Below are 51930 nucleotides of genomic sequence, written 5' to 3'. Positions count from 1 at the left end.
GCCCGGGCGTCCCGGGTGCCCGAGGCACCCGGGACGCCAAGTCACTGCCTGCTCGGCGAGGGACGTCAGTGGTTGAGGCCGAGGTTGCCGAAGGCGGGGTTCAGCACGCCGATGACGTTCACGCTGTTGCCGACCGCGTTCACCGGGACGTGCACCGGGGCCTGGATGAGGTTGCCCGAGACGACGCCGGGCGAGCCCACGGCCTTGCCGTCGGCGTGCGCGTCGGTGGCGGAGGCCATACCGGCACCGGCGGCGACCAGCCCGCCGGCCACCATCGTCACGGCCGCTACCTTCTTCAGGTTCTTCACTTCTAAGCCCTCCTAGCGATTACCGCGGCAGTCGCCGCAGCACGCACTGAAGAACGGCGGACGCCTGCGAAGGATGCGCCATTCGGGGGACATTCCCACGACGGTATGAATCTCACTCCGGAGCGGAACCCTCCGTATTGCCGTGCGCCTCGGGATCAACCGACCAATCCATGACGAACCGCCCACAGCGCCGCCTGAGTCCGGTCCGCCAGGTCGAGTTTCATCAGGATGTTCGAGACGTGGGTCTTGACGGTCTTCTCGGAGAGGACCAGAGCGCGGGCGATCTCCCGGTTGGAGCGGCCGTCCGAGATCAGTCCGAGTACCTCGCGCTCCCGCTCGGTGAGCGAACCACCCCTTCCCTGACCGGAGTTGTTCTCCTCCTGGGACAACAGGGCGCCCGCGACCTCGGGTTGGAGGAGAATGTGTCCGGCATGGACGGAACGGATGGCGCCGGCGAGGGCGTCCGGGTCGACGTCCTTGTAGACGTAACCGGCGGCGCCCGCGCGCAGGGCCGGAACCACCGTGCGCTGTTCGGTGAAGCTGGTGACGATCAGCACGCGCGCGGGGTTGTCCAGTTCGCGGAGTCGGCGCAGGGCCTCGATGCCGTCCATGCCCGGCATCTTGACGTCCATGAGGACGATGTCGGGCTTCAGTTCCTCCGCGCGCGCGACGCCCTCGGCGCCGTCGGCGGCCTCGCCCACTACCTCTATGTCGTCCTGCACTTCCAGGAAGGTGCGCAGCCCCCGGCGGACGACCTGGTGGTCGTCGACGAGCAGAACCCTGATCGCGTCAGCCACCGGGGACCTCCATCTCGATCGTGGTGCCCTTGCCGGGCGCCGATTCCACGGTCAGCGTGCCGCCGACCCCGCTGGTGCGGTCCCGCATGGAGACCAGGCCGAGATGGCGTCCCGCACGGCGGACCGCCTTCGGTTCGAAGCCGGAGCCGTCGTCCGTGACGCGCAGGACGGCTCCGCTGCCGCGCCGGTCCAGGGTCACGTCGACACGTTCGGCTCCGGAGTGCCGGAGCGCGTTGTGCAGGGCCTCCTGGGCGACGCGGAGCATGGCCTCCTCCTGGGCGGCGGGCAGTGCGCGGAAGTTGCGGGCGGCGAAGGTCACGCGCGCGGTGTGGGCACGGTCCAGGACCTGGATATGGGTGCGCAGCGTGGCGGTCAGGCCGTCCTCGTCCAAGGCGGCGGGGCGCAACTCGACCACGGCGGCGCGCAGTTCGTCGGTGGCCTCGGCCGCGAGCGTGGCGACCTGCTGCATCTCGTCCTTGGCGCGGGAGGGGTCGCGGTCGACGAGGGCGGCGGCGGCCTGGGCGGTCAGGCGCAGCGAGAAGAGCTTCTGGCTGACCGCGTCGTGCAGTTCGTGGGCGAGGCGGGAGCGCTCCTCGGCGATCGTGAGCTCCCGGCTGCGTTCGTAGAGGCGGGCGTTGGTAAGGGCGATGGCGGCGTGCTGGGCGAGGATCGAGAGCAGTTCCTCGTCCTCCTCGGTGAAGCCGCAGCCTCCTTCAGGCTCGGGGCAGTTCTTGTTCCTGTTCTTGTTGGCCAGGAAGAGCGCGCCGATGACCTCGTCGCCGTCGCGGATCGGCAGGCCCAGGAAGTCGACCATGTCGGGGTGGGCGGAGGGCCAGCCCTCGAAGCGGGGGTCCTTGCGGACGTCGGCGAGGCGTTCGGGGGTGGCCTCGTGGAGCATCGCGGCGAGGATGCCGTGCTGGCGCGGGAGGGGGCCGATGGCCTTCCACTGGGCGTCGCTGACACCGTCGACCACGAACTGGGCGAAGCCGCCGTGATCGTCCGGGACGCCGAGGGCGGCGTACTGGGCGTCGAGCAGCTCGCGGGCCGAGGCGACGATCGTCTTGAGGACGTCGCGCACCTCGAGGTGCCTGCTCATGGCCAGCAGCGCGGAACTCACCGCGGCGAGGCCGGACCGGGGGCCTTGACTCATGCCCTCAGCGTACGGGCGGGCTGTGACAGTGCGGATCGGACCTGTGACGGCTCCCCGCTAGGCCGGGCGACCTAGGACGAAGGGCCGCACCCTTCTGCGGCCCGCGTCCGAGGCGACGGGGAGGAGGCCGTTCCTACGTTGGGGGCACGCCGATCAGGAGGCGTGGAGGACGAGGGGACGTGTGTCATGCCGGTAGCGATCATCACGGGGGCCTCGAAGGGGCTGGGTCGGGCGCTCGCCGAGGCGCTGGCCGCGCGGGGCTGGGACCTGGTGCTCGACGCGAGGACGGCCGAGGTGCTGAAGGAGACGGCGGCCGTGGTCGCCGGGTACGGGACCCGGGTGACGGCGCTGCCCGGGGACGTCACGGATCCGGCGCACCGCTCCGAGCTGGTGGCGGCGGCCCGGAAGCTCGGCGGCGTCGACCTGCTGGTGAACAACGCGAGCGCGCTGGGCGTCGAGCCGCTGGCGCGCCTTGAGGAGCTGCCCCTGGACGGGCTGCGCCGCGCGCTGGAGGTGAACGTGGTGGCCGCGCTGGGCCTGGTCCAGGAGGCGCTGCCGCTGTTGCGGGCGTCGGGGGCCGGCACGGTGATCGCGGTGAGTTCGGACGCCGCCGCCGAGGCGTACGAGACCTGGGGCGGCTACGGGGCGTCGAAGGCCGCCCTGGACCACCTCGCGGCGGTGCTCGGCGAGGAGGAGCCGCGGCTGCGGGTCTGGGCCGTCGATCCCGGGGACATGGCGACCGACCTGTACGCGGCGGCCGTACCGGACGACGAGGACCCGCGGCCGGAGCCGGCGAGTGTGGTGCCGGCGTTCCTGCGGCTGCTGGACGAGCGGCCGGTGAGCGGGCGGTACGGGGCTCCCTCGCTGGTGGAGGGGCGATGACACCCACCGTGCGCGTACCGGAGGAGTCGGCGCGGATGCCCGCCGAACACCACAGGACTGGGCTCGACCGGGCACAGGCCGCCGGAAGCGCCGCCGGCCGGCGGCCCGCTCACGCGACGGCGAGACGACCGAGGACACCCTCCGGACGGCCCGTACGCGGGCGGTACACGCCTGCCTCGTTGCTGGAGGGGCCATGACACTCGCCGTGCGTGTACCGGAGGAGCTGTCGGCGCGGGTGCCGGCCGAGCAGCGCGGGCCCGGGCTCGACCGGGGTGCCGTACGGCTGCTGGTGTCGCGGGGGACCGCGGTGTCGCACCACTCGTTCGGGGAGCTTCCGCGGTTGTTGCGGGCCGGGGACCTGCTGGTTGTGAACACCTCCCCCACGCTGGCCGCGGCCGTCGACGGTCGGATCGGGCACACGCGTGTGGTGGTGCACTTCTCCACACGCGGGGACGACGGCCGGTGGGCGGTGGAGCTGCGGGAGCCCGACGGGAAGGGCACTACGCGTGCGCGTGCGCGTGGACCAGCGGGGACGGAGGTGCGGTTGCCCGGGGGCCTGCGGCTGGTGCTGGAGGGCGCGGTGAGCGGGCGGCTGTGGTGGGCGCGGGTGTGTGGCGGGGAGGTCCTCGGGCTACTGCGGGAGCACGGGCGGCCCATTCGGTACTCCTACACGGAGCGGGACCAGCCGTTGTCCGTGTACCAGACGGTGTTCGCGCTGCCGTCGCCCGACGGGTCGGGCAGTGCGGAGATGCCGAGTGCGGCACGGCCCTTCACCGCGCGGCTGGTGGCGGAGCTGGTGAGCCGGGGTGTGCAGTTCGCGCCGGTCACGCTGCACACGGGCGTGGCCTCGGCGGAGGCGCACGAGCCGCCGTATCCGGAGCGGTTCTCGGTGCCGGAGGCCTCCGCGCGGCTGATCAACACGGTGCGGGCCGGGGACGGCAGGGTGGTGGCTGTCGGGACGACGGCCGTGCGGGCCGTGGAGTCGGCTGCCGGGGCGGACGGGGTCGTACGCGCGCGTGAGGGGTGGACGGATCTCGTCGTGACCCCGGAGCGCGGGGTGCGGGTGGTGGACGGACTGCTGACCGGGCTGCACGAGCCGGAGGCCTCGCACCTGCTGATGCTGGAGGCGGTCGCGGGGCGGGCGGCGATCGACCGGGGCTACGAGGAGGCCCTGCGCCGGCGCTACCTGTGGCACGAGTTCGGGGACGTGCATCTGCTTCTCCCCGACGAGCACCCTCACGCACAGCATTGCGGCCGCAACTGCTGGTGAGAACGCTGTGCGGGCGATGTGAGCCCGCACATAGGGCGCAGATCACGTACTAGGCGAAATAGGAGACAAAGGCTCCCGACATGAACGGGGCAGACGTGTTGGTCTGTCCCGTTTTGCCCTCCCCGGGTCCACTACCCGGGATCGTACGTCACACCTTTGCCCGGGTGTTTTGCGGCAGCTAAGAATGGCCAACGTCGCTCAGCGCCGTGGGTTCCGCCCGCGGCGTTTGTGCCGGAAGCACCCGTGTCCGACACCGGACAGCGAGCGACCTCCGCGCTATTCGAAGAGGTCCATTCCGCATGCCCAAGAACCCTTTCACCCGTCCTCACAGTCGCGTGCTGACCAAGCGCCACAAGATCGCTGTCGCCGGAGTCGCCACGCTCGGCGCCGCCGCCGTCGCCTTCAGCGCGGTTCCGGGCAACGCGGAGACCACGACGTCCGAGGCGGCCGTCTCGTCCGCCCCGGTGAAGTACTCCTCCGAGCAGTTCCAGGGCCTCCAGGCGGACGTCAAGGAACAGCTCGCCGCCAAGGCCCTGCAGGGCAAGGCCGCCGAGGCGAAGGCCAAGGCCGAGGCCGAGGCCGCGGCGAAGGTCAAGGCGAAGGCCGCTGCGAAGGTCAAGGCGAAGGCCGCTGCAGCCGCGAAGAAGAAGGCCGCCGCCGCTGCCGCCGCCAAGAAGGCCGCGCATGCGCGCAAGGCCAAGGCCGCGAGCCGGGCCGCTCATCGCGCCAGGCTCAAGGCCGCGGTGCACAAGAGCTACGCCAACAACCTTGACGGCTGGATCAAGGAGTCCCTGGACATCATGAAGGCCAAGGGCATCCCGGGCAGCTACAACGGCCTGCACCGCAACATCATCCGGGAGTCCTCGGGCAACCCGAACGCGATCAACAACTGGGACATCAACGCCATCAACGGCATCCCGTCGAAGGGCCTGCTCCAGGTCATCCCGCCGACGTTCCGGGCGTACCACGTCCCGGGCACGTCCTGGAACATCTACGACCCGGTCGCCAACATCACCGCCGCCGCCAACTACGCGGCCGACAAGTACGGCTCGATGGACAACGTCAACAGCGCGTACTGAGGTCGCGCGGACCTCTCGTACGCGAAAAGGGCGGCACCCGGTCGGGGTGCCGCCCTTCGCCGTCGTACGGCAGGGGTCACTTGCGCATGACCTCGGGCTCGTGGCGGCGCAGGAAGCGGGAGACGAGGAAGCCGCAGACGACGCCGATGGCGATCAGGGCGACCATGTTCAGGCCCCAGGTGGTGAGCGTGTGGTCCCACAGCGGGTCGGTCGTGTCACCCGGTTTGACGGGCGGGTTGACCTGGTTGAAGTCCAGCGTGGCGCCCGCGGCGGCGACCGCCCAGCGCGACGGCATCAGATACGAGAGTTCGTTGACGCCGACGGTGCCGTGCAGGGTGAACAGGCAGCCGGTGAAGACGACCTGGACGATCGCGAACATGACCAGCAGCGGCATGGTCTTCTCGGACGTCTTCACCAGTGCGGAGATGATCAGCCCGAACATCATCGAGGTGAACCCGAGCCCCATGATCGGCAGCGTCAGCTCCGCGAGGGTGGCGCTGCCGAGGACCAGCCCTTCCTTCGGCAGCCCGCGGGTGGCGAAGCCGATGACGCCGACCATCAGCCCCTGCAGGATGGTGATCGCGCCCAGTACGACCACCTTGGACATCAGGTACGCGGAGCGGGACAGACCGGTGGCGCGCTCCCGCTCGTAGATCACCCGTTCCTTGATCAGTTCACGGACGGAATTCGCCGCGCCGGCGAAGCACGCGCCGACCGCGAGGATCAGCAGGACGGTGGTGGCCGTGCTGTTCGGCTCGGGGAGCCTGGTCCTCGGGTCGACCGGCTTGGGCAGCAGGTTGTCGCCGAAGTCGATGAGCAGGCTGACCGAGCCCAGGACGAGCGGCAGGATCACCGTCAGCGCCAGGAAGCCCTTGTCGGACGCGATGACCGACACATAGCGGCGCACGAGTGTCGCGAACTGGCCCGTCCAGCGCTGTGGCTTCGGCGGCTTCATGCCCTGCATCGGAGGCGTCTGTACGGACTGCGGCGCAACGGCGTCTATGTCCGCGGCGTACATCTGGTAGTGCTGCGAGCCCTTCCAGCGGCCGGCCCAGTCGTAGTCGCGGTAGTTCTCGAAGGAGGAGAAGACGTCGGCCCAGGTGTCGTAGCCGAAGAAGTTCAGTGCCTCCTCGGGCGGCCCGAAGTAGGCGACCGCGCCGCCCGGGGCCATCACCAGGAGCTTGTCGCACAGGGCCAGCTCGGCCACGGAATGGGTGACCACGAGGACCGTACGGCCGTCGTCGGCGAGGCCGCGCAGCAGTTGCATGACATCGCGGTCCATGCCCGGGTCGAGGCCGGAGGTCGGCTCGTCGAGGAAGATCAGGGACGGCTTGGTGAGCAGCTCCAGGGCCACCGAGACACGCTTGCGCTGACCGCCGGAGAGGGAGGTGACCTTCTTCTCCTTGTGGATGTCGAGCTTCAGCTCGCGCAGCACCTCGTCTATGCGCGACTCGCGCTCGGCGCCGGTGGTGTCGGCCGGGAAGCGGAGTTTCGCCGCGTATTTGAGGGCCTTCCTGACGGTCAGCTCCTTGTGCAGGATGTCGTCCTGCGGGACCAGACCGATGCGCTGGCGCAGCTCGGCGAACTGCTTGTAGAGGTTGCGGTTGTCGTAGAGGACGTCGCCCTGGTTGGCGGGCCGGTAGCCGGTCAGCGCCTTGAGCAGGGTCGACTTGCCGGAACCGGACGGTCCGATGACCGCGATCAGGGACTTCTCCGGCACGCCGAAGGAGACGTCCTTGAGGATCTGCTTGCCGCCGTCGACCGTGACGGTCAGATGGCGCGCGGAGAACGTCACCTCACCGGTGTCGACGAACTCCTCCAGACGGTCGCCGACGATCCGGAACGTGGAGTGGCCGACGCCGACGATGTCGCTCGGGCCGAGCAGCGTGGAGCCGCCCTTGGGGATCGGCTGACCATTGACGTACGTGCCGTTGTGGGAGCCCAGGTCGCGGATCTCCATGCGGCCGTCGGGCATCGAGTGGAATTCGGCGTGGTTGCGGGAGACCTGCAGGTCGGAGACGACCAGGTCGTTCTCCAGGGCACGGCCGATGCGCATGATGCGCCCGATGGTGAACTGGTGGAACGTGGTCGGGCTGCGGTCGCCGTAGACCGGCGGCGCGCCCGCGCTCCCGCTGCCCGCGCCGGGGTCCTGCTGCTGGTGCGGGATCTTCTGCGGCGGCTGGTGCGCGTGCGAGTACGGCTGCGGCTGCCGCTGAGGCTGTGGCCATCCGGAGTGCGAGGCCTCGGCCTGGGGTGCGGCCTGCCGAGGGGACTGGTGGGGGGCCTGACGGGGGGCCTCGTGGGGTGACGGTTGTGGTGTCTGTTGCGGGGCCTGCTGCGGTGTCTGCTGGGCCCAGCCGGGGTTCGCGCTCTGCGCGGCGTACGGCTGGGGCCGGGCCGTCGGGGCCGCGGTGCCGGAGAGGCTCAGCAGCGGGCCGTCGCTCGCGTTGCCGAGGTGGACGGCCGTCCCGGGGCCTATCTCCGTCTGATGGATCCGCTGACCGTGCACGAACGTGCCGTTGGTGCTGCTGTGGTCCTCGATGACCCAACCGCGCCCGTCCCAGCTGATCGTGGCGTGACGCCAGGACACCCTGGCGTCGTCGAACACGATGTCCCCCTGCGGATCGCGTCCGAGGCTGTACAACCTGGCCGGATCCAGCGTCCAGGTACGGCCGTTCGCTTCCAGTACGAGTTCCGGCACTCCAAGCCCCACTGAGTAGTCCCCCGAATTGCCCCCGTCACAGGGAGTGTAGGGATGTCGAACATCGTCGGGAACTATTTCAGGATCCCCCTCCTGACCGAAAGTCGAGCCCCGAGAACACCACGTTCGCGCGCTTCGGCCGGTTCCGTTGACGGGGTTGAAACCGACCCGGAGAGTGGGTAATCCACACGAGGGGGACAAGCGCGGCCTTGGCCGCGCCGCGGATCGGGGGGTCTGGCATGAGTGCGTCCATGAGCACAGAGGCCACGAAGCACGGTGTGCGGCTGCCGTGGTGGGACATCCTGCTGTCCGCGATGACGGCTGTGAGCTGGGCGTTGATCGGGATGGCAGGCGCCGCCGCGCTCGGTCTGCATCTGCTGGGGGCCGACTCCGCGGCCTCACTGGGTCCCATGACAGCGGCTGTTGTGGCTCTTGCGGCGGGTGGTTCGGTGACGCCGTCCGGTGACGTGTCCGCGTTCGGGCTGACGGGGGCGCAGGCGGCGACCGCCATCGAGATCACGCCACTGGGCGTCAGCCTGGTCGGTGCGGTGCTTTTGTCATGGTTCTTCCTGCGGTCCCTCCGGAGGGCCGGGGCGGTGATCGCGCCCTTGGAACTCCTCGCCCGAGCGGGCTCGGTGGTCGCGCTGTTCACCGCGATGATGGGCGGGCTGGCCTGGGCGGGGCACGACGTCATCACGATCGACGGGAGCGCGCTGGGGCTCGACAAGCTGCCCGGCGCGGGCGGTGGCGGCGGCGGTCTCGACATCCCCGGCCTTGGGGACGTCGGGGACATCGGCGGACTGCTGCCCGGTCGGGTCGGCGACCTCATCGACGCGAAGGCGGCGGTCGGCTTCACGGTGGACACCGCGCCGACGCTGCTCGGCGGACTCGGCTGGTCGGCCGGGATCTTGCTGGTCGCGCTGCTCGCGTCCCGCCGAACGCCGCTGCCGCGCGGCTGGGAGGCGGTCCACCGGGTCGTACGGCCGGCCGTGTCCGCCCTCGTGACGGTCCTGCTGGTCGCGGTGGCCGCGGGGCTCTCGGCGGCGGCGTACGCGGCGATCGGCGACGACCACCCCAAGCGGATCGCGGGAGCGGCGCTGCTCGGGGCGCCGAACGGGGTGTGGCTGGGCATCCCCGTCGGCCTCTTCGTCCCCTTCGACGGCCGCGCGACGGGCGTACTGACGAACTTCCTCCCGGATCCCCTGGACCGGCTGCTCACCTCCGACTCCGACCAGTCGGTGACGCTGGGACGCCTGGCGGAGCTGGACGGGCGGGTGTGGCTGCTGGGGGTGGCGGCGGCGCTGATGATGCTGCTGGCGGGGGTGCTCACCGCTGTGCGGACGCCGGTGATGGTCGCTGGGGCGGGGGATCCGGGAGCCCTCGGCTTCGCGGGGCGGTGTGCGCTGCGGCTGGGGGGCGCGACGGCGTTGGCGCTGCCGTTGCTCGCCTGGCTGACCGAGGTGTCGGTGGACGCCTCGCTGTCGGTGCTGGGGTTCGACGCGTTCGGCGCGGGGGTGCGGCTGCGGGGGCAACTCGGGATCGCGGTACTGCTCGGGGCGCTGTGGGGGGCGGGGGCGGGGGCCGCGGGGGCGTTGCTGGCGCGGGCGACGGGGGCGGCGGGGTCTCGTGCGGCGGGGTTGGCACGGGGTGACGTGGCGGGGGGTTCCGGTGTGGATGCGGGGGCGGTGGGGGTGCGCCCTGGAGTTGGGGTCGGACCTTATGCAGGTGGGGGCGGGGCTTACTGGGGCGAGAGTGCTCCCTACGCAGGTAGTGTCGGCGCGCGCGGGGATGAGGCCGGGATCTACGAGGGGGGCGCCGGGGCTGCCGGGGACGCCCCAGGAGGGTACGAGGGGGCCGGTGGTTCGTACGACGGCGCGTCGCGGTCGTACGAAGGCGGGGGGCGGTCCTACGACGGAGGTGTGCCAGGGACGGGCGGCGGCGGGGGACGGTCGTACGAGGAGACTGCGGCACGGACGGGCGACAGCGGAGGGCGGTCGTACGAGGAGACTGCGGCAGGGACGGGCGGCGGTGAAGCCGGGCCGTACGTGCCCGGTACGCCTTATCGGGCGCCCAATCCGGCTACGAACCCCTATCTGCGGGTGCCGGACGAGCTGCGGGGGCCGGAGGATGCGCGGCCTGGTGGTGAGCCGCGGCCAGCCGGTCCGCGGGAGTCGGGCCGCGGGGGTGGCGGTCAGGAGTCGCGCCCCCGGGATCATCGGGGAGCGTCGAGTGGGGTACCGCCCGCCGGGGGCTCGCGGTCGTCCGATGGGTACCGTCGGGGCGAGGGCTCGGGCTCGTCCGAGGGCAGCGGCCCGCCGCAGGATGCCGTGCGGCCCCGTGAGGATCGCTCGCAGCCGTCGGCCCAGTCGAGCGGACCGGGCCGGCCGGGCGGCTCAGCACCGCCCGACACCGTCTACGGCGCCCCGACGGTGGCCCGCCCGATCGACCAGCCCCCTCGTGCACCGCAACCACCTCCCCGGCAGCGGCCCGGCGCCCGACGACCGTCCTCAGGGGACGAGGGCCGGCAGTCGCCGCCACCGCCTCCTCCCCCGCCTCCACCGCCACCGCCACCGCCCAGGCAGCCGAAGGGGCCGCGCTGACCCACCGCAGTGCCCCCATGGCCCGTCCGTAAGGATCTCGCCACCCGCCCGACACCCAGTGTTCCGTGTCCGTCAGACGGACCGCGGGAGCGGCAGGCACTGGGTGCCGGATACGGTGGGAACACCATGAGCGCTTCGCAGACCTCGTCCCCCGACGTCCCCACCCTTCTCGTCAAGATCTTCGGGAAGGACAGGCCGGGCATCACGGCCGGCCTCTTCGACACCCTCGCCGCCTACTCCGTCGACGTGGTCGACATCGAGCAGGTCGTCACGCGTGGCCGAATGGTGCTGTGCGCGCTCGTGACCGCGCCGCCCCGTCCGCTGGAGGGCGATCTGCGGGCGACGGTCCACAGCTGGGCCGAGTCGATCAAGATGCAGGCGGAGATCATCTCCGGTCTCGGCGACAACCGGCCGCGCGGGCTGGGACGTTCCCTGGTCACCGTGCTCGGTCACCCGCTCACCGCGGAGGCCACCGCCGCGATCGCCGCCAAGATCGCCAAGGCGGGCGGCAACATCGACCGTATCTTCCGGCTGGCCAAGTATCCGGTGACGGCCGTCGAGTTCGCGGTGTCCGGCGTGGAGACCGAGCGGCTGCGCACCGCCCTGGTGACGGAGGCCGGCAAGCTCGGCGTGGACGTGGCCGTAGTCGCCGCCGGTCTGCATCGCCGGGCCCAGCGGCTCGTCGTCATGGACGTGGACTCCACGCTCATCCAGGACGAGGTGATCGAGCTCTTCGCCGCGCACGCCGGCTGCGAGGACGAGGTCGCCGAGGTGACCGCGGCCGCGATGCGCGGCGAGCTGGACTTCGAGCAGTCGCTGCACGCGCGCGTGGCGCTGCTGGAGGGCCTGGACGCCTCGGTCGTCGACAAGGTGCGTTCCGAGGTACGGCTGACGCCGGGCGCGCGCACCCTGATCCGTACGCTGAAGCGGCTCGGCTTCCAAGTGGGTGTCGTCTCGGGCGGGTTCACCCAGGTCACCGACGATCTGCAGGACCGGCTGGGGCTGGACTTCGCCCAGGCGAACACCCTGGAGATCGTCGACGGGAAGCTGACGGGCCGGGTCACCGGGGAGATCGTGGACCGTGCGGGCAAGGCGCGGCTGCTGCGCCGGTTCGCCGCCGAGGCGGGGGTGCCGCTGTCCCAGACGGTGGCGATCGGCGACGGCGCCAATGACCTGGACATGCTCAACGCAGCCGGGCTCGGGGTCGCCTTCAATGCCAAGCCGGTGGTGCGGGAGGCCGCGCACACCGCGGTGAACGTGCCCTTCCTGGACACGGTGCTGTACCTGCTGGGCGTCACCCGCGAAGAGGTCGAGGCGGCGGACGCGCACGAGGAGGACTGACCTCGACGGCGGAGAGGGCCACCCCCCGACGACACGGGAGACGCGGATCGGCAGGGGCCCGGCACCATCTCGGTGCCGGGCCCCTGCCGTGTCCTACGCGAGCGGAAGGTGTCCGTCAGTCGGACGGCGCCCAGTAGTCGACGAGGGTGGCCACGCCGGGCTCCAGGGCCTTCCAGGGGCCGCTGAACGACAGGACGGCGAAGGCTGCGGCGGGGAAGCCGCGGTCACTCATCCGTTGGCGGGCCTCCCCCTCGGCGGCGCCCGCGAGGATGTCGGCGAGGCCCTGCACACCCGGGTTGTGACCGATCAGGACGGCGTTGTGCACGTCGTCCGGGGTTTCGTTGAGAACGGCGATCAGCTCACCGGGAGAGGCCTCGTAGATCCGCTCCTCGTAGACCGTTTTCGGCCGGTGCGGGAACTCCTGCACGGCGAGCTTCCAGGTCTCACGGGTCCGGGTCGCGGTGGAGCAGAGGGCCAGGTCGAGAGGGATACCGGAGTCGACCAGCCGCCGTCCGGCTTCCGCTGCATCTTTTCGGCCCCGGTCGGCGAGCGGCCGCTCGTGGTCGGTCACCTCGGGCCAGTCGGCTTTCGCATGCCGGAAAAGGACAATCCTGCGGGGATCTGCGACGCTCATGGGATCCAGCTTCGCATGAAACAGGCCATGGGGCGCAGGGAGTTGACGGGCGGCTTCGCGGGTGCTCAGCGCGCTATGAGCTGCTGTACGCGCTCCAGGAACTGGGTGACGACGGGGTCGCCGGAGGCCGCGTGCGCGTCGGTGGGATTGAGGATCAGGGCCAGGAGCACCACGAAGGCGAGTGTCGGCAGGACGAGGGCCCACCAGGGCAGCCGGATGTCGACGCCGCCCCGGGACGCCGGGTGGGGCGGGGTGTGCGTAGGGGCCGACATGAGTGCCTCCGCTGGTCTTCGAGTGCCTCGTGATCCGCCTCTCGCGGTCACATCTCGAAGCTACGGAACCTGGGCCCCTCAACCCATCCGGTGATCCACCCAGTTGACCCTGAAACTCGCCCCCTAGGGGACCGGGGGGTTAACCCCACCGTCGGGCCGGGGAGCGGGTGACCGGGTCAGGGGGAGGCGATCGTGGCGATGATCGCGATGATGATGAAGATGGCGAAGAACGAGCCGAAGACCAGCAGCATCTTCTTCTGGCCGTTCTGGGGATTCGGATCGAGCACTGGCATGGGGCCAGTCTCGCACCCCGGTCTCTTACCAAGGCTGCCAGGGTGACCTCAGCGCGCCGCCTCGGCCTCCACCGTACGGTCGCGGCCCGCCAGCACACCGACCGCCATCTGCGGGACCATCAGGCCGATCATGAGCGCGATCGGCAGGCCCCAGCCGCCGCTGTGCTGGTAGAGCACGCCCACCAGGAGCGGTCCCGGGATGGAGATCAGATAGCCGGTGCTCTGTGCGAACGCGGACAGCTGGGCGACGCCCGCGCCGGTCCTGGCCCGCATCCCCACCATGGTGAGGGCCAGCGGGAAGGCACAGTTGGAAATGCCGAGCAGGACGGCCCAGGCCCAGGCACCGGCGGCGGGGGCGAGGTACAGGCCCGCGTAACCGGCGAGACCGCAGACGCCCAGGGCGATCACGATCGGGCCCTGGTGCGGCAGCCGGGTGGCCACGCGCGGGATGACGAAGGCGAGCGGGACGCCCATCACCATCGTGACCGCGAGCAGCAGCCCGGCGGTGCCCGCGGGCACGCCCGCATCCCGGAAGATCTGCGCCATCCAGCCCATGGTGATGTAGGCGGCGGTGGCCTGGAGCCCGAAGAAGACGGCGAGCGCCCAGGCGGTCCGGCTCCGGGTGATCCGCAGGGCGGGCGGCGCGGGGGACTTCACGCGCGCGTGCACGGGCCGGACGGGTCCGGCTCCCTCCACACGCGTGTGCACGCTCCGGGCCGCCTTCGGCTCCGTCGGCGCCGGCCCCCGGTCCCGCACGAGCGGGATCCACGGAAGCACCGCCGCGGCCGCCAGGCCCGCCCACACCGCGAGCCCTGACTGCCAGCTCCCGCCCAGCGCCTCGGTCATCGGCACGGTCACGGCGGCCGCCGCCGAGGTGCCGAGGGCGAGAGCCATCGAGTACAGGCCGGTCATGGAACCGACCCGGTCGGGGAACCAGCGCTTGACGATGACCGGCATCAGGACGTTGCTGACGGCGATGCCCATGAGGGCGAGCGCGCTGGCGGCCAGGAAGCCCGCCGTGGAGCCCGTGTACGGCCGTATGAGCAGGCCGGTCGTGATGGCGACCATGCCCGCGCACACCACCGCGCCCGCGCCGAAGCGACGGGCCAGCCGCGGCGCCATGACGCCGAAGACGGCGAAGCACAGCGGGGGCACCGAGGTGAGCAGGCCGGCCACGCTGCCGCTCATGCCGAGTCCGTCGCGCACCTCTTCGAGGAGGGCGCCGAGGCTGGTGATGGCCGGGCGGAGGTTGAGGGCGGACAGCACGATGCCGACGACGACCAGGCGCACCGCCCACGCGCGCGGGGCGGCCACCAGCGGTCCTCCGTCGGGCGGGGTCGCGGAACTGTGTGCGGTCGTGGACTTCGCTGTCCGGGTTTCCTCGCGTGCCATGCCCCCATCATAGAATCATGGGATGATTGGTTGTCCATCCCCGGGTCGTCCGATGTCGTCCCGCCCGTGCGAAGGTGTGCCATGCCCCTGAGCCATCCCCGCCGCTCGGCGCTGTCCGAGCAGGTCATCGCCGCGCTGCGCAACCAGATCACCTCGGGCGAGTGGCCGGTCGGCTCCCGGATCCCGACCGAGCCCGAGCTGGTCGAGCAGCTGGGGGTCGCCCGCAACACCGTCCGCGAGGCCGTCCGCGCGCTCGCGCACAACGGGCTGCTGGACATTCGTCAGGGCTCGGGGACGTACGTCGTGGCGACCAGTGAGCTGGCGGGCGTGATGCACCGCAGGTTCGCCGACGCGGACCCCCGGCACATCGCCGAGCTGCGCTCCACCCTGGAGTCGTCCGCGGCGCGGCTGGCCGCCGAGCGGCGAACCGAGAAGGACCTCAAGCAGCTCGACGCGCTCCTGGTGCGGCGCGAGGATGCCTGGGAGTCGGGCGACGCGGAGGCCTTCGTGACCGCGGACGCCACCTTCCACCTGGCCGTGGTGGCCGCCTCACACAATGACGTGATGACCGAGATGTACGCCGACCTCGGCGAGGTGCTGCGGGACTGGCTGCGCGAGGACGTCGGCGACGAGCTGACGCCGGAGACGTACATGGACCACACCCGGCTCGTCGACGCGATCCGCGCGGGCGACGCGACGGCGGCCGCCGGGGAGGCGGCCGGCTACCCCTTGCAGTGCCGTCCGGGGCGGTTCAGCGCGCCAGTTTCCGGTGGCTGACCCACACCGAGCGGACCTCTTTCCAGCACCGGCCGGTCAGCCGCACGGTCTGCGCGGGTCCGGCCGCGATCTCGGCGCTGTCGGTGTCGAGGTCCCACCAGCGCTCGCACTCGATGTGCAGGCGGACGCCGTCGGTGCGCGGATAGGGGTTGTGGCAGTAGGTGGTCACACGGGAGCCGGTGACCTTGCTGCGGCAGGAGGCGCCGAACAGCTCCCCGGCGGCGGCTGCGGGCGCTTCCACGCGTGTGTGCGCCATCGCTTCGTACGGCAGGTACATCACGAGACAGACGGCTGCGGTCACTGAGGCCGGACTGCGGGACAGGCGCACAAGGGGACCTCCTCGGCCGTGCTGGGGAGGGAATCGCGGGTGAACGCGTAATCCAGCGTGCCCAGTTGTCGCAGGTGCGCGCCCGACGTGGTGGGCCGAACGGGTGAGGGCCCGCGTCCCGAAGGACACGGGCCCCGGCACTTCACGAGAGGCCTGGCGTCAGGCGCCGATCGCGTGCAGACCGCCGTCCACGTGGATGATCTCGCCGGTGGTCTTCGGGAACCAGTCGCTCAGCAGGGCGACGATGCCCTTGCCGGCCGGCTCCGGGTCCTTGAGGTCCCACTCCAGCGGGGAACGGTTGTCCCACACCGCGGCCAGGTCGCTGAAGCCCGGGATGGACTTGGCGGCCATGGAGGCGAGCGGGCCCGCGGAGATGAGGTTGCAGCGGATGTTCTGCTTGCCCAGGTCACGCGCGACGTAGCGGCTGGTGGCCTCCAGGGCGGCCTTCGCCGGGCCCATCCAGTCGTACTGCGGCCAGGCGTACTGGGCGTCGAAGGTGAGACCGACGACCGAGCCGCCGTTCTGCATCAGCGGCAGGCAGGCCACGGTGAGCGACTTCAGGGAGTACGCCGAGACGTGCATGGCCGTGGCCACGGACTCGAACGGCGTGTTCAGGAAGTTGCCGCCGAGCGCGTCCTGGGGCGCGAAGCCGATGGAGTGCACGACACCGTCGAGGCCGCCGAGCTCCTCGCCGACGAGGTCGGCCAGCCGGCCGAGGTGCTCGTCGTTGGTCACGTCGAGCTCGATGACCTTGGTGGGCCTGGGCAGCTTCCTGGCGATGCGCTCGGTCAGCGTGGGCCGCGGGAACGCGGTCAGGATGATCTCGGCGCCCTGCTCCTGGGCCAGCTTCGCGGCGTGGAAGGCGATGGAGGACTCCATCAGCACACCGGTGATCAGGACGCGCTTGCCCTCGAGAATTCCGCTCATGGTGTTCAGTGACCCATTCCCAGTCCGCCGTCAACGGGGATGACGGCTCCAGTGATGTACGAGGCGTCGTCCGAGGCGAGGAACCGCACCGTCGCGGCGACCTCCTCGGGCTGCGCGTAACGACCGAGCGGCACCTGCTTGACGATGCCCGCACGCTGCTCGTCGGTGAGCACCTTGGTCATGTCGGTGTCGACGAAGCCGGGCGCGACGACGTTGAAGGTGATGTTGCGGGAGCCCAGCTCACGGGCGAGCGAACGCGCGAAGCCGACCAGGGCGGCCTTGGAGGCGGCGTAGTTGGACTGGCCTGGGCCGCCGTAGAGGCCGACGACCGAGGAGATCAGGACGACCCGGCCCTTCTTGGCGCGCAGCATGCCGCGGTTGGCGCGCTTGACCACGCGGAAGGTGCCGGTGAGGTTGGTGTCGACGACCGAGGTGAAGTCCTCCTCGGACATCCGCATCAGGAGCTGGTCCTTGGTGATGCCGGCATTGGCGATCAGCACCTCGACCGGGCCGTGCTCGGCCTCGATCTCCTTGTAGGCCTGCTCCACCTGCTCGGTGTCGGTGATGTCGCACTTGACGGCCAGGAAGCCGGCCGGCGGCTCACCAGAGCGGTATGTGATGGCGACCTTGTCGCCGGCATCGGCGAACGCGCGGGCGATGGCGAGGCCGATGCCCCGGTTGCCTCCGGTGACGAGAACCGAGCGGCTCAACGGATCACCCTTTCCCTTGGGGTCTGACACACCCGCCCGAACACCCTCGATGGCAGGCGGCTTCCCCGAAAACCTATCGGGCCGGTCGCCGTCACGGACATTCGGGCACCGACAGTGGCTTACGGGACTCGCTGTCGGGTCCCTACAGAAAGATGCCGGCAGCGGTCCCAAACGTGTGGTCCGCGCACCGGTCGTCGCGACATGATCGGAGCAGCCGTCGCCCACCCTCACGCCGACAGGAAGAGACCCAGGTGCCTCATACCATCGACGAAGCCTTCACTGCGCTTCCCCTACGTGCCCTCGCCGACGCCGCGCTGGCACGCGCGCGTGCGCTCGGTGCCGAGCACGCGGACTTCCGGTTCGAGCGGGTGCGCAGCGCGTCCTGGCGCCTCAGGGACGCCAAGCCGTCCGGGTCCTCCGACACCACCGACCTCGGGTACGCGGTCCGGGTCGTGCACGGTGGCACCTGGGGCTTCGCGTCGGGGGTGGACCTGACGATGGACGCCGCCGCCAAGGTCGCCTCGCAGGCCGTGGCCATGGCGAAGCTCTCCGCCCAGGTGATCCGCGCGGCCGGGTCGGACGAGCGGGTGGAGCTCGCCGACGAGCCCGTGCACGCCGACCGTACGTGGATCTCGTCGTACGAGATCGATCCGTTCTCCGTGCCCGACGAGGAGAAGGCGGCGCTGCTCGCGGACTGGAGCGCGCGGCTGCTGGGGGCGAGCGGCGTCAACCATGTCGACGCCTCGCTGCTCACCGTGCACGAGAACAAGTTCTACGCCGACACCGCGGGCACGGTGACCACGCAGCAGCGGGTCCGGCTGCACCCGCAGCTGACCGCCGTGTCGGTCGACGAGTCCAGCGGTGAGTTCGACTCCATGCGGACCATCGCGCCGCCGGTCGGACGCGGCTGGGAGTACCTCACGGGCACCGGCTGGGACTGGGAGAGCGAGCTGGAGCAGATCCCCGAGCTGCTCGCCGAGAAGATGCGGGCGCCCAGTGTCGAGGGGGGCCTGTACGACCTCGTCGTCGACCCGTCCAACCTCTGGCTGACCATCCACGAGTCCATCGGCCACGCCACCGAGCTGGACCGCGCCCTCGGCTACGAGGCCGCCTACGCCGGCACCTCCTTCGCCACCTTCGACCAGCTCGGCAAGCTCAGGTACGGCTCCGAGCTGATGAACGTCACCGGTGACCGCACCGCCGAACACGGCCTCGCGACCATCGGCTACGACGACGAGGGCGTCGCGGGCCAGTCCTGGGACCTGGTGAAGGACGGCACCCTCGTTGGCTACCAGCTGGACCGGCGGATCGCGAGGCTGACCGGGTTCGAGCGGTCCAACGGGTGCGCCTACGCCGACTCCCCCGGGCATGTCCCGGTGCAGCGCATGGCCAACGTGTCGCTCCAGCCGGACCCGGCCGGGATGTCGACCGAGGATCTCATCGGCAGCGTGGACCGCGGCATCTACGTCGTCGGGGATCGGTCCTGGTCGATCGACATGCAGCGCTACAACTTCCAGTTCACCGGCCAGCGGTTCTTCAGGATCGAGAACGGGCGGATCACCGGGCAGCTGCGGGACGTCGCCTACCAGGCGACCACCACCGACTTCTGGGGCTCGATGGCCGCGGTGGGCGGCCCGCAGACCTATGTCCTCGGCGGCGCCTTCAACTGCGGCAAGGCCCAGCCGGGGCAGGTCGCGGCCGTGTCGCACGGGTGCCCGTCGGCCCTCTTCAAGGGCGTCAACATTCTGAACACCACGCAGGAGGCCGGTCGATGAGCCCGCGTACCAACAAGCCGCACGAGATCGTCGAGCGGGCCCTCGCGCTGTCGCGGGCGGACGGCTGTGTCGTGATCGCCGACGAGCAGTCGACCGCCAACCTGCGCTGGGCGGGCAACGCGCTCACGACGAACGGCGTCACGCGCGGGCGCACGCTCACGGTCGTCGCTACCGTCGACGGCAAGGAGGGCACCGCCTCCGGGGTGGTCTCCCGGTCCGCGGTCACCGAGGACGATCTGGAGCCGCTGGTGCGGGCCGCCGAGGCCGCCGCGCGCGGCGCCGGGCCCGCCGAGGACGCCCAGCCGCTGGTCACGGGCGTCCCGGAGTCCCCGGACTTCACGGACGCGCCGGCTGAGACCTCCTCGGCCGTCTTCGCCGACTTCGCGCCGGCGCTCGGCGAGTCCTTCGCACGCGCGCGTGCGGGCGGCCGCGAGCTGTACGGCTTCGCCAACCACGAGCTCGTCTCGACGTACCTGGGCACCTCCACGGGGCTGCGGCTGCGCCACGACCAGCCCAACGGCACGCTGGAGCTGAACGCCAAGTCGCCGGACCGTACCCGCTCGGCCTGGGCGGGGCGCTCCACGCGGGACTTCAAGGACGTCGACCCGGCGGCGCTGGACGCCGAGCTCGCCGTACGCCTCGGGTGGGCCGAGCGGCGCATCGAGCTGCCCGCCGGGCGGTACGAGACTCTGCTGCCGCCGACCGCGGTCGCCGACCTGCTGATCTACCAGCTGTGGTCGGCGTCGGGGCGGGACGCGGTCGAGGGGCGGACGGTGTTCTCCCAGCCGGGCGGCGGCACCAGGATCGGTGAGACGCTCACCGAGCTGCCGCTGACGCTGCGCAGCGACCCGAACGAGCCCGGGCTGGAGACCGCGCCGTTCGTCGTCGCGCACTCCTCCGGCGGCGATCAGTCGGTGTTCGACAACGGCCTTCCGGTCGGGCCGACCGCGTGGATGAGGCAGGGCACGCTGGCGCATCTGACCACCACCCGGCACAGCGCGGGCCTGACCGGGCTGCCCGTCGCCCCGGCGATCGGCAACGTGATCCTGGACGGCGGCCAGGACCTCTCCCTGGAGGAGATGGTCGCGAACACCGCGCGCGGGCTGCTGCTGACCTGCCTGTGGTACATCCGCGAGGTCGACCCGGCCACACTGCTGCTCACCGGGCTGACCCGGGACGGTGTGTACCTCGTCGAGAACGGCGAGGTGACCGGGGAGGTCAACAACTTCCGGTTCAACGAGTCGCCGGTCGGTCTGCTGGGGCGGGCGACGGAGGCGGGGCGGACGGAGAAGACGCTGCCGAGGGAGTGGAGCGACTACTTCACCAGGGCCGCGATGCCGGCGCTGCGGGTGCCGGATTTCAATATGAGTTCTGTCAGTCAGGGCGTATAACCTCGTAGCCGGTAGTCACTCGACTGCCCGAGGACCTTTCGAGGAGATACGAGAACCGTGACGGACATCGTCGACGAGCTGAAGTGGCGGGGCCTGTGGGCCCTGTCCACTGACGAGGACGCTTTGCGCAAGGCGCTCGCGGACGGTCCCGTCACGTTCTATTGCGGTTTCGACCCGACCGCGGCCAGTCTTCACGTCGGTCACCTGGTCCAGGTCCTCACCATGCGCCGGCTCCAGCAGGCGGGCCTGCGCCCGCTGGCGCTGGTGGGCGGGGCGACCGGCCAGATCGGCGACCCGCGCCCCACGGCCGAGCGCACGCTGAACGACCCGGAGACGGTCGCGAACTGGGTCACGCGGCTGCGTTCGCAGATCGAGCCGTTCCTGTCCTTCGAGGGCGAGAACGCCGCGGTGATGGTGAACAACCTGGACTGGACGGCCGGGCTGTCGGCCATCGAGTTCCTGCGGGACATCGGCAAGCACTTCCGCGTCAACAAGATGCTCACCAAGGACTCGGTCGCGCGCCGGCTGGAGTCCCAGGAGGGCATCAGCTACACGGAGTTCAGCTACCAGCTGCTCCAGGGCATGGACTTCCTGGAGCTGTACCGGCGGTACGGCTGCACGCTCCAGCAGGGCGGCAGCGACCAGTGGGGCAACCTCACGGCGGGGCTCGACCTGATCCACAAGCTGGAGCCCGAGGCCGAGGCGCACTGCCTGGCGACGCCGCTGATGGTCAAGGCGGACGGCACCAAGTTCGGCAAGACCGAGGGCGGCGCCGTCTGGCTCGACCCGGAGATGACGACGCCCTACGCGTTCTACCAGTTCTGGCTGAACGTGGACGACCGGGACATCTCGACGTACCTGCGCATCCTGTCCTTCAGGTCCCGCGAGGAGCTGGAGGAGCTGGAGAAGCAGACCGAGGAGCGGCCGCAGGCCCGGGCCGCGCAGCGGGCGCTGGCGGAGGAGCTGACGACGCTGGTGCACGGCGCCGACCAGACGGCCGCCGTGATCGCCGCGAGCCGTGCCCTCTTCGGGCAGGGTGAGCTGGCGGAGCTGGACGAGAAGACGCTGACCGCGGCGCTCTCGGAGGTGCCGCACATCCGCGTCGCCGAGCTCGGTGCCGTCGTGGACTTGTTCGCCGAGGTGGGACTCGTGGCCAGCAAGTCGGCCGCGCGGCGGACGGTGAAGGAGGGCGGGGCCTACGTGAACAACGTCAAGGTCGCGGCCGAGGACGCGGTGGCCGCCAAGGAGGACCTGCTGCACGGTCGCTGGCTGGTGCTGCGCCGGGGCAAGAAGAACCTGGCCGCGGTCGAGGTCACGTCGGCCTAGGTCCTGAGCACGGCAGAAGGGGGCGCCTCTCCCGTTGGGGGCGCCCCCTTCGTCGTACGGCTCTCAGGTCCGGTACTTCCTCTTGCCCAGCGTCGCCATGTAGAGCATGTCGCCGACGGCGACGATGATGATCGCGGCGATGAGCTGGAAGACGTGGCGGCTCCAGTCGATGCCGCGGGTCTCGTCCACGCCGAAGCCGCGCGCCATGGCGTTGCCGGCGATGGCGCCGAGCATGCCGAAGATGGTGGTCAGCCAGAGGGGACTGTGCTGCTTGCCGGGGATGATCGCCTTCGCGAGCAGGCCCAGCACGAATCCCACGATGATCGCCCACAACCAGCCCATGGCTGCCTCCTCGTACGGCTCTACGTGAGCATTTCGGCCAGTGTCGGTCCGTTCGCACTACGCCGCATGTCGGGTACGGCCGTACGTGCCGGGAGTGAGGCCGTCGGCCCTGGCGGGAGGTGCCCCGGTCTCGTAGGCGGCGCAGACGCGGCGTACCGTGGAAGACGGCCGGGCCCGGTACCTCCACCGGGTACGGAGCGGATGTGGAGCCGGGAGCGGTCCGATGCGGGCGGATGGTGGAATGTGATGCGGAAGCAGCATGGCGGCGGCAGCGCCCAGGTGTTCCGGATCACCGGAGCCCGGACGAGCCTTCAGGAGGACGTGCGCGGACGTCAGCGCCGGTACGTCATCTCGATGACGGTCCGTACGCTGTCGGTGGTGCTCGCGGCCACGCTCTGGAACGTCGAACGGCACGTCGCGGTCGTCGCGCTGGTGCTGGGGGCGGTTCTGCCCTATATCGCCGTCGTCATCGCCAACGCGGGGCGGGAGAACGCGCCCTCGCTGCCGTCGACCTTCATGACCGCTCCCGTCCGGACGATGATCATGCCGCCGCGGGCCGAGGACGAGTTCGCGGAACCCGTGCCGGAAGGACGAGCGGACGGGGCGGCGTCGGGTACCCGGGGTGAACCGCGCGAGCGGACGTGACGGGTGTTCTGAGCACCAAGCTCAAGAAAAGCTCAGATCAATCATGTTGTTCCGGTGCCGGGCCAAGGGTTACCCGTGACATACTTCGTACGCGCTCCGCATCCCCCGTCGGAGCGACAGACCGACGCCGGGCAGCTCCCCCCGTGGCTGCTCGGCGTCGCCTTTTCCCCCGCTTGTCCTCCCCGCTTGTGAGACGAAATCCGTGAGTGACGAGACCCCGATCTGCTCCGCGAAGGGCTGCCGCGAAGACGCCGTGTGGGTGCTCGCGTGGAACAACCCGAAGATCCACACGCCGGAGCGGCGCAAGACGTGGCTGGCCTGTGAGGAGCACCGGGAGCACCTGTCGCAGTTCCTCGGGGTGCGGGGTTTCCTCAAGGAGTTCGTGAAGTTCGAGGACTGGCAGGCGCCCGAAGGGGCCTAGCCTCCGATCGCGGACATCGGCCGGTCCGGCTGGACGAAGGTCGGGTCGTCGAGGCCCGCGCCCGCCTTCTTGCCCCACATCGCCTCGCGCCAGATCCGGGCGATCTCCTCGTCACCGGCGTCGGAGCGCAGGGCCGCTCGCAGGTCGGTCTCCTCGCGGGCGAACAGGCAGGTGCGTATCTGGCCGTCGGCGGTGAGGCGGGTGCGGTCGCAGGCGGCGCAGAACGGGCGGGTGACCGAGGCGATGACGCCGACCACATGGGGACCGCCGTCGACGATCCAGCGCTCCGCGGGGGCCGAGCCTCGGGCCTCCGCACCCTCCTCGGTGAGGTCGAAGCGGGTGCGCAGGGAGGTCAGGATGTCCCCGGCGGTGATCATCCCGTCGCGCTTCCAGCCGTGCTGGGCGTCCAGGGGCATCTGCTCGATGAAGCGCAGTTCGTAGTCGTGCTCCACCGCCCAGGCCAGCAGGTCTGGGGCCTCGTCGTCGTTCAGCCCCGGCATCAGCACGGAGTTGACCTTGACCGGGGTCAGGCCCGCCTCGCGGGCGGCGTCCAGGCCCTCCAGGACGTCCCGGTGGCGGTCCCGGCGGGTGAGGGTCTTGAAGACGTCCGGGCGCAGGGTGTCCAGGGAGACGTTGACCCGGTCCAGGCCCGCCGCCTTCAGGGCTTTCGCGGTGCGCTTGAGGCCGATGCCGTTGGTGGTCAGGGACATCTGGGGGCGCGGGGCCAGAGCCGCGACGCGCTCGACGATGCCGACGAGGCCCGGGCGCAGCAGGGGTTCACCGCCGGTGAAGCGGACCTCCTCGATGCCCAGGGAGGTGACGGCGATGTCGATCAGGCGCACGATCTCGTCGTCGGTGAGCAGATCCGGCTTGGCCAGCCACTGCAGGCCCTCCTCGGGCATGCAGTAGGTGCACCGCAGGTTGCAGCGGTCGGTCAGCGAGACTCGCAGGTCGGTGGCCTGCCGGCCATAGGTGTCGATGAGCACGTGGGCCCCCTCCCTCGTAGCGGATCAGTACCTGCACCATCGTTTTCCGTCACTTGCGAGCCTACGTGACCGCACTGACAACGACAGTGCCCGATCCCACGACGTACGAAGCGACCGCGTCGTAGAGACCTACGACACGGCCGCCTCACGGGGTGTGTCAGTGGGCGCCGGTGCCGGTCAGGGACCGGACCTCCAGCTCCGCGTACTTGCCCTTGTCCGGTTCCTCCTTGGAGAGGTAGGTGCCGATGATGCCGAGCAGGAAGCCGACCGGGATCGAGATGATGCCCGGGTTCTCCAGCGGGAACCAGTGGAAGTCGACGTCCGGGAACATCGAGGTCGGCTTGCCGGAGACGACCGGCGAGAACAGCACCAGGCCGACCGCCGTGACGAGGCCGCCGTAGATCGACCACAGGGCCCCGGCGGTGGTGAACCGCTTCCAGAAGAGGCTGTAGATGATCGTGGGGAGGTTTGCGGAGGCGGCGACCGCGAAGGCGAGCGCCACCAGTCCTGCGACGTTCAGGTCGCGGGCGAGGGCGCCCAGCAGGATGGAGACGGCGCCGATGCCGACGGTCGCCCAGCGGGCCGCGCTCATCTCCTGCTTCTCGGTGGCCTGGCCGCGCTTGATGACGTTCGCGTAGATGTCGTGGGCGAAGGAGGACGACGAGGCCAGGGTCAGGCCCGCGACCACCGCGAGGATCGTGGCGAAGGCGACCGCCGAGATGGTGGCCAGCAGGACCGCGCCCCAGTTGGAGTCGACACCGCCCAGATGCAGCGCCAGCAGGGGCGCCGCCGTGTTGCCCGCCTTGTTGGAGGCGATGATCTCGTCCGGCTTGATGAGGGCCGCGGCGCCGAAGCCGAGGGCGAGGGTCATCAGGTAGAAGGCGCCGATGAGGCCGATGGCCCAGATGACCGACTTACGGGCGGCCTTGGCGGTGGGCACGGTGTAGAAGCGGATCAGGATGTGCGGCAGGCCGGCGGTGCCGAGGACCAGGGCGATGCCGAGCGAGATGAAGTCCAGCTTGGTGGTGCCCGTGGCGCCGTACTTCAGGCCCGGTTCCAGGAAGGCCGCGCCCTTGCCGCTGTTGTCGGCGGCGGAGCCCAGCAGGTCGGAGACGTTGAAGTCGAACTTCAGCAGTACCAGGAAGGTCAGCAGCAGGGCGCCCGCGATGAGCAGGACGGCCTTGACCATCTGGACCCAGGTGGTGCCCTTCATGCCGCCGATGGTGACGTACACGATCATCAGGACGCCGACGAGGGCGACCACTCCGATCTTGCCGGCGTCGCTGGTGATGCCGAGGAGCAGGGAGACCAGGACGCCCGCGCCCGCCATCTGGGCCAGCAGGTAGAAGATCGAGACGACGATGGTGGAGGTGCCGGCCGCCGTACGGACCGGGCGCTGGCGCATCCGGTACGCGAGGACGTCACCCATCGTGTAGCGGCCGGAGTTGCGCAGCGGTTCGGCGACCAGGAGCAGGGCGACGAGCCAGGCGACCAGGAAGCCGACGGAGTACAGGAAGCCGTCGTAGCCGAAGAGGGCGATGGCGCCCGCGATGCCGAGGAAGGACGCGGCGGACATGTAGTCGCCGGAGACGGCGAGGCCGTTCTGGAAACCGGTGAACTGGCGGCCGCCCGCGTAGAAGTCGGCGGCGTCCTTGGTCTGGCGTCCGGCCCAGACCGTGATGACGAGGGTCGCGAGGACGAAGACCGCGAACAGGCTGATGATCAGCCCCCGGTGCTCGCTGGCCTCGCCGGCCGCCAGGGTGATCGCGGGGCTCATGCGCCGCCCTCCATCCGGGACTTGATGGCCTCGGCCTTGGGGTCGAAGCGGGCGGCAGCGGTCCGCGCGTACCACCAGGCGATGAGGAACGTGGTGAGGAACTGGGCGAGGCCCATGATCAACGCGACGTTGATGTTGCCGACGACCTTGGTGCCCATGAAGTCGCCCGCGTAGTTGGACAGCAGGACGTACAGCAGGTACCAGGCGATGAAGCCGACGGTCAGCGGAAAGGCGAAGGAGCGGTAGGAGCGGCGCAGTTCACCGAACTCCGCGCTCTCCTGCACCTCGGTGAACTCCTCGGTGGTGGGGAGTTTGTGGGTCTCTTTCGCGGGTGGCGGTGCGTCGGTGGACACGGGGTCTCCTCGCGTAGCGGCTGCGGTTGTGACGGGGATCGGGGGCGAGTGTCCTCGCGTTCCCTGTTCAAGGTCACGGCGCCGCGCCTGGACCGGTTCAACTCACTTTGCTTCTTTCCGAACTCGCCTTGGGGAAGTCATTGCTGGCCAGCGACTTCGAGAGATAGCTTCGGCGTGCACCACCCGTCATGTACCTGCCCGAGCGACACCTGTGTCTCGGGCCGGTTTCGTTTCCGGATGATGTGGAGACCCCATGTCCCAGCCGCGTTCCAGACGTTCGCGTCACCGTCTCGCGCTCGCTGTGCCCGTCGTGCTGTCCCTCACGGCCTCGCTCGGCTTCCTGCCCTCGGCAGCCTCGGCCGCGCCCGCCGCGCAGGCCACGGCTCGGGCCGCGGACGCGACGAACCTGTCGTACGTCGTCAACACCAAGGCGGACCACCGCACGATCGCGTCGGTGAAGAAGGCGATACCGATAGCCGGCGGCACCGTCGTGATCGCGTACGAGAAGATCGGCGTGATCGTCGTCCACTCCGCCGCCCCGGACTTCGCCCAGAAGATCCGCACGGTGCGCGGGGTGCAGTCGGCCGGCGCCACCCGCACGTCGGCGCTGACCCCGGCGGGCACGACGGACGAGGGCGCGGTCCAGGTCCTGTCGGACGCGCAGGCCGCGAAGGTCGCCAAGGCCTCGGCCGCCGCGCCGGACAGCGAGCCCCTCGAGGCCGACCAGTGGGACCTGCGCGCGATAGGCGCCGACAAGGCGGCCAGGATCAACCCCGGCAGCCGCAAGGTGACCGTCGCCGTGATCGACACCGGCGTCGACGATACCCACCCCGACATAGCGCCGAACTTCTCCGCCGCCCAGTCCGCCAACTGCGACGGTGGTGTGCCGAACACCAGCCCGGGCGCCTGGCGGCCGTACACCGCGGACGACTACCACGGCACGCATGTGGCCGGGGAGATCGCCGCGGCCCGCAACGGCATCGGCGTGGCCGGCGTCGCCCCCGGCGTGAAGGTGTCGGCCATCAATGTGACCGACCCGAGCGACGGCCTCTTCTACCCGGAGAGCGTCGTCTGCGCGTTCGTGTTCGCGGCCGACCACGGCGTCGAGATCACGAACAACAGCTACTACGTTGATCCGTGGATGTACAACTGCATGGACGATCCAGATCAGCGGGCCATTGTCGACGCGGTCAACAGGGCGCAGTTGTACGCCCAGAAGAAGGGCACGCTGAGCCTGGCCTCGGCCGGCAACTCCAATCACGACCTGGACTCCGACGCGCTCGTCGACACCACGAGCCCCGACGACTCGACTCCGGTGGAGCGGACCGTCGATCCGCACGAGTGCTTCGACGTGCCGACGCAGCTTCCGGGTGTCGTCACGATCAGCGCGACGGGCGTCAAGAACCTCAAGTCGTACTACTCCTCGTACGGCAAGGGCGTCATCGACGTCGCGGCGCCCGGTGGCGACCGGCTCTACCAGATCCCGGACACGCCGTCGCAGAACGGCCGCATCCTGTCCACCCTGCCGAACGGTGCGTACGGCTTCCTGCAGGGCACCTCGATGGCGTCGCCGCACGCCGCGGGCGTCGCCGCGCTGCTGAAGTCGACGCATCCCAAGGCGAGCCCGGCCCAGCTGCAGGCGCTGCTGAAGGCGGAGGCGAACGCCACGAGCTGCCCGGCCTCGTACGACCAGAACGGCGACGGCACGCAGGACGCGGTGTGCGAGGGCGGCACCCGGGCCAACGGGTTCTACGGCTTCGGCATCGTCAACGCGCTGCGCGCGGTCAAGTGACCCCTCAGGCGCGAGACTTCGCCCGACCCGGCACCACCCGCACGGACCGCTCGTACCGAGAACGAACTGGAGAGATTCACACCATGACAGGGCCCCACCCCCGCTATCGGCGCACGCTCGCGATCCCGCTCGGTATGGCCATCGCGACGGCCATGGCGTTCCTGCCGGGCGCCACGGCGTCCGCGACCGGCCTGCCCGGCACCGACACCGGCGCCGTCAGCGACATCCTCGCCGCCGCCGACACGGACGGCACGGCGCTCAGCTACGTCGTCAACGTCCGCCCCGGGCACGGTCCTTCCGCCCAGGTGAAGAAGGCCATCGCCCAGGCAGGCGGCACGATCGTGACGTCGTACGACCAGATCGGCGTGATCGTCGTCCACTCGTCGAACCCCGACTTCGCGAAGACCATCCGCAAGGTGCGCGGGGTCGAGTCGGCGGGCAACACGCGCAACGCGCCGCTGCCCGCGCAGTCGACGACCGACGAGGGGACGCCGAAGGCGCTCACTTCGGCACAGCTGGCCGCCGCGCAGTCCGCCGCGGACGCCGGTCAGGACCCGCTGGAGTCATTGCAGTGGGACCTGCCCGCCATCAAGGCGGACAAGGCGCACGAGAAGTCGCTCGGCAGCAGCAAGGTGACCGTCGGCGTGATCGACACCGGCGTGGACGACACCCACCCGGACCTCGCGGCGAACTTCGACCGGGCCGCGTCGGTCAACTGTGTGACGGGCAAGCCGGACACGACCGACGGGGCGTGGCGGCCGAGCGCGGCGGAGAGCCCGCACGGCACGCACGTGGCCGGTGAGATCGCGGCCGCCAAGAACGGCGTCGGGATGACGGGCGTGGCGCCCGGTGTGAAGGTGGCGGGCATCAAGGTGTCGACCACCGACGGCTACTTCTACACGGAGGCCGTGGTCTGCGGCTTCATGTGGGCGGCCACGCACGGCGTCGACGTCACCAACAACAGCTATTACACCGACCCGTGGTACTTCAACTGCACCGACGACCCGGACCAGAAGGCCCTCGTGGCCGCGGTCACCCGGGCCTCGCAGTACGCGGAGAAGCGCGGTGTGGTCAACGTGGCCGCGGCCGGCAACGAGAACTACGACCTGGCGGCCGACGAGATCACCGACCCGGTCTCGCCGAACGACGGCACGCCCTCGGACCGGGTGATCGACCCCTCGGTGTGCTTCGACATACCGACCCAGCTGCCGGGGGTCGTGACGGTCGCGGCGACCGGTGCCAAGGGCATCAAGTCGTCCTTCTCCAACCACGGCCTGGGCGTCATCGACGTCGCCGCGCCCGGCGGTGACTCCACGGCGTACCAGACGCCCGCGCCGCCCGCGACCAGCGGTCTGATCCTGGGCACGCTGCCCGGCGGCAAGTGGGGCTACATGGCCGGTACGTCGATGGCCTCGCCGCACGTCGCGGCCGTGGCCGCCCTGATCAAGTCGACGCACCCGTACGCCCCGCCGGCCCTGGTGAAGGCGCTGCTGTACGCCGAGGCGGACGCCACGCCGTGCACGGATCCGTACGACATCAACGGCGACGGCAAGGTCGACGCGGTGTGCGAGGGGTCCAAGAACCGCAACGGTTTCTACGGCTGGGGCACGGTGGACGCACTGGACGCCGTGACGAAGTAGCGGTGCGGAGTGATCAAGGTTCCTCCATATATTGATTGAGTCAATACTGCATAGTACAGTCATGACTTCAATCAAGTTTGTGGTGCGGGAGGGCGCTCTTCAGGGGCGCCTTCCCGTGCAGGTGCTGGCGCGGGCCTGTGTGCGCGAGTGCGTGCTGGCCGCCGCCGACCTCGGGGCGCGGCGGGCCGGGCTCGCCGAGGTGCCGGCGGCATGGGTGGACGACGGGGCGGTCGCCACCGCCTTCCTGAGCGAGCGTCACCTGTTGATCAATGGTCGCGCACCCGTCAACTTCGCACTTCGCACCGCTGTCCCGGTTCTGGCGGACGGCGGACGGTTGGGTGCGGACGCACGCGAACTACCCGCACCACCGAGCACGGCTGCTCGACGCTCTGGGGGTGCCGGAGGACGCGGCGGCCGTCGAAGCGGCCCTCGCCGAGCGGTCCGCCCTGGAGGTCGAGGAAACCGTGTACGCGGCCGGGGGTCTGGCCGTCGCCCTGCGCACTCCCGAGGAGTGGGCCGTACACCCACAGGCGGCCGAGGTGGCGAAACGGCCGCTGGTCGAACGAGGGCGACTGGACACGGCACGCGCGCGCACCTTCGCGCCGATCGGCACCTCCCCCTTGCTGCCGGCCGCCGGCCTGCGCGTCCTGGACCTGACACGGGTTCTCGCGGGCCCGGTCGCCACCCGCACGCTCGCCCTGCTCGGCGCGGACGTCCTGCGCCTGGACGCACCCCAGTTGCCCGAACTGGCGGACCAGCACGCCGACACCGGCTTCGGGAAGCGGTCGGCGACGCTCGACCTGGCGGCCGACCGGGAGACCTTCGAGGAACTGCTCCAGGCGGCGGACGTGGTCGTCACCGGGTACCGGCCGGGCGCGCTGGACCGGTTCGGGCTGTCCGCCGAGGCGCTGGCGGAGCGGCGGCCCGGGGTGGTCGTCGCGCAGTTGTCGGCGTGGGGCGCGTACGGGCCCTGGCGGGAACGGCGGGGCTTCGACAGCCTCGTACAGGTGGCCACCGGGATCGCGGTCCTGGAGGGTTCGGCGGAGCGGCCGGGCGCGCTGCCCGCGCAGGCCCTCGACCACGGCACGGGCTATCTGCTGGCGGCAGCCGTGTTGCGGGCGCTGACCGAGCAGTCGCACGAGGGCGGGAGCCGGTTCGTGCGGCTGGCGCTCGCGCGGACGGCCCGGTGGCTGACGGACGGTGTGGACGGCATGGGCCACATGGCCGCGGGAGACGCCGGGAGCGGCTCCTACGACGGTCCCGGACCCTGGCTGTCGGAGGCGGACAGCGCGCTCGGGCGGCTGCGGTACGCGCTGTCGCCGGTCTCCTTCGAGGGCGGCCCGACGGACTGGGACCGGCCGCCGGTGCCGTGGGGGACGGATATCGCGGGCTGGCATTGACCCGGCGGGAACCGGCAGCGGTACCGGAACGTGTGTATGGGTGGAATGCCTTACCACCACTTGTTTCCCTGCAGTTGCCCGGTTCTGTCCGTTGTGGTCAAGATCGTGCGGTGACGTTGACCAGACCCCCCTCCGAGGTGACCGGCGCGAGCGGCCCCTCATGGCGCCCCGGCACCGGCCGGGCGATCGCCGTCCTCGTCCTGGCGATACTGGCCGTGGCGATACCGTTGCTCGGGCCGCCCGCCGCGCTGCACGGCACCGGGGAGGCCGCCGCGCCCGGGACCGGTGGGGTGGCCCTGCTGCGGGCCGTGCTGTTCGTGGCGTTGTGCGTGCCGATGGGCGAGCTGTTCGTGGGCCGGCTGGTGCGCTCGGTGCCCGGCGCTCCCCCGGACGCTCCGCGCTCCTGGGCTCCCTACACGGCCGCCGCCGGATTCCTCGCCACGCTGGGTCTGGCGTCGGTCGTGGCGACCGGCAATCTGGTGCCCCACAGCCTCTCCGAGATCGATGTCGGCGGCCTGTACGCGTCGCGGGACGGCAAGTTGGCCCTGCTGGAGGTCAACGCTTTCGTGGTGGCCGGTCTGTGCGCCCTTTCGGGCCGCCCGGCCGTCCAGGTGTGGCCCCTGTCCGCCGTGGTGGCGGCGGAGGCCCTGCGCGCGCATCCCGTGACCGAGCACAGCCCGCTGGTCGGCGCCGGGCTGACGCTGGTTCACCTCATGTGCGCGGCGCTGTGGGCGGGCGGACTGCTGCGCGTGCTGCGGACGCTGCGCCACTGGGGCCCCACGGAGCCGGGCGCGGCGCTGCTCGGGCTCTACGCGCGCGTGGCGGCCGTTCTGCTCGCCGCCATCTCCGCGAGCGGGGTGTGGAGTTCACTGCGCCGGATGCCGCCCGGCACCGTCCTGGAGCAGCTGACGGACACGGCCTACGGGCGCACGCTGCTGGCCAAGGTGCTCCTCGTGGCGGTCGTCGCCGCGCTCGCCCTGTGGGCCCGCACCCGGCTGCGCCGCTCCCCCGACCCGCTGACCGCCTGCACTCCCGCGCGCGCGGAGGTCGTCGCCCTGGGGCTGGTGGTCGTGGTGTCGGGGCTGCTCACCGCGCTGCCGCTGCCGATCCACTGGTGAAGGCCGGGCGCCGCCGCCGCGCGGGTGATGCGGACGCTGTAGGACCACCTGCGCTCAGGCAGTGGTCGAGCGGACCTCACCGTAGGTCGCCGTCGATCCCGGGCGCGCCTCGAGGGCTCGTCGTACGCCGCTGGCCAGCAGGACCTGTGCGGCGACATAGGTGAGCATGATCCAGAACCCGGGTCGTGGGAGCTGGGGCCAGTCGGCGACGCCGGTCGCGATGAGGGTGTCCGAGAGCAGGAAGAGCGCGCCGCCGAGTCCGGTGAGGAGGCCGAGCCGGGCGGCGGTGTACGCCATGGTCACGAGCAGGGTGCTGTAGCCGGCGACGGGAATGCGGAGGTCCGCCGGCAGGTCCGGCCACAGGAGGGCGACCGTGGTGACGAGGGAGAGGGCGTAGGCGGGGGCGGGGAGGAGAGCACGCGCGCGTGGCGTGCCGTGACGCCGGAAGAGCGCGAGGTAGCAGACGTGGCCCGCGGCGAAGGAGGCCATGCCGGCGAGGAAGGCCGGGCCGGTGTCGGACAGCAGGAGGATGTCACCGCCCCAACCGCACAGGAGCGCGACGACGAGGAGGCGCGGTGCGCCGCGGACGGCCGTCCAGGCGGCGAGGAGCGGCATGAGCAGAGGCTTGGCGACGGCATGGCCGCCGCCGAAGCCGACGGCCAGGGAGACGAGATCGGTGAGGGTCGCGACGGCGAGGCAGGCGAGCAGAAGAGCGGCGAGGGAACGTACGCGCGGGCCCCGCCCGGAACGCACGAGTGTGGACGCCCGCCGCTCGGGACGGCCCCGGTCACGCTCCTGCCGCCCGGTGTGCACGCGCCCCCGCTCCCGCCGTCCGACGTCAACTCGAACACGCTCCCGCCGTCCGCCGTCAACTCGCCCCTGCTCCTGCCGTCCCGTGTGGACGCGCCCGTGTGCCCTGCGCCAGGGCCGGGGTCTCACGCGACCGTGCCCCCTCCGGCCGAAGCCGGTTCGGATTCCAACGGCGGGGCCGATTCCACCGACGGCGACGGCTGCCACCCCGGTCCGCCGAACACCCGCCCGGTCCGCTCACGCCAACTCCGGGCTTTCCTGACGTCCTTGATGATCGCCACGTACTCATGGGTGGCCACCTTGACCGGGTTGAACGTGTTGATGTTCTTGGTCAACCCGTAGACGGGCCGTTCGGTCTCGGCCACGAACGAGCCGAAGAGCCGGTCCCAGACGATGAGGATCCCGCCGAAGTTGCGGTCCAGGTAGCCGCCCTGGGAGGCGTGGTGGACGCGGTGGTGGGACGGGGTGTTGAAGACGAACTCGAACCAGCGGGGCATCTTGTCGATGCGTTCGGTGTGGATCCAGAACTGGTAGACGAGGTTCGCGGAGGAGCAGAAGGCGAGCGCGGCCGGGTGGACTCCGGCGGCGACGAGGGGGACGTAGAACGGCCAGACGGTCAGGGTCGTCCAGGGCTGGCGCAGCGCGGTGGTGAGGTTGAACTTCCGGCTGGAGTGGTGGACGACGTGGCAGGCCCACAGGATGCGGATGACGTGGTGGCCGCGGTGGGACCAGTAGTAGAAGAAGTCCTGTCCGAGCAGCATCAGGGGGACCGTCCACCACAGGACGGGGACGCGCAACGGGGTCAACTCGTACAGGGCGGTGTAGACGGCGACGATCGGGATCTTCCACAGGAAGTCGAAGAAGAGGCTGCCGAGCCCCATGCCGATGCTGGTGGCGGCGTCCCTCGTCCCGTAGCCGGCCGCGTCCTCGTCGGGATGGACGCGGACGCTGATCATCTCGATGACGGTGAGCAGCACGAAGGCGGGTACGGACCAGACCACGACATCGGGGAGGTTCGGCATGCGTGCACCGTAGAACCGCCGGTCGGGCGGGGCTAGACGTTGTTACCGACAAGTATTACCGGTGGTACGCGCTTGCTTCTTGGTGATCTCCGCCAAGGGATGCCCGCGGACGGTGACGCCGGTTGCCGCGCCGGGCCCGTCAACCGACACCCGCCGCTCCCAGCAACACCCCCACCCCGTAAGTGACCCCCATCGCCAGCAACCCGCCTCCCACGTTCCGCAGCACCGCCCGGCCCGCATGCGCCGCTCCCAACCGTGCGCTGCTCCACCCGGTCAGCACCAACGCCGCCACCACCGACACCACGGTCACCGGCACCCGCCACCCCGCCGGCGGCAGCACGATGGCGAGCAGCGGCAGCAACGCCCCCGCCGTGAACGCCAGGAAGCTCGCCCAGGCCGCATGCCAGGGGTTGGTCAGTTCGTCCGGGTCGATGCCGAGCTCCACGCGTGCGTGCGCCCGCAGTGCGTCACGTTCCGTCAGTTGTTCCGCCGCCTCATGGGCCACGTCACGGGACAGCCCCCGTTCCTCCAGAAGCTCCGTCAACTCCTCCAGCTCGGCTTCCGGCCGTTCGCGAAGTTCCCGCCTCTCCAGGGCCAGCGCGGCCATCTCGGAGTCGCGCTGGGTCGACACGGACACGTACTCCCCGGCCGCCATGGACATCGAACCGGCCAGCAGGCCCGCCAGACCAGCCGTCAGCAACGCCGCGCGGTCGCTCGTCGCGCCGGCCACGCCGACGACGAGGCCAGCCGTGGAGACGATGCCGTCGTTCGCGCCGAGGACGGCGGCGCGCAACCAGTTGAGGCGGACGCCGAGCCCACCGCCGTGTGCCTCGTCGTGCGCCGGTCCGCTCACACCCTCTTCGGTCATCCCCGGAGGATCGCACCCCGGTCGTCGAGAGCCCGGCACCGACGCCGCCGTGAGGGACTGTCAGTCGTGGCCCGTATCCTCGTGAACCATGCTCGAAGACCAGACGACCGCAGCGTCCTCCCCCACAGCGTGGCCGGCCGCGTATCCGCAGGGATACGCGGTCGTCGACGTGGAGACCACCGGCCTGGCCCGCGACGACCGGATAATCTCCGCGGCCGTCTACCGACTCGATGCCCGCGGAGAGGTCGAGGACCACTGGTACACGCTGGTCAATCCGGAGCGCGACCCGGGCCCCGTGTGGATCCACGGGCTGACGAGCGAGGCACTCGAAGGCGCCCCTCTCTTCCAGGACATCGCCGACGAGTTCTCGGCCCGTCTCGACGGTCGCGTGCTCGTCGCGCACAACGCCGTCTTCGACTGGCAGATGATCGCCCGTGAGTACGCGCGCGCGAGCCGGGTGGCGCCGGTGAGTCAGCGGCTGTGCACCATCGTCCTGTCGAAGGAGCTCGGCCTGCCGCTGCCCAACCACAAACTGGAGTCGCTGGCGGCCCACTTCGGCGTCGTACAGCGGCGGGCGCACCATGCCCTCGACGACGCGCGCGTGCTCGCGGAGGCGTTCCGGCCGAGTCTGCGGGCGGCCGCCGCGCGAAGCGTGCGACTGCCGCTGCACGAGTGCCGGCCACTGACCGAGTGGACCGACCGGGCGGTGCCGCGGCAGTCAGCGGGCTACAGCGGTTACCGGCCGACCAGTTGGCGGCCCGCGCGCAAGCGGCCCGCGTGCCCCTACCCCAACCCGGGGCGGTACGAGGTCGGCAAACCACTCAAACAGGGCATGCGGATCGCGTTCTCCGGGGACACCTCGACCGAGCGCGACCTCCTGGAGGACCGGGCGATCGAGGCCGGACTGCATGTAGCCACCAGCATGTCCCGGCTGACCAGTCTGCTCGTCACCAACGACCCGGACTCGAACACGTCCAAGGTGGTCAAGGCCCGGCAGTTCGGCACACCGGTCGTCGACGAGGCGGCCTTCGGGCAGCTCCTGCGGGACGTGGAGCCGGCGTCGGGGGGATGACCGTACGGACAGGTACGGGCCGGGGCCGCTGTATCGGCGGTGGGGGCCGGTGCGCCGGGTCGGTCAGGCGATGGCGATGGCGTCCAGCTTTCCGGCCTTGGCCTCCTCCACCAGCGAGGCGAACTGGACGGCGCTCATCTGGACGCGCTGGCCGAAGTCGTCGGTGAGCAGGACGCGGCGCTCCGCGGGGGCGCTCGGGTCGACGAACAGCTGCGGGCAGCCGCAGTCGCACTCGCCACAGAAGGTCGCCAGCGGTTCCAGTGCGTTGGTGTCACTCATCGTGAACTGCCTTTCACGGGGGCCGGACGGTCGGATGTGTGCCGCCCGCCAGTCGTGCGGGCGTGGCCAAGGCATACCCCGCGTGCAGGACGCGACGCGCCCGCGTACGGATCGGCGGGAGCGCGGTCCGGGCGGCCGTGCGCCGGTGCGCACCGGATGCTTCCTCTCGCTCACGAGCAGGGGGAACCAACTCATCCAGGGCTACAACTACTTCAGGGGCCCCGGCCCCTGCGTTCGGCGTGTGCACGGACGCGGAAGACGTCGGCTAGGAGGTCCGGGGTGAGAGCCTCGGCTGCCGCCCGGGCGCTGGAGAACCGGGAGGGGACGCCTGTGCATCTGCCCGGCGCCGAGCCAGCGCGCGAGGACGGTCGCCGCGGTCGTCGGTACAACCCGCACGAACACCCCTGGCACGGCCTCGGCCGATGCTGGACCCCGCCTCGGTGCTCAGCCCGTGGCCGCGCCCGTCCGTCATCCCCGGCATGCCCTCCGGGCGCCACCGGACCCGCGGCCGACGAGGCGACCGGCGCACCACGGCACGAGCAGGCCCGGCGGTCCGCCGCCCCGCCACCCCTCGGCGTCGGTCACACAGCGGAGCCGATCTTGTCCACGATGCCGACCTTGCCCTCCGCGCGGGCACAGTGCGCGCCGCAGAACCAGTGACCGTCCACCTCGACACCTTGGCCGATGATCTGCACCCGGCAGTGCTCGCAGATGGGTGCCATGCGGTGGATCGCGCAGGCGAACGAGTCGAAGACGTGACGTGCCCCGTCCCGGGTCTCGACGGTGAACGCCAGTTCGTAATCGTTCCCACACACTTCGCAACGTGTCATAAGCCGAATCGTCAGGGGCGGGGCCGGCACCCGCAAGCCGACAGCGCTCCGTCGGGTGGGCATCGTCGACAGGGTCCGACCACACCCCTGTGCGAGCCCCCCGTCGTCCGAGTTGTACGGTCGTGGGGTGTACCGCTTCCTGTTGTCCCGGCAGTGGGTGATCCTCACACTGGTCGCCCTCCTCCTCATCCCCACGATGATCAGGCTGGGCATCTGGCAGATGCACCGCTACGAGTTGCGCACCGCCCGCAACCAGCTGGTCTCCGAGGCGCTGTCCGCGAAGCCGGTGCCCGTGGAGCGGATGACCTCGCCCGGGCACACGGTCACCACCCACGACCGGTACCGCAGCGTGACCGCGAAGGGCCACTTCGACGCCGACGACGAGGTCGTGGTCCGGCGTCGCACCAACTCAGACGACGAGGTCGGCTACCACGTCCTGACCCCGTTCGTCCTCGACGACGGCAAGGTGCTGCTGGTCAACCGGGGCTGGATCCCCGCGAACGGTCCCAGTCAGACGGTGTTCCCGAAGATCCCCGCTCCCCCGAAGGGGGAGATCACCGTCACCGGGCGGCTGATGCCCGACGAGACGACCGCGGCGAGCGGTATCAAGAACCTCAAGGGGCTGCCGGACCGGCAGATCATGCTGATCAACAGCGAGCAGCAGGCCAAGCGGCTGGGCGCCACGGTGCTCGGCGGCTACATCGCCCAGACGGCACCCGAGCCGAAGGGTGACAGTCCGGAACTGATCGGCGCCGACCCCGGCAAGGAGGACGCCGCGCTGAACTACGCCTACGCCATCCAGTGGTGGCTGTTCTCCGTCGGCGTTCCGATCGGGTGGGTCACCCTGGTGCGACGTGAACTCCGCGACCGCCGGGAGAAGGCGGAGCGGGAGGGCGCGACAGACGCGGAGCCGGCCGCGGTGTGACATCTCGGCGTGCCACACCGGCCCACCAGCTCACCGGCCCGCCGACCGCCCCCAACAGCACCGGCTGCGGCGCGACCCGTCGCCCCACCGACCCGGACCAGTGGGAAGGCCAGGGTGGTGAGGTCGGCGACGCCCTCGAATGCCGGCCCCGAGGAACATCTGCCGCTGCCGGTCGGCCACGGGGAATCCCAGGAGGCCCTCGGCTCGTCCTCACCGTTCTCGTCGCGGTCGCGTTCGCGTTCACGTTCGCGCCTGCCACGCTGACCGGACTGTGGGTGCTGAACCAGATTCCCGCGCATCCGGGGGTGATCTTCTCCGGCACGGCGGCGTCACTCCCCCGGCCCCACCCCTGATTGCCGCCTCGACCAGCCGGGAAGCGCCACTGCGTGCACCCCCGTATCGAGGACTACGCCCTCATCGGCGACGAGCAGACCGCCGCCCTGGTCGGCATGGACGGTTCCGTGGACTGGCTGTGCCTGCCCCGCTTCGACTCGGGGGCCTGCTTCGCCAGACTGCTCGGGGACGAGGAGAACGGCCACTGGCGGATCGCCCCAGAAGAACGCGGACCGGTGCACGAGGCGCGCGTACCGCCCCGGCACCCTCGTCCTGGACACCGAGTGGGAGACCGACGAGGGCGCGGTGCGTGTCACCGACCTGATGCCGCAGCGGGACGTCGCCCCCGACGTCGTACGCGTCGTGGAGGGGCTCACCGGCCGGGTCACCGTGCGCAGCACGCTGCGGCTGCGCTTCGAGTACGGCTCGATCGTGCCCTGGGTGCGCAGGTCCGGCGGGCAGCGGGTGGCCATCGCGGGACCCGACGCCACGTGGCTGCGCAGTGAGCCCCCCGTGCACACCTGGGGCGAGCACTTCGGGACGCACTCGGAGTTCACCGTCGAGGCGGGTGAGAAGGTCGCGTTCGTCCTCACCTGGCACCCCTCGCACGAGCCGCGCCCCCCGCTGACCGACCCCTTCGAGACGCTCGAAAGCAGCGTTGCCGACTGGCAGGCGTGGTCGGCGCGCTGCCGCTACGAGGGTCCGCACCGGGACGCCGTGGTCCGTTCCCTGATCACCCTGAAGGCGCTCACCTACCGGCCGACCGGCGGCATCGTGGCCGCGGCCACGACCTCGCTGCCGGAGGAGATGGGCGGCGTGCGCAACTGGGACTACCGCTACTGCTGGCTGCGGGACTCCACGCTCACCCTGGGCGCCCTCGTACAGTGCGGATACCTGGAGGAGGCCGAGGCCTGGCGGGACTGGCTGCTGCGCGCGATCGCCGGCGACCCGGCGGACCTCCAGATCATGTACGGCGTCGCGGGCGAACGGCGGCTGCCCGAGTTCGAGCTGCCGTGGCTGTCCGGCTTCGGCGGCTCCAGACCGGTACGCATCGGCAACGAGGCCGTGAAACAGCTCCAGCTGGACGTGTACGGCGAGGTCATGGACTCGCTGTCGCTGGCCCGGCGGGCGGGCCTGCCCGCCAAACCGCACATGTGGTCCCTGCAGAGCGTCCTGCTGGACTTCCTCCGGTCCTCCTGGCGGCAGCCGGACGAGGGGCTGTGGGAGGTGCGCGGCGGCCGCCGCGACTTCGTCCACTCGAAGGTCATGGTGTGGGTCGCCGCCGACCGCGCTGTGCGCGCCCTGGAGGCCTTCCCGGATCTGCGGGGCGACCCGGACGGCTGGCGCGCGCTGCGCGACGAGGTGCACCGCGAGGTCTGCGAGAAGGGCTACGACCCCGGACGCAACACCTTCACCCAGTACTACGGCTCACGCGAACTGGACGCGTCCCTGCTGCTGATCCCCCGCACCGGCTTCCTGCCCGCCGACGATCCCCGTGTCGTCGGCACCATTGACGCGATCCGCGCGGAGCTCGACCACGACGGACTGGTACGGCGGTACAGCGCCGAGGAGACCCCCGTCGACGGGCTGCCCGGCGACGAGGGCACCTTCCTGGTGTGCTCGTTCTGGCTCGCCGACGCACTGCACATGACCGGCCGTACGAAAGAGGCGCGGGACCTCTTCGAGCGGCTGCTGGGGCTGGCCAACGACGTGGGGCTGCTGTCCGAGGAGTACGACCCGGTGGCCGGCGCCCAGCTCGGCAACTTCCCGCAGGCGTTCAGCCACATCGGGCTGGTGAACACCGCCCTCACTCTCTTCGGGGGCGAGGAGGCAGGATAGGGAGCATGGATCTTGGACTGAAGGACCGTGTGTACGTCGTCACCGGAGCGACCCGTGGGCTCGGCAACGCCGCCGCGCGCGAACTGGTCGGGGACGGGGCGAAGGTCGTGGTGACCGGGCGGGAGGAGCAGGGTGCGCTCGCCGCGGCGGCTGAGTTGGGGCCGAACGCGGTGGGGGTGGCCGTCGACAACGCCGATCCCTCGGCGCCGGAGCGGTTGATCGCCACCGCGCGGGAGCACTTCGGTCGCTTCGACGGGGTGCTGATCAGCGTGGGCGGGCCCCCGCCCGGCTTCGTCGCCGACAACACGGACGAGCAGTGGCAGTCCGCGTTCGAATCCGTGTTCCTGGGAGCGGTCCGGCTGGCCCGGGCGGCCGCGGCGGAGCTGGACGCCGGGGGTGTCATCGGGTTCGTGCTCTCCGCGTCCGTGCACGAGCCGATTCCGGGGCTGACGATTTCGAACGGGCTGCGGCCCGGCCTCGCCGGGTTCGCGAAGTCCCTCGCCGATGAGCTGGGGCCGCGCGGGATCCGGGTGGTGGGGTTGCTGCCGTCGCGCATCGACACGGACCGCGTGCGCGAGCTGGACGCGATGTCGGCCGATCCGGAGGCCACTCGGACCGCGAACGAGTCCCGGATCCCGTTGCGGCGGTACGGGACGCCCGAGGAGTTCGGGCGAGTGGCGGCCTTCCTCCTGTCCCCGGCCGCGTCCTATCTGACCGGGGTCATGCTGCCCGTCGACGGGGGCATGCGGCACGGATTCTAGCCGCGGGCCTTCAACTGCCCCTTTGGCTCCGGGCCTTCAACTGACCCTTTAGCTGCGGGCCCTCAACTGCCCCTTCCCTCAACTGACCCTTTCCGCCTTGTGCTTGACGCCGGTCATGCGGACCTCGGCCGGCAGTGACTCCAGGCCCGCCGAACTGCGGGCGTGGTCCAGGGCCCCGGTCGTCAGGTGATGCAGGGCCGTTCCCGGGTCCACGTGGGGTTCCAGCAGGAGCCGCACGCGGGTCCCGGGAGCGTCCGGGCGGCCGGTCAGGTGGGCGTGGGCCCGGTGGACGCCGTCCAACTCGGCCGCGTCGCCTTCGAGTACGGCCTCCAGGGCCCGCCCCCTCAGCAGCGCGCCCTCGCCGTCTCCGGTGTTGACGCGGACCTCGGTGAGCCGGCGCCTGCGCAGTACCGCCGTCAGCCACCACAGCGTCAGCAGCACCAGGAGCGCCAGTGCGGCGATGACCGTGGGCCACCACCAGCCCTCGCCTTCCCAGCGGGTGCGTTCCGCGTCGCTCAGCAGGACGTCCTTCTTGCCGTCGTGGATCCACCAGGAGGGCGGATCGACGCCGAGGCCCACGGCGAGTACCGAGCCGCCGACGACGAGCAGGACCAGGCCCACCAGGGCGAGCAGTACGCGGTTGACGGTCCTCAGCATCGGCCTCAGCCCTTCTTCCGGGTCGTCCGCGTCACGTGCACCGACAGGGCGGGGGGCCGGGCCAGGCCCAGTCCCCTGATCGCCTCGGTGAGGGTCACGTCCAGGTCGTCGCGGACGTCGTCCAGTTCCCGGAAGTGGGAGACCGCGCGGACGTCGGCCTTCGCCCGGCGCACCCGTACGCGTGCGGACTGGACGCCTGCCACCTCCATGGACCGGTCACGCAGGACCATGGCGGCCGCGTCCCGGTGGAGGCCTGCGCGGATGTCGGGGTGGGTGCGGCGCATCGGGAGGACGCGGCGCAGCCCCGGTGTGGCGGCCAGGACGATCAGCCACAGCCCCAGGGCCGCGGCCACTCCGGCGCCGATCAGGACCCAGGTGTCGTCCAGGGGGCGCGTGGCGAGCTGCCGGGAGAGTTCGCGGCGCCAGTGCATGGCCGGCCGGTGGGCCCGGACGGCCGCGATGTCGTACAGGAAGAGGCCCGCGCCGAGCAGGAGCAGCAGGGCGACCAGGCCGGCCGGAACCCTGCGCGCCGACCAGAAGCGGCGTCCACCGCCGCCCGTCTCTGCCTCCGGGACGGATGGTGGTCCGTATGCGGGCCGGTCGCGCCGGTCCGGTTCCGCCGCCCGCTCGATGACCGGCAGGCGTTGTGTGGTGCCTTCCGAGCCCTGGGGCTCGCTCATCGCGTCCTCCCCTGTGCCGCGCCGTGCGCCTGTGCCGGATACAGCCGCTCCACCTGGACCGCGACCTCCGACACCTCCATGCCCACCAACGCGACTACCCGCTCGACCACTTGTGCACGCACCCGGCCGCAGCGCTCACCGATGTCGCAGGGGTAGCCGAGTTCGAGGTGCATGCGGATCCGGGCGTTTCCGTGGTGCACCAGGACGGTGGCGTACGGGGGTTCCGCCGCGGCGGGGAGTTCTCCGAGCGCCTCGCGGGCCGCCTGTCCCGCGACCTTCGCGACCACCCGGTCGGCAATTCTCGTCGCCCCTCGGTCACCGGGTGGAACGGCGGTCGCGGTCAGGGGTCTGCGGAGCGCGTCCGCCGCGCCGGCCACACTGCTCACGGTCGTCATCGCCGCCGGTCGCGACGCTCGTCACGGGTGCGGAAGAACTCGCCGATCTCCAGGTCCCCCTCCAGGAACCGGCCGGCGACGAAGCCGATGGCGCCCAGCGCCGCCACCAGCAGGAAGGCCCCGAACCCGCCGAAATAGCCCGCGAAGCCCAGCGCCATGCCGGCGATCATGCCGACCACGGCCATGCTCATCGTGCGCTCCCTAAAGGTCCCTCGAGCTGTGGGTGTGGCTACTGGAGCCGGGACTCCGGCTCCTCGTCCTCCTCGTCGGGCAGCTTCACGTCGCTCACCGCGATGTTGACCTCGACGACCTCCAGGCCGGTCATCCGCTCCACCGCGGCGACGACGTTCTCCCGCACGGCCTTGGCCACGTCGGAGATCGAGACGCCGTAGTCGACGACGATCTCCAGGTCGAGCGCGGTCTGCACCTCGCCGACCTCGACCTTGACCCCGCGGGTGGCGGACTTCGAACTGCCGGGCACCCGGTCCCGTACGGCCCCGAAGGTGCGGCTCATCCCGCTGCCCATGGCGTGAACGCCGAGGACATCGCGTGCCGCGAGTCCGGCGATCTTCTCCACGACCCCGTCGGCGATGGTGGTCCGCCCACGGCTCGCCGGGTCGCCGCCGCCGCGCCTGGTGGTCTTGCGCAGCTGCGCCTGCGGCTCCACCTCGGTGCTCTGCGTCATGTCGGTCATCGCCGTCACTCCTTTCGGTCGTCCTCCTTCGACCACCGTAAGCGCGGTGGCGCGATCGCGCGCCGGAGATGCGGCAGGCTGGAGGAATGACGGCGGAGCAGTGGGCACGGACGGTGCGGCGTCAGCTGGGTCTGGGCAGGCTGCTGCCCCTGGGCGGGCCGCGCGACGGCGCGTGGATCTCCGAGGAGGCGGCCCGGGCGGTGCTGCGGGCCGCCGCCGAGGACCTTCGGGGCGTACGGCTGGGCACGGTGCGCATCGGGCTCGCCCGTCCGGAGGACACGCACGAGCCCGCCGTCCCGGCGCCGCCGAGCGCGCTGCCGCCCGGGCCGCTGCGGCTCGCGGCGGAGTTCGAGGCCACGCCCGCGCAGCCGCTGCCGGTGACGGCGGAGCTGCTGCGTACGGCACTCGCCGGGGCGGCGGCCGGGCTGCTGGGGCTGGAGCTCGGCGAGGTGGACCTGCGGGTGACGGCCCTGCTGGACGAGGATGCCGAACGCTCCCCCGTACGGGCGCCCGAGCCACCGCGTCCCGTGGAGGCGGGGCTCGGCGACGAGACCCTCGCGGCGGTCGCCGCGCTGGCGGTGCCCGGGGTGGCCGGGCTGACGGGTCTGCTGGGGCGGCCGGTGCACATCGAGGACCGGGAGACCGGGGACGGCTCGCTGCCGCGCCGTCATGTCCGCGTCGAACTGGCGGTGGGCGCGGACCGCCGGGCCCTGGATGTGGCCCGGGAGGTCCGCGCCGCCGTGGGAGCGGCGCTGCCGGACGGTCCGACGGTGGCCGTGCTGGTGACGGCCCTCGTCTAGATCCACCCGCCGACCGGATCTACTCGCCGACTCCGGCGAGGTCCCGCAGGCGTCGGCTCTGGGCCGCGCGTTCGGCGCCGCGCTGCTCGTCGTAGGTGCGGTCCTGGGCGCCGCGCAGCAGCGCCTTGGTCTCGATGACCGCGTCGCGGGGGGCGGACAGGAGTGCGCCCGCCAGGTCCTTCACGGCGCCGTCGAGCTGGTCCAGGCGTACGGCGAGGTTGGCGAGGCCGGTGCTCACGGCCTCCTCGGCCGTGACGAAGCGCCCGGTGGCGCAGATCTCCAGCGCCCGGGCGTATCCGACGAGGCCCACCAGGGGGTGGGTGCCGGTGAGGTCGGGGACCAGGCCCAGGCTGGTCTCGCGCATGGCGAACTGCACGTCGTCGGCGACGACGCGCAGGTCACAGGCGAGGGCGAGCTGGAAGCCCGCCCCGATGGCATGCCCCTGCACGGCGGCGATGGACACGACGTCACTGCGCCGCCACCAGGTGAAGCCCTCCTGGAACTGGGCGATGGCGGCGTCGAGTTCGGCGTCACCACTGCGGGCGAGGTCGATGAACGACGGCTCGCCCTCGATCCCCTCGGGCGTGAACATCTGCCGGTCGAGCCCCGCGGAGAAGGACTTGCCTTCGCCACGCAGCACCACGACCCGGACGGAGCCCGGCAGCAGCCGGCCCGCCTCGGCGAGCGCCCGCCACAGAGCGGGGCTCTGGGCGTTGCGTTTGGCCGGGTTGGTCAGCGTCACCGTGGCGAGGGTGTCCTCGACGGTGAGCCGTACGCCGTCCTTGTCGAGCAGGGGAACGAGTTCCTGGCCGTCCTGGCTGGACGTCGCCATGGGGCGCCTCCGATGAGTGCGGTCATCCTCCGTGCCGCAGGACGGCACGGCTAAGTGACTGCACAGTAACCACCCGGTCGGTCAGCTGACCGACCGGGTGGCCACCATCGAAGCCGATGGGCCGCCCGGTTCAGGACGACGCGGCCTTCTTGCCCCGCGTCGCCCCGCCACGCCCACGGAGCGTGACGCCCGATTCGCTGAGCATCCGGTGCACAAAGCCATACGAGCGGCCGGTTTCCTCGGCCAGTGCCCGAATGCTCGCACCGGAGTCGTACTTCTTCTTCAGGTCTGCCGCGAGCTTGTCGCGCGCGGCGCCGGTTACCCGGCTGCCCTTCTTCAGAGTCTCGGCCACCCGGTCCTCCTCATGGGAAGTGCGCTCTGGTCCTCTCATGATCACCCCTCCGGGCGTTCATGGCCACCCATTCGGCAAGGTCCGTAAGACATGGTTTTGACGACAGGAGCGGGTCCCCACATACGGAATCTGTGATTCCACCCGGGCGCGTTCGTATCTCCGAACGGGTTCCTTTGTGAAGTGCCAGGTCAGAGACGTGCGACGGCCGAGCCCTTGTCGATAAAGGACTCGGCCGTGAAATCGATGTAGGACACACCTCGGTACGAGGAGATCTCACACAGATGGTGGATCACCGGTGGGCCGAATGATCCATACGCCGTTGATCACGCCGTGGATCACGCGTTCGATCAAGCGGCGCCGACCGTCAGGCGAGGGCGACGAGATCCGCGTAGTCGGCGCCCCACAGGTCCTCGACGCCGTCCGGCAGCAGGATGATCCGCTCCGGCTGGAGCGCCTCGACGGCGCCCTCGTCGTGGGTGACCAGGACGACCGCACCCTTGTAGGTGCGCAGCGCGCCGAGGATCTCCTCGCGGCTGGCCGGGTCGAGGTTGTTGGTGGGCTCGTCGAGCAGCAGGACGTTCGCCGAGGAGACGACCAGGGTGGCGAGCGCGAGGCGGGTCTTCTCGCCGCCGGACAGGACGCCGGCGGGCTTGTCTACGTCGTCGCCGGAGAACAGGAAGGAGCCGAGCGTCTTGCGCACCTCGACCAGGTCGAGGTCGGGGGCCGCCGAGCGCATGTTCTCCAGGACCGTGCGCTCCGGGTCGAGGGTCTCGTGCTCCTGGGCGTAGTAGCCGAGCTTGAGACCGTGGCCGGGCACGACCGCGCCGGTGTCGGGCTGCTCGGTCCCGGCGAGCAGGCGCAGCAGGGTCGTCTTGCCCGCGCCGTTGAGGCCCAGGATGACCACGCGGGAGCCCTTGTCGATGGCCAGGTCGACGTCGGTGAAGATCTCCAGCGAGCCGTACGACTTCGACAGGCCCTCCGCCATCAGCGGGGTCTTGCCGCAGGGCGCGGGCTCGGGGAAGCGCAGCTTGGCGACCTTGTCCTGCTGGCGCACCGCGTCGAGGCCCGCGAGCAGCCGGTCGGCGCGCTTGGCCATGTTCTGCGCGGCGACCGTCTTGGTGGCCTTGGCGCGCATCTTGTCGGCCTGCGAGTGCAGGGCGGCGGCCTTCTTCTCGGCGTTCTGCCGCTCGCGCTTGCGGCGCTTCTCGTCGGCCTCGCGCTGCTGCTGGTAGAGCTTCCAGCCCATGTTGTAGACGTCGATCTGGGCGCGGTTGGCGTCCAGGTAGAACACCTTGTTGACGACCGTCTCGACCAGGTCGACGTCGTGGGAGATCACGATGAAGCCGCCGCGGTAGGACTTGAGGTAGTCCCGCAGCCAGATGATCGAGTCGGCGTCGAGGTGGTTGGTCGGCTCGTCGAGGAGCAGGGTGTCGGCGTCGGAGAACAGGATCCGGGCCAGTTCGATACGGCGGCGCTGACCACCGGAGAGGGTGTGCAGCGGCTGGCCCAGGACCCGGTCGGGGAGGTTCAGCGCGACGGCGATGGTGGCGGCCTCGGCCTCGGCGGAATACCCGCCCTTGGTGAGGAACTCCGTCTCCTGGCGCTCGTACTGCCTCAGCGCCTTCTCTCGGGTGGCGCCCTGGCCGTTGGCGATGCGCTGTTCGTTGTCGCGCATCTTCTTCAGCAGGACGTCGAGGCCGCGCGCGGACAGGATGCGGTCGCGGGCGAGCACGTCGAGGTCGCCGGTGCGGGGGTCCTGGGGGAGGTAGCCGACCTCGCCGGAGCGGGTGATCTGGCCGCCGGCGGGGATGCCCTCGCCGGCCAGGCACTTGGTGAGGGTGGTCTTCCCCGCGCCGTTGCGGCCGACCAGGCCGATGCGGTCGCCCTTGGCGACACGGAAGGTGGCGGACTCGATGAGGACTCGGGCGCCGGCGCGCAGCTCGATACCGGAGGCGGAGATCACGGACAGACTCCAGGGCGGGTTCGGGATTGACGGGTGGGCGGCTGAGGACGTTCCCGCCGTCTAGTGCGCGAGGAGAATGGCCATGGGCCAAGTCTAACGGGGGCGTGCAAGCACTTTTTCTGGGTCCGGGTGTTCGGTTGGTCTCGCTCCGGGTATCCGGTCGGTCCCGTCGAGGATGCCCCGCGGGGGGCCGGTGAGCGCAGAGGGCGGTGTCCGCATGCAGTTCGACGACGACGCCAGTTTGGACACGTCCGAGGTGCAGGACGTGCGCGGCAGCCGCATCCCGGGCGGTGGAGCGACGGTCGGTGGTGGCATCGTCGGGGTGATCGCCCTGCTCGTCGGGCTCTTCTTCGGCGTCGGTCCCGACCAGCTCGGGCTCACCGACGGCGGCGGACAGCCCGCGGCCACGGCCTCCGGCCTCTCCGAGGTCCAGCGGAGCTGCCGGTCCGGGCAGGACGCGAACACGCGCGACGACTGCCGGATCGTGGCGGTGGTCAACAGCGTGCAGGACTACTGGGACCAGGAGTTCGAGCGGCGCGGCGCCACGTACACCAGCTCCCCCACGTACTTCTTCAGTGAGCAGGTCGGCACCGCGTGCGGGTCGGCGACCTCGGCGGTCGGGCCGTTCTACTGCCCGGGCGACCGGAAGGTCTATCTCGACCTGGGGTTCTTCGACGAGCTGCGGTCGAAGTTCGGGGCCAGTGGCGGGCCGTTCGCGCAGGCGTACGTGGTGGCGCACGAGTACGGACATCACGTGCAGGACCTGATGGGCACGCTGAGCCGGTCGCAGGACGGAGGGACGGGCGCGGACAGCAACGCGGTGCGGGTGGAGCTCCAGGCGGACTGCTACGCCGGGGTGTGGGCCCGTCACGCGACCACGACGAAGGACGAGTCGACGGGGCGGCCGCTCATCACGAATCTCACGGACGCGGACATCGCCGACGGCCTGGACGCGGCGGCGGCCGTGGGCGACGACCGGATCCAGGAGCGGTTCCAGGGCCGGGTGACGCCGGAGTCGTGGACGCACGGGTCGGCGCAGCAGCGGCAGAGCTGGTTCCGGCAGGGCTACGAGTCCGGCGACATGGCCCGCTGCGACACCTTCCGCTGAGGCTTTTGCCTGCTGGGAGGCCGGTGTCAGTGGCCGCTGGGAGACTGGACGGCAGAGGGGATTCGCGACTTCTGACCAGTCTCGTCACAAGGGAGTGATCGGCATGGCAGGCACGAGCGGTGGGCGTCCGAGCATCTATCCGGCACTGCTGTACGCGGACGCGAAGGCGGCGATCAGGCAGCTGACGGAGGCCTTCGGCTTCACCGAGATCGCGGTGTACGAGGGCGAGGACGGCCTGGTGACCCACGCGGAGCTGGTACAGGGCAACGGCGCGGTGATGCTCGGTTCCAAGGGCACCGGCAGCGCCTACGACAAGCTGATGAAGGACGCGGGCCCGGTCGGGGTGTACATCGTCGTGGACGACGTCGACGGGCACCACCGCCGCGCCGTGGAGCACGGCGCGGAGATCCTGACGCCCCCGACGGACCAGGACTACGGCTCCCGGGACTACATGGCCCGGGACGCCGAGGGCAATGTGTGGAGCTTCGGGACGTACGCGCCGGAGATACCCGCCTGACTCACCCTCCGGTGTGCACCTGGAAGGCGGCGCGGCGGACGGCCTTGGCGAGGGCCGGGTCGGGGTGCGCGGCGGCGAGGGCGACCAGGACCTGCACGGTGCGCGGGTGGCCCACCGCCCGCACCTCGTCGAGCAGTTGGGGGACGGTCGGCTGGAGCGCGGACTCCAGGTGGCGCACCAGCATCGGGGCCTCGCCGTGGTCGGCGACGGCGGCCGCGGTGTCGACCCACAGCCAGGTGGCCTCCTGCCGGGTGAGGACCTCGTGGGCGTCCTCCGGGTCGATCCCGTCGTGCTCGGCCAGCCACAGCAGGGCGTACGGCCGCAGGGTGGGCTCGTCCGCCACGGAGCGCACGTCGGGCTCGGCGGGGGCGCCCACCACCCGCAGGGCCTCGAAGGCGAGGCCGCGCAGCAGGGCGTCGTCACCGCGGGCGGCGTCGAGCAGCTCGGTGACGGCGCTGCCGACGGGGCGGGCGGCGAGCCAGGCGCGGTACTCGGCGCGGGCCGCGTTGGGACGCAGCTGGGCGCAGCCGCGCAGCATCTCCTCGGCGGCGACCTCGATGTTGCCGGCCGGGCTCTGCGCGGCGACGCAGATCTGCTCCAGCTTGACCCACACCGCCCAGCTGCCGAGGGGGGTGAGGGTGGCCTGGCCGTCACCGTAGGTCAGGGCGCCGACGGAGGCGAGGGCGCGCAGGGCCCAGTCGAGGAGGGGGGCGAGAGGAGCGTCCTGTGGGTCCGCCGCCTCGGGCTCCTCCACGGGCTCCGGCTGCGGGCCGTAGGGGATCTCGCAGCGCTCGGTGCGCAGTTCGGTGACGCGCTGCTCCAGAAGGTCCAGGAGCTGCTCCACGGGCACGGGGCCGGCGGACAGTTGGAGGAAGGAGAGCACCTGGGGCATGGCCGAGACGACCTCGGCGACGGCGGCGGGCTCACGGTCGGTGGGCTCCGGGAAGGCCAGCGACCAGGCGTCGAAGAGGGCGACCCAGCCGCGCAGTACGGCACTGTCGTCGCGGTCCCAGGCGCGCAGCCGCCAGCCCGGGCGGGCGCTGTCCCCGTGCACCTCGACGAGGCCGGCGAGGCGGGCGGTGTCCCAGTCGGCGCGGACCTGAGCCACGGTCAGGCCCAGGTCGGCGGCCGCGCGAGCGGCGGATTCGTCGGAGAGGGTGCCGTTGCCGTCGGAGCCCGCGCCGTCCCTGCCGGGGCCGAGGGCGCCGTCGGCCCAGTGCGCGACGCGGGCCGCGTCGGCAAGACCGGAGCGCGCCATTCTGGCCAGTACCGCGGGGGCCGGTGTGCCCTCCGGGGGGCGCGGCGCGGGGCGGCGTGGGCGCCGTTGGTTCACTGCTGTGGGGGCGGCGGCCAGGGGTCGCGGGCGGACGAGTCGGAGCCTGGAGTCGCGCGGGATACGGGACGTCACGGGTGCAGTCTTCCGGTTGACGGTCCGAAAACCCAAACGGAATGTCACCGCGGGCGCCGGGGAGGGTCGGTGCCGGGGCCACGTGGAGGGACATAGGCCGAGATCAGGCCAGTAGTACGGGCTTAAACGGAAGCTGCGGGACCGGGGCGCCCACAGGTCACATCATGGGCGTGAGGAAACGGCGCAGTGTCTCTTCGTAGGCGCTCGGGTCGGCGTTCCACATCGCCGCGTGGGGGGCCTGGTGGACCGTGTGGAGGGTGATCCGGTCGGGGTGGGTGGCGGCGAGACGGCGGGAGAGGTCCCAGGGGGCGAGCGTGTCGTCGGGGCCGTGGAAGATCAGGGTCGGCGGTGGGAGCCGGTCCGGGCCCATGTCGTCGGTCCGGTGCTCGGTCCGGTGCTCGGTCCGGTGCTCGGTCCGGTTGTCTTGTTGGGTGTACAGGCCGGCGTGGTCGCTGGGCAGGCCGGTGCGGCCCTGTGCCGCGCGCACCGCGAGCGGGAGGAGGACACCGGGGGTGTGGCGGGCCGCGGCGAGGGCGCGCAGGGTCCGCTCCCAGCTGAGGACCGGGGAGTCCAGGACGAGCCCCTTGACGCGGTCGCGCAGGCCCGAACGGGCGGCGGCGCGCAGGGCCATGGTGGCGCCGGTGGACCAGCCGTGCAGGACGAGTTGGCGGGCGCCGTTGCTGACGGCGTAGCGCATCGCCGCGTCCAGGTCGCGCCACTCGGTCTCGCCGAAGTGGTTCAGGCCGTCCGGCGGGCGGGGGGCGCCGGTGTCTCCGCGGTAGGCGGGGGTGAGGACCGGGAAGCGGAGGCGGTGCAGGAACTCCATGATGTTCAGGGCGTGTTCGCGGGTCGTGCCGAGGCCGTGCACCGCGATGACCCAGGTGTCCCGCGCGCCGGGCACGAACCAGGCGGGCAGGGGGCCGAGTTCGCCGGGGATGTCGACGTCGGTGTGATCGAGGCCGAGGGCGGACTTCGGGTCGCCGACGTATGTGTTCGGGGTGAGCCAGACCTTGTCGCCGGGTTTCAGGGTGCCGTGGGTGACGCGTTCCAGGCGGCGGACGACGGTGTCGACGGAGTGCCGTTCCGCGGCGAGGACGGGGCCCACGACGGCGTGGGAGGCGTGGGAGGCGTCGCCTGCGAGGCCGTAGGTGCCGGGGCGGAGGGCGGCGAGGTCGCGGGTGAGGGCGATGCGGCCGGCTGCGGTGGAGTGGACGGTGAGCCGGGGTTCGCCGGGCAGCGGGCGGCCCGGGGACACCTTCAGTCCGGCGTCGCCGGCGATCCTCCCGGCGACGATTCCGGCCGCGCCGGCGGCCAGGGCTGCGGTGACGGCAGCGGCCGTCGCTTTGACAGTGTGCACG

The 51930-nt window shown here is 71.2% G+C and carries 51 protein-coding genes and 2 pseudogenes; 23 read left to right on the top strand and 30 right to left on the bottom strand.

What is annotated here, in order from left to right; all coding sequences use genetic code 11:
* Window positions 1–65: 65 nt before the first annotated feature.
* The 3 genes from chpE to ACFVYN_RS33015 all read right to left on the bottom strand — a co-directional run bounded on the left by chpE (window position 66) and on the right by ACFVYN_RS33015 (window position 2255).
* Complete coding sequence (gene chpE / locus ACFVYN_RS33025; RefSeq protein ID WP_390005377.1) at window positions 66–308, bottom strand: chaplin ChpE; 243 nt, start codon at window positions 306–308, stop codon at window positions 66–68.
* Window positions 309–463: 155 nt separating this feature from the next.
* Window positions 464–1105: a response regulator gene (locus ACFVYN_RS33020; protein WP_390005374.1), complete on the bottom strand. Its 642-nt coding sequence runs from the start codon at window positions 1103–1105 to the stop codon at window positions 464–466.
* Entirely contained in the window at window positions 1098–2255 is a 1158-nt protein-coding gene (locus ACFVYN_RS33015) for a GAF domain-containing sensor histidine kinase (RefSeq protein ID WP_390005371.1), read from the bottom strand. The genes ACFVYN_RS33020 and ACFVYN_RS33015 overlap by 8 nt, the downstream gene beginning before the upstream one ends.
* Before the next feature lie 186 nt (window positions 2256–2441).
* Between ACFVYN_RS33015 and ACFVYN_RS33010 the strand changes: the two genes are divergently transcribed.
* From ACFVYN_RS33010 to ACFVYN_RS33000, 3 genes are all read left to right on the top strand, one after another.
* Entirely contained in the window at window positions 2442–3137 is a 696-nt protein-coding gene (locus ACFVYN_RS33010; protein WP_390005368.1) for an SDR family NAD(P)-dependent oxidoreductase, read from the top strand.
* 193 nt (window positions 3138–3330) lie between these two features.
* Entirely contained in the window at window positions 3331–4407 is a 1077-nt protein-coding gene (locus tag ACFVYN_RS33005; RefSeq protein ID WP_390005365.1) for an S-adenosylmethionine:tRNA ribosyltransferase-isomerase, read from the top strand.
* Between the two features lie 299 nt (window positions 4408–4706).
* Window positions 4707–5486: a transglycosylase SLT domain-containing protein gene (locus ACFVYN_RS33000; protein WP_390005362.1), complete on the top strand. Its 780-nt coding sequence runs from the start codon at window positions 4707–4709 to the stop codon at window positions 5484–5486.
* A 76-nt stretch (window positions 5487–5562) separates the two neighbouring features.
* On the opposite strand, the gene ACFVYN_RS32995 is transcribed toward ACFVYN_RS33000, so the two are convergent.
* On the bottom strand, window positions 5563–8187 hold the full coding sequence (locus ACFVYN_RS32995) for an FHA domain-containing protein (RefSeq protein ID WP_390005359.1): 2625 nt from the start codon (window positions 8185–8187) through the stop codon (window positions 5563–5565).
* A 251-nt stretch (window positions 8188–8438) separates the two neighbouring features.
* Between ACFVYN_RS32995 and ACFVYN_RS32990 the strand changes: the two genes are divergently transcribed.
* Window positions 8439–10787: a streptophobe family protein gene (locus ACFVYN_RS32990; RefSeq protein ID WP_390005356.1), complete on the top strand. Its 2349-nt coding sequence runs from the start codon at window positions 8439–8441 to the stop codon at window positions 10785–10787.
* Between the two features lie 126 nt (window positions 10788–10913).
* Window positions 10914–12128 (top strand): phosphoserine phosphatase SerB, encoded by a 1215-nt coding sequence (gene serB / locus ACFVYN_RS32985; RefSeq protein ID WP_390005354.1) that lies wholly within the window; start codon window positions 10914–10916, stop codon window positions 12126–12128.
* A gap of 115 nt (window positions 12129–12243) precedes the next feature.
* On the opposite strand, the gene ACFVYN_RS32980 is transcribed toward serB, so the two are convergent.
* From ACFVYN_RS32980 to ACFVYN_RS32965, 4 genes are all read right to left on the bottom strand, one after another.
* The gene (locus tag ACFVYN_RS32980; RefSeq protein ID WP_390005351.1) at window positions 12244–12762 is read right to left on the bottom strand and encodes a SixA phosphatase family protein; all 519 of its coding nucleotides are present in this window, start codon (window positions 12760–12762) and stop codon (window positions 12244–12246) included.
* Window positions 12763–12827: 65 nt separating this feature from the next.
* Window positions 12828–13034, bottom strand: coding sequence for a hypothetical protein (locus ACFVYN_RS32975; RefSeq protein WP_390005349.1), 207 nt, complete (start codon window positions 13032–13034; stop codon window positions 12828–12830).
* A 176-nt stretch (window positions 13035–13210) separates the two neighbouring features.
* Entirely contained in the window at window positions 13211–13327 is a 117-nt protein-coding gene (locus ACFVYN_RS32970; RefSeq protein ID WP_352390406.1) for an SGM_5486 family transporter-associated protein, read from the bottom strand.
* Between the two features lie 48 nt (window positions 13328–13375).
* The gene (locus ACFVYN_RS32965; RefSeq protein WP_390005346.1) at window positions 13376–14719 is read right to left on the bottom strand and encodes a CynX/NimT family MFS transporter; all 1344 of its coding nucleotides are present in this window, start codon (window positions 14717–14719) and stop codon (window positions 13376–13378) included.
* 81 nt (window positions 14720–14800) lie between these two features.
* Here ACFVYN_RS32965 and ACFVYN_RS32960 point away from each other — a divergent pair, with 81 nt between their 5' ends.
* On the top strand, window positions 14801–15496 hold the full coding sequence (locus tag ACFVYN_RS32960; RefSeq protein WP_390005344.1) for a FadR/GntR family transcriptional regulator: 696 nt from the start codon (window positions 14801–14803) through the stop codon (window positions 15494–15496).
* Here ACFVYN_RS32960 and ACFVYN_RS32955 read toward each other — a convergent pair.
* From ACFVYN_RS32955 to fabG, 3 genes are all read right to left on the bottom strand, one after another.
* Window positions 15471–15824 carry a hypothetical protein gene (locus tag ACFVYN_RS32955; protein ID WP_390005342.1) on the bottom strand — a complete coding sequence of 118 codons (354 nt, stop codon included), beginning with the start codon at window positions 15822–15824 and terminating at the stop codon, window positions 15471–15473. The genes ACFVYN_RS32960 and ACFVYN_RS32955 overlap by 26 nt on opposite strands.
* Before the next feature lie 159 nt (window positions 15825–15983).
* Window positions 15984–16751: an enoyl-ACP reductase FabI gene (gene fabI, locus ACFVYN_RS32950; protein ID WP_390005339.1), complete on the bottom strand. Its 768-nt coding sequence runs from the start codon at window positions 16749–16751 to the stop codon at window positions 15984–15986.
* A gap of 5 nt (window positions 16752–16756) precedes the next feature.
* Window positions 16757–17461, bottom strand: a complete 705-nt coding sequence (gene fabG / locus ACFVYN_RS32945; protein WP_329290401.1) for a 3-oxoacyl-[acyl-carrier-protein] reductase — start codon at window positions 17459–17461, stop codon at window positions 16757–16759.
* 251 nt (window positions 17462–17712) lie between these two features.
* Here fabG and ACFVYN_RS32940 point away from each other — a divergent pair, with 251 nt between their 5' ends.
* Genes ACFVYN_RS32940 through tyrS form a run of 3 tightly spaced genes read left to right on the top strand, consistent with a single transcriptional unit; the run spans window position 17713 to window position 21953 of the window.
* A complete protein-coding gene (locus ACFVYN_RS32940) occupies window positions 17713–19236 on the top strand; it encodes a TldD/PmbA family protein (RefSeq protein ID WP_390005335.1) in 1524 nt (507 codons plus the stop codon).
* Entirely contained in the window at window positions 19233–20627 is a 1395-nt protein-coding gene (locus ACFVYN_RS32935; protein WP_390005332.1) for a metallopeptidase TldD-related protein, read from the top strand. Before ACFVYN_RS32940 ends, ACFVYN_RS32935 begins: the two co-directional genes overlap by 4 nt.
* Window positions 20628–20684: 57 nt before the next feature.
* Entirely contained in the window at window positions 20685–21953 is a 1269-nt protein-coding gene (tyrS, locus tag ACFVYN_RS32930; protein ID WP_390005329.1) for a tyrosine--tRNA ligase, read from the top strand.
* 63 nt (window positions 21954–22016) lie between these two features.
* On the opposite strand, the gene ACFVYN_RS32925 is transcribed toward tyrS, so the two are convergent.
* The gene (locus ACFVYN_RS32925) at window positions 22017–22295 is read right to left on the bottom strand and encodes a GlsB/YeaQ/YmgE family stress response membrane protein (RefSeq protein ID WP_390005327.1); all 279 of its coding nucleotides are present in this window, start codon (window positions 22293–22295) and stop codon (window positions 22017–22019) included.
* Between the two features lie 246 nt (window positions 22296–22541).
* Here ACFVYN_RS32925 and ACFVYN_RS32920 point away from each other — a divergent pair, with 246 nt between their 5' ends.
* Both ACFVYN_RS32920 and ACFVYN_RS32915 read left to right on the top strand, forming a co-directional pair.
* Window positions 22542–22940, top strand: coding sequence for a DUF3099 domain-containing protein (locus ACFVYN_RS32920; protein ID WP_390005325.1), 399 nt, complete (start codon window positions 22542–22544; stop codon window positions 22938–22940).
* Window positions 22941–23142: 202 nt separating this feature from the next.
* On the top strand, window positions 23143–23361 hold the full coding sequence (locus ACFVYN_RS32915; RefSeq protein WP_390005323.1) for a hypothetical protein: 219 nt from the start codon (window positions 23143–23145) through the stop codon (window positions 23359–23361).
* Here the strand turns inward: ACFVYN_RS32915 and moaA are convergent.
* The 3 genes from moaA to ACFVYN_RS32900 form a co-directional block, all read right to left on the bottom strand.
* Window positions 23358–24347, bottom strand: coding sequence for a GTP 3',8-cyclase MoaA (gene moaA, locus ACFVYN_RS32910; protein ID WP_390005321.1), 990 nt, complete (start codon window positions 24345–24347; stop codon window positions 23358–23360). The genes ACFVYN_RS32915 and moaA overlap by 4 nt on opposite strands.
* 157 nt (window positions 24348–24504) lie before the next feature.
* Complete coding sequence (locus tag ACFVYN_RS32905) at window positions 24505–26124, bottom strand: cation acetate symporter (RefSeq protein WP_390005319.1); 1620 nt, start codon at window positions 26122–26124, stop codon at window positions 24505–24507.
* Window positions 26121–26477 (bottom strand): DUF485 domain-containing protein, encoded by a 357-nt coding sequence (locus ACFVYN_RS32900; RefSeq protein ID WP_390005316.1) that lies wholly within the window; start codon window positions 26475–26477, stop codon window positions 26121–26123. Before ACFVYN_RS32900 ends, ACFVYN_RS32905 begins: the two co-directional genes overlap by 4 nt.
* Window positions 26478–26730: 253 nt before the next feature.
* Between ACFVYN_RS32900 and ACFVYN_RS32895 the strand changes: the two genes are divergently transcribed.
* From ACFVYN_RS32895 to ACFVYN_RS32880, 4 genes and pseudogenes are all read left to right on the top strand, one after another.
* Window positions 26731–28269, top strand: coding sequence for a S8 family serine peptidase (locus tag ACFVYN_RS32895; protein ID WP_390005313.1), 1539 nt, complete (start codon window positions 26731–26733; stop codon window positions 28267–28269).
* 83 nt (window positions 28270–28352) lie between these two features.
* Entirely contained in the window at window positions 28353–29909 is a 1557-nt protein-coding gene (locus tag ACFVYN_RS32890) for a S8 family serine peptidase (protein ID WP_390005311.1), read from the top strand.
* Between the two features lie 61 nt (window positions 29910–29970).
* A pseudogene (locus ACFVYN_RS32885) lies at window positions 29971–31309 on the top strand (CoA transferase).
* A 110-nt stretch (window positions 31310–31419) separates the two neighbouring features.
* Entirely contained in the window at window positions 31420–32427 is a 1008-nt protein-coding gene (locus ACFVYN_RS32880; protein WP_390005308.1) for a CopD family protein, read from the top strand.
* Window positions 32428–32481: 54 nt separating this feature from the next.
* Here ACFVYN_RS32880 and ACFVYN_RS32875 read toward each other — a convergent pair whose 3' ends face one another.
* The 3 genes from ACFVYN_RS32875 to ACFVYN_RS32865 all read right to left on the bottom strand — a co-directional run bounded on the left by ACFVYN_RS32875 (window position 32482) and on the right by ACFVYN_RS32865 (window position 35127).
* Entirely contained in the window at window positions 32482–33135 is a 654-nt protein-coding gene (locus tag ACFVYN_RS32875; protein ID WP_390005383.1) for a lysoplasmalogenase, read from the bottom strand.
* 227 nt (window positions 33136–33362) lie between these two features.
* Window positions 33363–34259 (bottom strand): sterol desaturase family protein, encoded by an 897-nt coding sequence (locus tag ACFVYN_RS32870; RefSeq protein ID WP_390005305.1) that lies wholly within the window; start codon window positions 34257–34259, stop codon window positions 33363–33365.
* 139 nt (window positions 34260–34398) lie between these two features.
* Window positions 34399–35127, bottom strand: coding sequence for a VIT family protein (locus ACFVYN_RS32865; protein ID WP_390005303.1), 729 nt, complete (start codon window positions 35125–35127; stop codon window positions 34399–34401).
* An 88-nt stretch (window positions 35128–35215) separates the two neighbouring features.
* Here ACFVYN_RS32865 and ACFVYN_RS32860 point away from each other — a divergent pair, with 88 nt between their 5' ends.
* Window positions 35216–36199, top strand: coding sequence for a DEDDh family exonuclease (locus tag ACFVYN_RS32860; RefSeq protein WP_390005302.1), 984 nt, complete (start codon window positions 35216–35218; stop codon window positions 36197–36199).
* 63 nt (window positions 36200–36262) lie between these two features.
* On the opposite strand, the gene ACFVYN_RS32855 is transcribed toward ACFVYN_RS32860, so the two are convergent.
* Window positions 36263–36478, bottom strand: coding sequence for a hypothetical protein (locus tag ACFVYN_RS32855; protein ID WP_390005300.1), 216 nt, complete (start codon window positions 36476–36478; stop codon window positions 36263–36265).
* A gap of 581 nt (window positions 36479–37059) precedes the next feature.
* Window positions 37060–37308 (bottom strand): hypothetical protein, encoded by a 249-nt coding sequence (locus ACFVYN_RS32850; RefSeq protein WP_037708056.1) that lies wholly within the window; start codon window positions 37306–37308, stop codon window positions 37060–37062.
* A 127-nt stretch (window positions 37309–37435) separates the two neighbouring features.
* Between ACFVYN_RS32850 and ACFVYN_RS32845 the strand changes: the two genes are divergently transcribed.
* From ACFVYN_RS32845 to ACFVYN_RS32830, 4 genes and pseudogenes are all read left to right on the top strand, one after another.
* A complete protein-coding gene (locus ACFVYN_RS32845; RefSeq protein ID WP_390005296.1) occupies window positions 37436–38233 on the top strand; it encodes an SURF1 family protein in 798 nt (265 codons plus the stop codon).
* Window positions 38230–38586: a hypothetical protein gene (locus tag ACFVYN_RS32840; RefSeq protein WP_390005293.1), complete on the top strand. Its 357-nt coding sequence runs from the start codon at window positions 38230–38232 to the stop codon at window positions 38584–38586. The genes ACFVYN_RS32845 and ACFVYN_RS32840 overlap by 4 nt, the downstream gene beginning before the upstream one ends.
* 33 nt (window positions 38587–38619) lie before the next feature.
* Window positions 38620–40405, top strand: a pseudogene (locus tag ACFVYN_RS32835) (glycoside hydrolase family 15 protein).
* Between the two features lie 5 nt (window positions 40406–40410).
* On the top strand, window positions 40411–41166 hold the full coding sequence (locus ACFVYN_RS32830) for an SDR family oxidoreductase (protein WP_390005290.1): 756 nt from the start codon (window positions 40411–40413) through the stop codon (window positions 41164–41166).
* Between the two features lie 78 nt (window positions 41167–41244).
* Here the strand turns inward: ACFVYN_RS32830 and amaP are convergent, their stop codons facing one another.
* From amaP to ACFVYN_RS32805, 5 genes are read right to left on the bottom strand one after another with little or no spacing between them, the layout of a single operon-like run.
* A complete protein-coding gene (gene amaP, locus ACFVYN_RS32825; RefSeq protein ID WP_390005287.1) occupies window positions 41245–41823 on the bottom strand; it encodes an alkaline shock response membrane anchor protein AmaP in 579 nt (192 codons plus the stop codon).
* A 5-nt stretch (window positions 41824–41828) separates the two neighbouring features.
* Window positions 41829–42503 carry a DUF6286 domain-containing protein gene (locus tag ACFVYN_RS32820; RefSeq protein ID WP_390005284.1) on the bottom strand — a complete coding sequence of 225 codons (675 nt, stop codon included), beginning with the start codon at window positions 42501–42503 and terminating at the stop codon, window positions 41829–41831.
* Window positions 42500–42898 carry a hypothetical protein gene (locus ACFVYN_RS32815; protein ID WP_390005281.1) on the bottom strand — a complete coding sequence of 133 codons (399 nt, stop codon included), beginning with the start codon at window positions 42896–42898 and terminating at the stop codon, window positions 42500–42502. The genes ACFVYN_RS32820 and ACFVYN_RS32815 overlap by 4 nt, the downstream gene beginning before the upstream one ends.
* A complete protein-coding gene (locus ACFVYN_RS32810) occupies window positions 42895–43089 on the bottom strand; it encodes a hypothetical protein (RefSeq protein ID WP_390005279.1) in 195 nt (64 codons plus the stop codon). Before ACFVYN_RS32810 ends, ACFVYN_RS32815 begins: the two co-directional genes overlap by 4 nt.
* Window positions 43090–43127: 38 nt before the next feature.
* Entirely contained in the window at window positions 43128–43592 is a 465-nt protein-coding gene (locus ACFVYN_RS32805; protein WP_390005276.1) for an Asp23/Gls24 family envelope stress response protein, read from the bottom strand.
* Window positions 43593–43678: 86 nt separating this feature from the next.
* Between ACFVYN_RS32805 and ACFVYN_RS32800 the strand changes: the two genes are divergently transcribed.
* The gene (locus ACFVYN_RS32800; protein WP_390005274.1) at window positions 43679–44392 is read left to right on the top strand and encodes a nucleopolyhedrovirus P10 family protein; all 714 of its coding nucleotides are present in this window, start codon (window positions 43679–43681) and stop codon (window positions 44390–44392) included.
* Window positions 44393–44411: 19 nt separating this feature from the next.
* On the opposite strand, the gene ACFVYN_RS32795 is transcribed toward ACFVYN_RS32800, so the two are convergent.
* The 3 genes from ACFVYN_RS32795 to ACFVYN_RS32785 all read right to left on the bottom strand — a co-directional run bounded on the left by ACFVYN_RS32795 (window position 44412) and on the right by ACFVYN_RS32785 (window position 47539).
* Window positions 44412–45224: an enoyl-CoA hydratase/isomerase family protein gene (locus ACFVYN_RS32795; protein WP_390005271.1), complete on the bottom strand. Its 813-nt coding sequence runs from the start codon at window positions 45222–45224 to the stop codon at window positions 44412–44414.
* A 130-nt stretch (window positions 45225–45354) separates the two neighbouring features.
* Entirely contained in the window at window positions 45355–45576 is a 222-nt protein-coding gene (locus ACFVYN_RS32790; protein WP_004002281.1) for a helix-turn-helix domain-containing protein, read from the bottom strand.
* Between the two features lie 364 nt (window positions 45577–45940).
* Window positions 45941–47539, bottom strand: a complete 1599-nt coding sequence (locus ACFVYN_RS32785) for an ABC-F family ATP-binding cassette domain-containing protein (protein ID WP_390005268.1) — start codon at window positions 47537–47539, stop codon at window positions 45941–45943.
* Window positions 47540–47756: 217 nt separating this feature from the next.
* On the opposite strand from ACFVYN_RS32785, the gene ACFVYN_RS32780 reads away from it, so the two are divergent.
* Both ACFVYN_RS32780 and ACFVYN_RS32775 read left to right on the top strand, forming a co-directional pair.
* A complete protein-coding gene (locus ACFVYN_RS32780) occupies window positions 47757–48647 on the top strand; it encodes a neutral zinc metallopeptidase (RefSeq protein WP_390005380.1) in 891 nt (296 codons plus the stop codon).
* A 103-nt stretch (window positions 48648–48750) separates the two neighbouring features.
* On the top strand, window positions 48751–49164 hold the full coding sequence (locus tag ACFVYN_RS32775) for a VOC family protein (protein WP_390005266.1): 414 nt from the start codon (window positions 48751–48753) through the stop codon (window positions 49162–49164).
* Between the two features lies 1 nt (window position 49165).
* Here the strand turns inward: ACFVYN_RS32775 and ACFVYN_RS32770 are convergent, their stop codons facing one another.
* Both ACFVYN_RS32770 and ACFVYN_RS32765 read right to left on the bottom strand, forming a co-directional pair.
* The gene (locus ACFVYN_RS32770; RefSeq protein WP_390005263.1) at window positions 49166–50572 is read right to left on the bottom strand and encodes a hypothetical protein; all 1407 of its coding nucleotides are present in this window, start codon (window positions 50570–50572) and stop codon (window positions 49166–49168) included.
* 157 nt (window positions 50573–50729) lie between these two features.
* A complete protein-coding gene (locus ACFVYN_RS32765) occupies window positions 50730–51929 on the bottom strand; it encodes an alpha/beta hydrolase (protein WP_390005261.1) in 1200 nt (399 codons plus the stop codon).
* Window position 51930: the final 1 nt, after the last annotated feature.

Source organism: Streptomyces sp. NPDC058307, from assembly GCF_042880295.1.
Taxonomy (GTDB): Bacteria; Actinomycetota; Actinomycetes; order Streptomycetales; family Streptomycetaceae; genus Streptomyces.
Note: the sequence above shows the minus strand (reverse complement) of the source record. Positions and strands in the feature narration are given on the sequence as shown.

Coding starts and splice junctions, on each gene's coding strand:
- ACFVYN_RS33015 (WP_390005371.1), bottom strand. CDS start 2,255: ATGAGTCAAGGCCCCCGGTCCGGCCTCGCCGCGGTGAGTTCCGCGCTG.
- ACFVYN_RS33010 (WP_390005368.1), top strand. CDS start 2,442: ATGCCGGTAGCGATCATCACGGGGGCCTCGAAGGGGCTGGGTCGGGCG.
- ACFVYN_RS33005 (WP_390005365.1), top strand. CDS start 3,331: ATGACACTCGCCGTGCGTGTACCGGAGGAGCTGTCGGCGCGGGTGCCG.
- ACFVYN_RS33000 (WP_390005362.1), top strand. CDS start 4,707: ATGCCCAAGAACCCTTTCACCCGTCCTCACAGTCGCGTGCTGACCAAG.
- ACFVYN_RS32990 (WP_390005356.1), top strand. CDS start 8,439: ATGAGCACAGAGGCCACGAAGCACGGTGTGCGGCTGCCGTGGTGGGAC.
- serB (WP_390005354.1), top strand. CDS start 10,914: ATGAGCGCTTCGCAGACCTCGTCCCCCGACGTCCCCACCCTTCTCGTC.
- ACFVYN_RS32980 (WP_390005351.1), bottom strand. CDS start 12,762: ATGAGCGTCGCAGATCCCCGCAGGATTGTCCTTTTCCGGCATGCGAAA.
- ACFVYN_RS32975 (WP_390005349.1), bottom strand. CDS start 13,034: ATGTCGGCCCCTACGCACACCCCGCCCCACCCGGCGTCCCGGGGCGGC.
- ACFVYN_RS32970 (WP_352390406.1), bottom strand. CDS start 13,327: ATGCCAGTGCTCGATCCGAATCCCCAGAACGGCCAGAAGAAGATGCTG.
- ACFVYN_RS32965 (WP_390005346.1), bottom strand. CDS start 14,719: ATGGCACGCGAGGAAACCCGGACAGCGAAGTCCACGACCGCACACAGT.
- ACFVYN_RS32960 (WP_390005344.1), top strand. CDS start 14,801: ATGCCCCTGAGCCATCCCCGCCGCTCGGCGCTGTCCGAGCAGGTCATC.
- fabI (WP_390005339.1), bottom strand. CDS start 16,751: ATGAGCGGAATTCTCGAGGGCAAGCGCGTCCTGATCACCGGTGTGCTG.
- ACFVYN_RS32935 (WP_390005332.1), top strand. CDS start 19,233: ATGAGCCCGCGTACCAACAAGCCGCACGAGATCGTCGAGCGGGCCCTC.
- ACFVYN_RS32925 (WP_390005327.1), bottom strand. CDS start 22,295: ATGGGCTGGTTGTGGGCGATCATCGTGGGATTCGTGCTGGGCCTGCTC.
- ACFVYN_RS32920 (WP_390005325.1), top strand. CDS start 22,542: ATGCGGAAGCAGCATGGCGGCGGCAGCGCCCAGGTGTTCCGGATCACC.
- ACFVYN_RS32905 (WP_390005319.1), bottom strand. CDS start 26,124: ATGAGCCCCGCGATCACCCTGGCGGCCGGCGAGGCCAGCGAGCACCGG.
- ACFVYN_RS32895 (WP_390005313.1), top strand. CDS start 26,731: ATGTCCCAGCCGCGTTCCAGACGTTCGCGTCACCGTCTCGCGCTCGCT.
- ACFVYN_RS32890 (WP_390005311.1), top strand. CDS start 28,353: ATGACAGGGCCCCACCCCCGCTATCGGCGCACGCTCGCGATCCCGCTC.
- ACFVYN_RS32870 (WP_390005305.1), bottom strand. CDS start 34,259: ATGCCGAACCTCCCCGATGTCGTGGTCTGGTCCGTACCCGCCTTCGTG.
- ACFVYN_RS32865 (WP_390005303.1), bottom strand. CDS start 35,127: ATGACCGAAGAGGGTGTGAGCGGACCGGCGCACGACGAGGCACACGGC.
- ACFVYN_RS32860 (WP_390005302.1), top strand. CDS start 35,216: ATGCTCGAAGACCAGACGACCGCAGCGTCCTCCCCCACAGCGTGGCCG.
- ACFVYN_RS32855 (WP_390005300.1), bottom strand. CDS start 36,478: ATGAGTGACACCAACGCACTGGAACCGCTGGCGACCTTCTGTGGCGAG.
- ACFVYN_RS32850 (WP_037708056.1), bottom strand. CDS start 37,308: ATGACACGTTGCGAAGTGTGTGGGAACGATTACGAACTGGCGTTCACC.
- ACFVYN_RS32830 (WP_390005290.1), top strand. CDS start 40,411: ATGGATCTTGGACTGAAGGACCGTGTGTACGTCGTCACCGGAGCGACC.
- amaP (WP_390005287.1), bottom strand. CDS start 41,823: ATGCTGAGGACCGTCAACCGCGTACTGCTCGCCCTGGTGGGCCTGGTC.
- ACFVYN_RS32820 (WP_390005284.1), bottom strand. CDS start 42,503: ATGAGCGAGCCCCAGGGCTCGGAAGGCACCACACAACGCCTGCCGGTC.
- ACFVYN_RS32815 (WP_390005281.1), bottom strand. CDS start 42,898: ATGACGACCGTGAGCAGTGTGGCCGGCGCGGCGGACGCGCTCCGCAGA.
- ACFVYN_RS32810 (WP_390005279.1), bottom strand. CDS start 43,089: ATGAGCATGGCCGTGGTCGGCATGATCGCCGGCATGGCGCTGGGCTTC.
- ACFVYN_RS32805 (WP_390005276.1), bottom strand. CDS start 43,592: ATGACCGACATGACGCAGAGCACCGAGGTGGAGCCGCAGGCGCAGCTG.
- ACFVYN_RS32800 (WP_390005274.1), top strand. CDS start 43,679: ATGACGGCGGAGCAGTGGGCACGGACGGTGCGGCGTCAGCTGGGTCTG.
- ACFVYN_RS32795 (WP_390005271.1), bottom strand. CDS start 45,224: ATGGCGACGTCCAGCCAGGACGGCCAGGAACTCGTTCCCCTGCTCGAC.
- ACFVYN_RS32780 (WP_390005380.1), top strand. CDS start 47,757: ATGCAGTTCGACGACGACGCCAGTTTGGACACGTCCGAGGTGCAGGAC.
- ACFVYN_RS32775 (WP_390005266.1), top strand. CDS start 48,751: ATGGCAGGCACGAGCGGTGGGCGTCCGAGCATCTATCCGGCACTGCTG.